The following is a 55,785-nucleotide window of genomic DNA, read 5'->3' as shown; positions in this document are numbered from 1 at the left end:
TACTTTAGGCGTAAGGCGTCACCAGTTCGACGTAGGCGCCTAAGAATGCGTAGAATAAGTAACTGGTGTTCAACTCCATGATGTTTCACGCCTTGGTGCCAGTTTGGAAAAGACGGGCGCAAGACTGTAAGTTATTCATGGCGTTCAACGCTGAAGGGATTTTTGCTGCAGAAGCCTGTGAGGGCTCACTGTTGTTAACAATCAAAGGGTAGTGGCGCAATTGGTAGCGCAGCGGTCTCCAAAACCGCAGGTTGCAGGTTCGAGTCCTGTCTGCCCTGCGCATGGAAGTGACATAATTTGATTCGCGGCTTTGCTGTGAAATCTCGTGTCGTCTCCAAGCGAATACTAAGCATCTCGCGCGGTCCGAACCCACGGACTTGCGGGTTCCCAACAAAGCGATGAGTGAGGCACTGGTGACCGAAACTGCGGCAAGCAGCTCTAAGGGCCCTGCCAAAAAGGCTGTCAAGCCCGGTAAGCCGGGTTTTTTCGCCCGGATTGCTATCTTCCTTCGCCAAGTCATTGGTGAACTCAAGAAGGTAGTGACACCTACTCGCAAAGAGTTGATCAACATGACTGCGGTTGTGCTGGTATTCGTTGTCATCGTCATGGCTATTGTTACCGTCCTAGATCTGGGCTTCGGCCAGGCTGTGCTGTGGGTCTTTGGCGGAAACGTAAACACCGAGCAGTAAGAGGCTCAATTTGGCCGGCCCCGCTGAAATCTATCGGCATGGGTCGGTTTGAGCTATTTAAGAAACACACAAGGAAAGCAGGAAATTCGTGTCTGAGCTGGAGCCCGAGGCAACATACAGTGAGCAGGACCAGGACACTGTGGTTGCTGATGCTGCCATCAATGCCGACCTTGATGCGCCAGAAGCTGTAGAAACAGAAACTGCGGAAGCAGAAACTGTTGATGCAGACGATGCAAGCGAGGAGCCGGCTGTAGAAGCCGAGCCCGAAGTTGACCCGGCAGAGGAATTCAAGGCCAAACTGCGCCGCCAGGAGGGTGACTGGTACGTCATTCACTCCTACGCAGGCTACGAAAACCGTGTCAAGGTCAACCTTGAATCACGCAGCCTCTCGCTGAACATGGAAGATTACATCTTCGAAATTCAGGTCCCCATGGAAGAAGTCGTGGAGATCAAGAACGCACAGCGCAAGGTTGTCAACCGCGTCCGCATTCCCGGCTATGTCCTTGTCCGCATGGACCTGACCGACGCTTCCTGGGGTGTTGTCCGCCATACCCCCGGTGTTACAGGATTTGTTGGCAACGCCCACAACCCTGTCCCGCTGCGCTTAGATGAAGTCTTCTCCATGCTTGCCCCCATCTTCGAGGAGCAGCAGGCTGAAGAGACCGGCGTTCCGCTGCGTCACAACCCGGTCGACGCCGAGATTGACTTTGAGGTTGGCGAAGCCGTCATCGTCAAGGACGGTCCGTTCGAAGGCCTGTCGGCCTCAATCTCCGAGATCAAGCCTGAAGCCTCGCAGCTTGTTGTGCTGGTTTCCATCTTCGAGCGTGAAACCCCTGTCACGCTTGCCTTCAACCAGGTCACCAAGATCTAGTTGACCAAAGTTTCGTTCCGCGTTGGACTTGCTTAGTTCTTCACGAGACGTTCGGCCGGACGCCATTCGGCCACCCACCTGGGACGCGCTCCGTCGTCCTTGGACAAGATATTGAGAGAAGGACCCTACATTGGCTCCCAAGAAAAAGGTCACCGGCCTTATCAAGCTGCAGATCCAGGCAGGCGCCGCTAACCCGGCACCGCCCATCGGTCCGGCGCTTGGTCAGCACGGCGTCAACATCATGGAATTCTGCAAGGCGTACAACGCTGCCACGGAATCCCAGCGCGGAAATGTCATCCCCGTTGAAATCACGGTTTACGAAGACCGTTCTTTCACGTTCATCACCAAGACCCCGCCGGCTGCAGAGCTCATCAAGAAGGCTGCAGGGGTTACCAAGGGTTCAGCTACCCCGCACACCGTCAAGGTTGCCCAGCTGACCAAGGCCCAGGTCAACGAGATCGCCACCCAGAAGATGGTTGACCTTAACGCAACCAGCATCGAAGGCGCAGAAAAGATCATCGCCGGTACCGCCCGTTCCATGGGTATCACTGTCGAGGCCTAAGCTTCGAACACCTGGTTTCGATTTTTCTCGAAACCGCCTAAGCATTACCCAATTCATTAAGAGCGACGCCGGATACCTCACCTTGAGTGAGTACGGCGGTCGTAGTGGCAGGGCCCGCGCGGTCCTAACGACCACAACTGCACAAGGAGAAACGCAGCATGGCAAAGCGCAGTAAAGCATATGAGGCAGCTCAGGCCAAGATCGATGCGGAGAACGTATACGCACCCTTCGACGCCATCAAGCTCGCCAAGGAGACCAACCCCTCCAAGTTCGACGCGACCGTTGAGGTTGCCTTCCGCTTGGGTGTAGACCCTCGCAAGGCTGACCAGATGATCCGTGGCACAGTCAACCTGCCGCACGGTACCGGTAAGACCGCCCGCGTTCTGGTTTTCGCAACCGGTGAGCGTGCCGAAGCAGCTATTGCTGCAGGCGCCGACTTCGTTGGCACCGACGACCTGATCGCAAAGATCCAGGGCGGCTGGACCGATTTCGACGCAGCCGTTGCAACACCTGACCTCATGGGTAAGGTTGGCCGTTTGGGTAAGGTTCTGGGTCCCCGTAACCTCATGCCTAACCCCAAGACCGGCACCGTCACCAACGACGTCGCCAAGGCTGTTAATGACATCAAGGGTGGAAAGATCGACTTCCGCGTCGACAAGCACTCCAACCTGCACTTCATCATCGGCAAGGTGTCCTTCGACGCCGTCAAGCTGGCTGAGAACTACGCAGCAGCACTGGAAGAGGTGCTTCGTTTGAAGCCGTCCGCTTCCAAGGGCCGCTACCTGCAGAAGGCCACTGTCTCCACGACGTTCGGCCCCGGCATCCCCGTTGATCCGGCAGCAACCAAGGTGATTGTTGAAGCCTAGGCTTCACTAGCTTCCTTTGATATTCCCTAAGAAGGGGCTGACGCGGCATTACGCTGCGTCGGCCCTTTCTTGTTTCTAAGCTGGTACGTTAGCAATACCACCTACAACGCAGGGGAGTGCGCACGCATGCAATTGAGCATCCGTCGGGCAAGAGCAAGCGACGCCGAAGCCTTGGCTGCACTGGCGGCCCTCACTTTTCCCCTGGCGTGCCCGCCCGAGACACCAGCAACGGAAATTGCGGGGTTCATTGAAGAACACCTGAGTCCCGAAAATTTCCGCGCCTACCTCGCCGATCCTTGTAGGGTGCTCTTTACGGCGCAGGACCAATCTCCTCAGGACCAATCCCCGCATGGCCAAGAGCTGGCAACAGTGCCGCGACTGCTTGCCTACACCATGGTCGTTGATGCCCCACCCGCCGCAGCAGATGTGGCGGCCCTCATCACGGAGCCTGGGGTCGTGGAGTTCAGTAAGTGTTACGCACACCCGGATACCCACGGGAGTGGGGTTGCCAGCGCCATCATGAGCGCAACCCTGCAATGGATTGGGGTCCAGGGCCAGCGGCCAACCTGGCTCGGGGTCAACAGCAAGAATGTGCGGGCACAGGCGTTTTATCGAAAGCACGGGTTCGCCGTTGTCGGCACCAGGAGTTTTCAGTTGGGGTCAAGGGCCGAGCATGACTTTGTCATGGTCCGGTCGAGCTGAAAGAAAGTGACAGGTAAATTTGCCATGACTGAAGCTACAGTCGAACAATTGCGTATCCCCGAGAGCCTTGAATCCGGGGCTGCCGATTTCTTAGAAGCCGTGGAAGTCTCTCGGCAGGTCCGCATTAATACGTGGGGTAACGATCTTTTAGCCTATACGCCGCAGGAACTCTTCGCCCTGTGCCACGACCCCTACGAATGGTATGTAGTTTTGGTGGCACGTCTTGGCGGCAAGATTTTGGGCCGCGCAGGCATCGCCATGCCACTTGATGACAACACCGAGCTGGCACATGTCACCTTGGATGTGCTGCCCCAAGCCGAAAAGCTAGGAATCGGGCGCAAACTTTTAGAGGCAGCGGAACTTTTTGTGCGGGGAGAGAACCGCAAGGTGGTCCTTGTTGAGACGAACCACCCAGCGGCAGATCTGGAGGCTACTGGATACAAGGGTGGGTCCATTGCGCCTGCACAGGGCAGTGGTGACTTAGCATATAAGACTCGAGAAGCCAGATTTGCCAGCCGAGCCGGCTATGCGCTCGAGCGTGTGGAGCAGTTCAACGCCTGCGCACTGCCCCTGCCGGATCAGCTACTGGCGCAGTTGGCCAGCCGCGCCGTTGACACACACCACGGCGCTTACCGGGTCCACCAATGGCTAGACGTTTGTCCCGAAGAGTGGGCGGCGGACTTTGTGCGCTTGGAAGCGAGCCTCAGTGCAGATGAGGCCGATTCCGGCATCTGGGACGTTAAGCAGCTTCGTGAGGCCGAGGAACTTTCTGTGCAAAGTGGCCGGCGCACCGTGGTCAGTGCCGCACAATGCCTCGAGACGTCGGCGCTGGTGGGATTCACCTCCATTTCCTTGCTGGGGAACCGTGATGATGTTGCGTTCCAGGACGATACGTTCGTGGAACGGTCTCATCAGGACAAAGGTGTGGGCCTGCACATGAAGGTAGCCAACATGGAACAGTTGCAAGAGCACTTTCCCGCGCTGCGCACCATCTACACGTGGAATGCGCCAGAGAACGAGTACATGCTCTCCGTCAATAAAGAGATGGGCTACGTCAGTGCCGGCGTGACAGGGCAGTGGCGTAAGGATTTCACTCAGACCGACTAAGCCTTCGGCACACCGCCCCGATTTGGAATCACAGCACCCGCTCCTGTATCTTAGAAGAACCAAAGACCGTCGGTCGATGTCAATCACCCCCAGCGAAGCAAATGCAGCATGCAACTTGATGCGTTGGAATCGGGCCGGTTGCCATCCGAAAGTCCTTATATGGACGGCCAGCGCAGGTGCACAAAGCTTATGAGCAGTGTAGAACTGGGATAAAACCTATTGTTCCGCTGTGAAAAACGCCCCGTACATCTGTGCGGGGCGTTTTTATTTGCTTATTTCCTTCACAGGTTTGCAGCGGGATGGGCAAAGACCGGCAATTATTCCCGGAAGGAGTGTTATGGCAACGCCAACAAAGGTGGCTGCGGTTGCAGAAATCACGCAAGATTTCAATGACTCAACTGCAGCAGTCCTAACCGAATACCGTGGGCTCACCGTAGCTCAGCTCAAGGAGCTGCGCGTTTCTCTCGGCCAGGACACCAAGTTCTCGGTTGTAAAGAACACTCTGACTGCCATTGCGGCTAAGGAAGCTGGTGTTGACGCTTTCGAAGGTCAGCTCTCCGGCCCCACCGCCATTGCATTCATCAAGGGTGACGCTGTTGCAGCAGCAAAGAGCCTGACGGATTTTGCAAAAGCCAACAAGCAGCTGGTCATCAAGACCGGTCTCTTTGAAGGTAAAGCACTCGACGCTACCGGAGTTGCCGCACTGGCTGCTCTCGAGTCTCGTGAGCTGCAGCTGGCACGCATTGCTGCCGTACTCAAGGCTCCGATGGCCGCCGCTGTGCGCACCATCGACGCCTTGCGTCTCAAGCTCGCCGAAGGCGCTCCTGTTGAAGAGGCTCCGGCCGCTGAGGAAGCACCCGCTGTTGAAGAGGCTCCGGCCGCTGAAGAAGCTCCGGCTGCTGAAGCCGAGACCACCGAAGCATAGCGAGCCTGCGTCCTTGCCGGACGCGCCGCCTGCCAGCAGGTGTTCAACCCAAGTATTTCCCTAGATCCAACAGGGTTTAGGTTTATGGATTCGCCCCTCGCGGGCAAAACACAGAAGGAGCGCCACTCATGGCTAAGCTCACCAACGACGAGCTCATTGCAGCTTTCAAGGAACTGACCATCATCGAGCTCTCCGAGTTCGTTACCCTCTTCGAAGAGACCTTCGAAGTAACTGCCGCTGCTGTTGCAGTTGCAGGCCCCGCCGGTGGCGCAGCTGAAGAAGCCGCAGAGCAGACTGAATTCGACGTTATCCTCGAAGCAGCCGGCGACAAGAAGATCGCAGTGATCAAGGAAGTTCGCTCCATCACTTCCTTGGGTCTGAAGGAAGCCAAGGAGGTCGTTGACTCGGCTCCCAAGGCTGTTCTGGAAGGCGTCACCAAGGAAGCTGCAGAGAAGGCCAAGGAAGCTCTCGAAGCTGCCGGCGCCACGGTTACCCTCAAGTAATCACCCCGCGTTTACAAAGAACCCCCGCACCGTTTGGTGCGGGGGTTCTTTGTATCTGCGGCCTTATTCGGGTGTGGAAATATCCGCCACGGTTGCTTCGAGCGCCACAATGAGCGCGTCAGCGTCCACGAAGAGGCTGTAGCCGTGCTCTCCGGCGCCCATGGCCACTGCGCGTCCACGGATGCTTTCGTCAACGTAGACGGGCCAGGCGGTGGTGCTGCCTAAGGCAGTGATGGTGCCGCGTTCGTAGCCGGTGGCGGCGAGGGCCACCTCGGCCGGAGGCATCTGAAGCTTGTTGACACCCACCACGGAACGCAGTTTGGGCCAAGAAATTGACCTACCGCCTGGCACCAAGGCGAAGAGGAACGTCCCGTCGCTGCGCTTCAGAACCAAGGTTTTTACAATGTCCCACCGGGTGATCCCCAGGAGTTCCGCAGCCTCGCTGAGCGAATGTGCAGCGGGCCGCTGAAAGATTTCCACCACCACCCCGCGGGCGGCCGCATCAGCGGCCACCCGGGCATGCCCTATGAGCTCTCTGCTCACTACTGGTCCTTGAACAACAGGAGCGCTTCGCCCTGTCCGCCTCCGCCGCACAAGGAAACAGCCGCCTTGCCACTTCCTCGACGGTTCAGCTCCATGGCTGCGTGCAGGGCCAGACGGGCGCCGGAAGCGCCAATGGGGTGCCCCAAGGCGATGGCACCTCCATGGATATTGCACCGATCCAAAGGGAAGTCCAAATCACGCAGGGATTGGACAGCCACGGAACCAAAGGCTTCGTTGATCTCAATGAAGTCCAGGTCGCGGGTGCTCCAGCCTGCCGTGCTCAGCGCTTTGGCAATGGCGTGGGAGGGCTGGGAATGCAAGGAATTATCGGGACCGGCCACTTGACCGGGAGCGCCCACCACAGCGAGCCAGCTCAAGCCGTGTTCCTCTGCATAGGCCCGAGATGACAGGACCAGGGCGCTGGCGCCGTCGGAGAGGGGCGAGGAGTTTCCTGCCGTGATGGCGCCGTCGGCGGTAAAGGCTGGACGCAGGCCAGCAAGGGTGTCCACGGTAGTCTGCGGGCGGATGCCTTCATCCTCGCTCAGCAGCAATGGCTCACCCTTGCGCGTCGGGACTGCAACGGGAACAATCTCGTCCTTGAATACCCCGGCAGCCACCGCGGCGGCTGCGCGCTGATGGGAAGCCGCAGCCACCTCATCCTGAGCCGTCCGGCTGATGTTTAGGCGGATGTTGCCGCGCTCGGTGGAAAGGCCCATGGAGTCGTTGTCGAAGGCGTCTGTCAGGCCGTCATGGGCGGCTACATCCAGAGCCTCGATGGCGCCATAGGTCCAGCCCTGGCGCGATCCTGGCAAGATGTGGGGGGCCCTTGACATGGATTCCTGGCCGCCGGCCACAACCACCGTGGCATCCCCGCTGCGGATCATGCGAGCAGCATCGATCACAGCGGTGAGGCCGGAGAGGCAAACCTTGTTAATGGCTACGGCGGGTACGTTCCAGCCGATTCCTGCACCCACTGAACTCTGGCGTGCCGGATTTTGACCGGCACCTGCTTGGAGCACCTGGCCCATGATTACTTGGTCAATGTCTGCTGCATCAATTCCGCAGCGCGCCAGCGCCGCGGCAATGGCCTTGGCCCCCAACTCCACGGCGGTAAAAGGCGCCAACTGCCCATTCAGCCGTCCCTGCGGGGTGCGTGCTCCGGCGAGAATTACCACATCATTTGCTTGTGACACCATGGCCGCACTGCTCCTTGACCCTTGATTGCGCACGGCTCCTCGTTGAGCCGCGCAGCCCTTCCATAGAATCTAACAGCACTCATGCCAAGTAAAATTCCTTTGGGTCTCCAGAAGGGCGTGTCAGAGTAATGTTCCTGCCTAATGTGGCTGCGCGACAATGGGAGGGAAAGACCCCACTTGCGGTTTCTTGGATCTCGGGGTAGACACGCGACCCTTTAAGGGGTAGTGTAGTTCTTTGCGTATCCCTCTTAACCTTCAGCCTTCATATAGCGGTGGGCTTTGTATCGGACAAGAGTCATGGAAACACGCACCCAAAGGGCAGCATAGCTGTACTTTGATGCGTTTTCTAGGGCTACTTGGCCAGCGTTCCTCCGGGTTTGATGACCGGGAGAGAAACGGGTGAGGGTTCGTAAGAACAAGCCTGCAGGTCTGTGGAAGGATCCCTCTTGGTCGCCTCGAGCACCTCTAATGTAAATAACGCTGCAACCGCTATCGATTCAAACAGCACTGATGGTGCAAAGAGTCGCCTCTCATTCGCAAAGATTCACGAGCCGCTTGACGTGCCGAATCTGCTTGCCCTCCAGACCGAGAGCTTTGACTGGCTCGTAGGTAACGAGCGCTGGCAAGATCGCATGGCGAGCGCTGTGGATGCTGGCGATGACAGCGTGGCCGTCACCTCTGGTCTGTCCGACATCTTCGAAGAGATCTCCCCGATTGAGGACTTCCAGGGCACCATGTCCTTGTCCTTCACGGAGCCGGAGTTCTCTGACCCCAAGTTCACCGTTGACGAATGCAAGGACCGCGACGCCACGTACGCCGCACCCCTGTACGTCAAGGCCGAGTTCATGAACAACATGACCGGTGAAATCAAGCAGCAGACTGTCTTCATGGGCGATTTCCCGCTCATGACCAACAAGGGCACGTTTGTCATCAATGGCACCGAGCGTGTTGTTGTTTCCCAGCTGGTCCGTTCCCCGGGTGCTTACTTTGAGCGCACCGCGGATAAGACCAGTGACAAGGAAATCTTCACCGCCAAGATCATCCCCTCACGTGGTGCATGGTTCGAGCTGGAGATCGACAAGCGCGATCAGGTTGGTGTTCGCCTGGACCGCAAGCGCAAGCAGTCAGTCACCGTACTGCTGAAGGCGCTGGGCTGGAGCGAAGGCCAGATCCTTGAAGAGTTTGGCGAGTTCGACTCGATCCGCGCCACCTTGGAAAAGGACGCCACCACCGGCCGCGAAGATGCCTTGCTGGACATCTACCGCAAGCTGCGCCCGGGCGAGCCGCCCACAGTAGACGCAGCCGATGCACTGCTGCACAACTTGTACTTCAACCCCAAGCGCTACGATCTGGCCAAAGTTGGCCGTTACAAGATCAACCGCAAGCTGGGTATTGACCTGCCGTTGAGCAGCCCCGAAGCATCCGTGCTGAGCGTGGATGACATTGTCGCCATGATCAAGTACCTGGTTGCCTTGCACGCTGGCAACAAGACCACTAAGGGCAAGCGCGACGGCGCCGAGGTTGACTTGCGCGTTGACGTCGACGACATTGACCACTTCGGTAACCGTCGTATCCGCGCCGTTGGCGAGCTCATCGAGAACCAGGTCCGCACGGGTCTGTCTCGCATGGAGCGAGTTGTCCGCGAGCGTATGACCACTCAGGACGTCGAAGCGATCACGCCGCAGACCCTGATCAACATCCGCCCCGTCGTGGCAGCTATCAAGGAGTTCTTCGGAACGTCTCAGCTCTCACAGTTCATGGATCAGAACAACCCGCTGGCCGGTCTGACGCACAAGCGTCGTCTCTCCGCGCTGGGCCCGGGTGGTCTCTCCCGTGACCGTGCCGGCATGGAAGTTCGTGACGTTCACCCGTCGCACTACGGCCGCATGTGCCCCATTGAAACCCCTGAAGGCCCCAACATTGGTCTGATCGGTTCCTTGGCTTCCTACGGTCGCATTAACCCCTTCGGCTTCATCGAGACCCCGTACCGCCGGGTCAAGGACGGCTTCGTTTCTGACGAGGTTGACTACCTGACAGCTGATGACGAGATGGAAGTTGTTATTGCACAGGCCAACGCGCCTTTGGATACCAACAACCACTTCCTGGAAGACTCCGTTCTGGTTCGCCAGCGCGGTGGTGGCGGCGAGCCTGTCTTGATTCCGGCCGACGAGGTCGAGTACATGGACGTTTCCCCGCGCCAGATGGTGTCAGTGGCTACGGCCCTGATTCCGTTCCTCGAGCATGATGACGCCAACCGCGCCCTCATGGGTGCGAACATGCAGCGTCAGGCTGTGCCGCTGGTCCGTTCCGAGGCCCCGTTCGTGGGTACCGGCATGGAGCGCGCAACAGCTGTTGACGCCGGTGACGTTGTCATCGCTAAGAAGGCCGGTGTGGTCTCGGAAGTTTCCGCAGACGTGGTTGTGATGTTGAACGACGACGGCACGGAGATCAGCTACCCGATCGCCAAGTACCAGCGTTCCAACCAGGGAACCGCTTACAACCAGCGTGTTCTGGCTTCAGAAGGCCAGCGCCTGGAAGTGGGCGGCATCATTGCCGACGGTCCGGCAACGGACATGGGTGAACTTGCCCTGGGTAAGAACCTCTTGGTTGCTTTCATGTCCTGGGAAGGTCACAACTACGAGGATGCCATCATCCTCTCGCAGCGCATTGTTGCTGAAGATGTGCTCTCCTCCATCCACATTGAAGAGCACGAGATCGATGCTCGCGACACCAAGCTCGGTGCCGAAGAGATCACTCGGGATATCCCGAACGTCTCCGAGGAAATCCTTGCCGGTCTGGACGAGCGTGGCATCATCCACATCGGTGCCGAAGTTGAAGCTGGCGACATCCTGGTAGGTAAGGTCACCCCCAAGGGTGAGACCGAACTGACCCCGGAAGAGCGCCTGCTGCGCGCCATCTTTGGTGAGAAGAGCCGCGAAGTTCGCGACACTTCCTTGAAGGTTCCCCACGGCGAGTCCGGCACCGTCATCGGTGTGCGCGTCTTTGACCGCGATTCCGAAGATGACCTTCCTCCCGGCGTGAACCAGCTGGTTCGCGTGTACGTTGCCAACAAGCGCAAGATCACCGATGGTGACAAGCTCGCTGGCCGTCACGGTAACAAGGGTGTTATTTCCAAGATCCTTCCGATCGAAGATATGCCCTTCCTTGCCGACGGTACCCCTGTTGACATTGTCCTGAACCCTTTGGGTGTGCCAGGGCGAATGAACGTAGGACAGGTCCTGGAGATCCACCTCGGTTGGGTTGCCAAGACCGGTTGGAAGGTTGAAGGCGAGCCTGACTGGATCAAGAACCTGCCGAACCTGCCCCGCGAAAGCGGCCAGACCAAGGTTGCCACCCCGGTATTCGACGGTGCCCGTGATACTGAAATCACTGGTTTGCTCGATTCCACCAACGTCACTCGTGACGGGGAACGCCTGATCGATTCCTCCGGTAAGACCATGTTGTTCGATGGCCGCTCCGGCGAGCCGTTCCCGGACCCGGTTTCCGTGGGCTACATGTACATCCTGAAACTTCACCACCTGGTGGATGACAAGATCCATGCACGCTCCACAGGCCCGTACTCCATGATCACCCAGCAGCCCTTGGGCGGTAAGGCGCAGTTCGGTGGACAGCGCTTTGGTGAGATGGAAGTTTGGGCACTGGAAGCTTATGGTGCGGCGTACACGCTGCAGGAACTGCTGACCATCAAGAGCGATGACATCCATGGCCGCGTGAAGGTTTACGAAGCCATCGTCAAGGGCGAGAACATCCCGGAGCCCGGTATTCCGGAGTCCTTCAAGGTTCTTATCAAGGAAATGCAGTCGCTGTGCCTGAACGTGGAAGTCCTTTCCACCGACGGCGCCACGATTGAGATGCGTGACTCGGATGAAGAAGTCTTCCGGGCCGCGGAAGAGCTGGGCATCGACCTGTCACGGGCCGAGCCAAACTCTGTCGAAGAAGTGTAGCTAGGGGCCGACGGCGGCACTCACCCGCCGCCGTCGTTCCTTCCGCTTCCTCCCGTACCCGCCACAGACTTTCAGACTTTAGAGAATTAGAGAGAACAGGACCCATATGTCCAGCGAATCCTCCTTCGGCAGTATGCAGATTGGCCTGGCCACCGCGCAAGATATTCGCGACTGGAGCCACGGCGAAGTCAAGAAGCCGGAAACCATCAACTACCGCACGCTCAAGCCGGAAAAAGACGGTCTTTTCTGTGAAAAGATCTTCGGGCCTTCCCGTGACTGGGAATGCTACTGCGGTAAGTACAAGCGCGTGCGTTTCAAGGGCATCATCTGTGAGCGTTGTGGTGTTGAAGTCACCCGCGCCAAGGTGCGCCGTGAGCGCATGGGCCACATTGAGCTGGCAGCTCCCGTTACCCATATCTGGTACTTCAAGGGCGTTCCCTCGCGCTTGGGTTACCTGCTAGATCTAGCCCCGAAGGACCTTGAAAAGGTCATCTACTTCGCGGCTTACATGATCACCAGTGTTGATGATGCTGCCCGCCATGAAGAACTGCCGAACCTCCAGATTGAGCACGACCTGGAAAAGAAGCGCATGGTCGATACTCGCGATAACGATATCGCCACCATTGCCCGTGACCTCGAAGGCGAGCTTGCCCGCCTGGAAGGTGAAGGCGCCAAGGCAGCCGATAAGAAGAAGGCCCGTGACTCCGCGGACCGTCAGATGGCCAATGTGCGCAAGCGCGCTGACGCCGACATCGACCGCCTCGAGCAGGTTTGGGACCGGTTCAAGGCTCTCAAGGTTGCTGACTTGGAAGGTGACGAAGCCCTCTACCGCGAACTGCGCGAGCGCTACGGCATGTTCTTCGAAGGTTCCATGGGTGCCGAAGCCATCAAGAGCCGTCTTGAGACGTTCGACATGGCCGGCGAAGCCGAGATCCTGCGCGACATCATTGCCAACGGCAAGGGCCAGCGTAAAACCCGCGCCCTGAAGCGATTGAAGGTTGTCAACGCATTCCTGACCACCAACAACAGCCCGCTTGGCATGGTTCTGGACGCTGTCCCGGTGATTCCGCCGGAACTGCGCCCCATGGTTCAGCTCGACGGTGGCCGTTTCGCCACCTCGGACTTGAACGATCTGTACCGTCGCGTGATCAACCGCAACAACCGTCTCAAGCGACTGCTTGATTTGGGCGCTCCGGAGATCATTGTCAACAACGAAAAGCGCATGCTTCAAGAAGCTGTGGACTCCTTGTTTGACAATGGCCGCCGCGGCCGTCCTGTCACCGGACCGGGCAACCGTCCGCTGAAGTCACTGAGCGACATGCTCAAGGGCAAGCAGGGTCGTTTCCGTCAGAACCTCCTCGGCAAGCGTGTTGACTACTCCGGCCGTTCGGTCATTGTGGTTGGCCCGCAGCTGAAGCTGCACCAGTGTGGTCTGCCCAAGCAGATGGCGTTGGAGCTCTTCAAGCCGTTCGTGATGAAGCGCTTGGTTGACCTCAACCATGCACAGAACATCAAGAGCGCCAAGCGCATGGTGGAGCGTTTCCGTCCCCAGGTGTGGGATGTTCTCGAAGAGATCATCACCGAGCACCCGGTTCTGCTGAACCGTGCACCAACCCTGCACCGTTTGGGTATCCAGGCGTTCGAGCCCCAGCTTGTTGAAGGTAAGGCAATTCAGCTTCACCCGCTGGTTTGTGGCGCCTTCAACGCTGACTTCGACGGCGACCAGATGGCAGTTCACCTGCCGCTGAGCCCCGAGGCTCAGGCCGAAGCTCGCATCTTGATGCTGTCCTCGAACAACATTTTGAAGCCTTCAGATGGCCGTCCGGTGACTCTGCCTTCGCAGGATATGATCATTGGCCTGTACCACTTGACCACCAAGCGTGAGGGTTCAGTGGGCGAAGGCCGTGTGTTCTCCACCGCGGCTGAAGCTGTCATGGCGTTCGACGCCGGTGAGTTGCACTTGAACTCACAGGTCAAGATCCGCCTGGAAGACTTTATCCCCGGTGCCGAGCGCAAGGGCCCGGAAGGCTTCGAAGCTGGCGGTAGTGCCATCATCGATACCTCACTGGGACAGGTGCTCTTCAACGACACCCTGCCTGCTGACTACCCCTGGGTGGAAGCAGTGGCAGATAAGGGCCAGCTCTCCGAGATCGTCAACGACCTCGCCGAGCGGTACCCCAAGGTTGTTGTGGCAGCAACACTGGATAACTTGAAGGATGCCGGTTTCTACTGGGCAACCCGATCAGGAATCACCGTTGCCATCTCCGACATTGAGGTCCCTGCTGCGAAGCCGGCTATCTTGGAGAGCTACGAGGTCAAGGCCGCCAAGGTCCAGGCTCAGTATGACAAGGGTCTGATCGCTGACGACGAGCGCCGCCAGGAGCTCATCGACATCTGGAACCAGGCAACCAACGAGATCGCAGACGTTATGCGTGACTCGTTCGCCGCATCCAACACGATCAACCGTATGGTTTCCTCCGGTGCCCGTGGTAACTGGATGCAGGTTCGCCAGATTGCCGGTATCCGTGGCCTGGTGGCCAACCCTAAGGGTGAAATTATTCCCCGTCCCATCAAGTCCTCCTACCGTGAGGGCCTGTCGGTTCTGGAATACTTCATCGCCACACACGGTGCCCGTAAGGGTCTGGCTGATACCGCTCTGCGTACCGCTAACTCCGGTTACCTGACGCGCCGTCTGGTTGACGTTTCACAGGATGTCATCGTTCGCGAAGACGATTGTGGCACTGAGCGTGGCCTGACCCTGCCCATCGCAGTGGTTGATTCCATGGGTGAGATCGTACTGCACGAGGAAGTCGAGAACAGCGTTTACGCCCGTACCTTGGCTGCCGAAGTAGTGGACGCATCCGGTGCTGTCCTGGCCGAGGCCGGGGACGATGTTGGAGATGTCCTCATTGCCAAGCTGTTCGCAGCAGGCATTGAAGAGATCAAGGTCCGTTCAGTGCTCACCTGTGAGTCAACTGTTGGTACCTGCGCCCTTTGCTACGGCCGTTCCTTGGCCACGGGCAAGACCGTGGACATTGGTGAGGCTGTCGGTATTATTGCCGCTCAGTCCATTGGTGAGCCCGGTACTCAGCTGACCATGCGTACCTTCCACACCGGTGGTGCTGTTTCGGCCAGCCGTGGCGAGGACATCACCCAGGGTCTGCCCCGTATCCAGGAGCTCTTCGAAGCACGTACCCCCAAGGGTGTGGCTCCGATCGCAGAAGCTGCCGGCCGCATCAACATTGATGAGTCCGAAAAGACGATGCGTCTGATCCTCACACCGGACGACGGCACTGAAGAGATCGCCTACCCGGTACTGCGACGCGCACGCCTGCAGGTTGCTGACGGCGAGCATGTTGAAGTTGGCCAGAAGCTGATTGTGGGTGCTGTTGACCCCAAGCAGGTTCTGCGTATCCTCGGTCCGCGTGCCGCTCAGAAGCACCTCGTTGAGGAAGTTCAGGGCGTTTACCGCAGCCAGGGTGTGGGTATCCACGACAAGCACGTCGAGGTTATTGTCCGCCAGATGCTGCGCCGCGTAACGGTCATCGAGTCCGGTGACTCGAAGCTGCTGCCCGGTGAGCTTGCCGAGCGTGGCCGCTTCGAGACGGAAAACCGTCGCGTCGTGTCCGAGGGCAAGAAGCCGGCATCAGGTCGTAACGAGCTGATGGGTATCACCAAGGCTTCCTTGGCTACCGAATCATGGCTCTCCGCCGCATCCTTCCAGGAGACCACTCGCGTTCTGACGCAGGCGGCCATGGAAGGGAAGTCGGATCCGTTGTTGGGTCTGAAGGAGAACGTGATTATCGGTAAGTTGATCCCTGCCGGCACCGGCCTTCCGCGCTACACCAACGTCACGGTGGAGCCCACGGAAGAGGCCAAGGCCAATCTGTTCACCGGTCCGAGCGCATTCAGCGACTTTGACTACGTGGGCGGCGTAGGAGATTTGGGCAACGAGTTCCGTGCCATCCCCTTGGATGACTACGATCTCGGTACCAACTTCTCCGGCTGACATGCCGATAGTGCGCTAAGGGAGTTGCCGAAGGACCCGAACTGAGCTTGCGAAGTTTGGGAGGCAACGACCGGGCGGTGAGTCACCTTGCAAAGGTGACTCACCGCCGTCGTGCTTTAACAAGGCTCCCTCACTTTAGGGTGTTATTTCAGGAACGCTCCTGCGCTAGCCCAAGCTGTAGTCGCCGGACTTCCACTTATCCCAGTCCCAGGTGGTCAGGAATTTCTGACCGCTGCTCATCCCCCGGCCAAACATGGTGCTTTTGTCTGCGGGGGAGAGGTGGAAGTCGGTGGCCTGATAAGGGGTGGTGTTGACAAAAATGGTGCGCGAACTTGCTTGGGGATTGTTCACGTAGGCGTTGTCGTGGGCACTCATCATGGTCGCTAGCAATGACTTGGCCAGCGCCACGTTGGTGTTGTCAGGACTCCAGTCTGTGGTGCGAATAGTTCTCTGGCCAGAAAGTTTGACGCCGATGGTTGGCCAGCGTGACTCCTTCCCGTCATTTCGATCAAAGATGGCCATGGGGAAATTGGACAGCAGCCCACCGTCGGCACAAACAATGTGGTCGTGACCTGTGAGAGTTGGATCGGCCTGCATCTTCCAAGGGCGGAAGAAAAAGGGGATGGACGCGGAAGCCCTAATGGCGTCCGCCACCGGTATGGTGTCCGGGTCCATCCCCAGAAGCGACTGGTAGTCCCACGGTAGGCGCAGCATGATGCCGCGTGAAACGTCTGAAACTATGACAACCAGCTTGTATCGCTGTTCAGGCGGAAGCGCGCTGCCAGGATCGTCATCCCTCAAATCCGCCCAGGTTCGGACGCCCTGAGCGGCCAGTGTTTCGGCGATCCAGTCGTGCATGAAGCCACCAACGAACAAGCCCTCGTGCAAGAACAGGCCGGTGGCCGGCCCAATACCGGGGATGTGCTCTAGGAAACCCTGCTTGTCCTCAAACTTGGCAAAATCCAACGACTCCATGACGTTCTTCACCTGTGCCGGTGTCATTCCTGACGCCAGAAAAGCGGCCACGATGGCCCCTGCGGAGGTGCCCGCAATCCGGTGGAAAGTGTAAGGGTCACTGTGTGCTGCCAAGGCCGTCACCGCCCCGACAAGGCTGGAGCCCTTGACTCCGCCACCCTCAAGAACTAAATCCGTATCCGCCATGACGCACCGCAATTCGACAACATCCCACTCCGCATGAGGGGCTCCGCCAGCCCACAGGCCAGCTTTTAGAGTCGCGGGGTAATTAGTACAATGCGCTTGTGCAGTGCATGTGTCAAGCATGAGTTGACCTCGATTTCAGTGCTGGGGCAATGTAGTGGTAACGTAGTGAGTAATTGTTAGTGTGGCAGTGGATAAGAGCGTCAATTTTCTTCGGAAAGTGGATGTGGGTCCGGGTTGTACGGTTCTTGTACAGCGAATGCCACATTTTTGCATGCCTAGGCGCTGTGAAGTCGCCAAGTCTGCGACTACCAGTAAAAGGCTTTCCCCGTAGGTCGATTCATTTTGATCAGCGGGGCCGGCAACACGAGAATCCACTCGAGAAAACAACGGAGAACACGAAAGTGCCTACGATTAACCAGCTGGTCCGAAAGGGCCGGACACCCAAGGTCACGAAGACCAAGGCTCCCGCACTTAAGGGCAGCCCCATGCGTCGCGGCGTTTGCACGCGCGTTTACACAACCACCCCGAAGAAGCCGAACTCGGCTCTGCGTAAGGTTGCACGTGTGCGCCTCAACGGCGGCGTGGAAGTTACCGCTTACATCCCCGGTGTAGGCCACAACCTTCAGGAGCACTCCATCGTGCTCGTCCGTGGAGGCCGTGTTAAGGACCTTCCCGGTGTTCGTTACAAGATCGTCCGCGGCGCACTGGATACCCAGGGCGTTAAGAACCGCAAGCAGGCACGTAGCCGCTACGGTGCAAAGATGGAGAAGAAGTAATATGCCTCGCAAGGGTCCGGCCCCCAAGCGGCCGCTAGTAGTAGATCCCGTATACGGTTCCCCTTTGGTCACTCAGCTGATCAACAAGGTTCTGGTTGACGGTAAGAAGTCCACCGCAGAGCGCATCGTTTACGGCGCACTTGAGGGTGTACGTGAAAAGACCGGTGCTGATCCCGTAGTTGCCTTGAAGAAGGCCATGGAGAACATCAAGCCCAGCCTTGAGGTCAAGTCCCGCCGTGTTGGTGGCGCCACCTACCAGGTTCCGGTTGAAGTTAAGCCGGGTCGTCAGACCGCTTTGGCTTTGCGCTGGTTGGTTGGTTACTCGAAGGCTCGCCGCGAGAAGACCATGACCGAGCGTTTGCGCAACGAAGTTCTGGATGCCTCCAATGGCCTTGGTGCTGCTGTCAAGCGTCGCGAAGATACCCACAAGATGGCTGAGTCCAACAAGGCCTTCGCCCATTACCGCTGGTAACTAGAGCCTTCAGGTTGCTGGCGGTAACCCCGCCAGCAACCTTCGAGCTCATCTCTAGATAAGGGAGAAACCGTGGCACAGGACGTGCTTACAGACCTTAACAAGGTCCGCAACATCGGCATCATGGCCCACATTGATGCTGGCAAGACCACTACAACTGAGCGCATCCTGTTCTACACGGGTGTGAACCACAAGCTCGGCGAAACGCACGACGGTGCATCGACGACTGACTGGATGGAACAGGAAAAGGAACGCGGCATCACCATCACGAGCGCCGCCGTGACCTGCTTCTGGAACAACAACCAGATCAACATCATTGACACACCCGGCCACGTTGACTTCACTGTTGAGGTTGAGCGCTCACTTCGCGTGCTCGACGGCGCAGTTGCTGTTTTTGACGGCAAGGAAGGCGTAGAGCCGCAGTCTGAGACTGTTTGGCGCCAGGCTGACAAGTACAACGTTCCGCGTATCTGCTTCGTCAACAAGATGGACAAGCTCGGTGCTGATTTCTACTTCACGGTAGACACCATCATCAACCGCTTGGGTGCCAAGCCCCTCGTTATGCAGCTGCCTATCGGTGCTGAAAGCGAATTCGTTGGCGTCGTCGATCTGCTGACCATGAAGGCCTTCGTTTGGGCTGGCGACTCCAAGGGTGACGTCACCATGGGTGCCAACTACGAAATCCAGGAGATCCCCGCGGATCTGCAGGAAAAGGCTGAAGAGTACCGTGCCGCCCTCGTAGAGGCTGCTGCCGAGGCCTCCGAAGAACTCATGGAGAAGTACCTCGAGGGCATAGAGCCCAGCATTGAGGAACTGAAAGCTGGCATTCGCAAGCTGACTGTGAACTCCGAGATCTACCCGGTCTTCTGTGGTTCAGCTTTCAAGAACCGCGGCGTTCAGCCCATGCTCGATGCTGTCATCGACTTCCTGCCGAACCCGTTGGACGTTGGTGCGATGATCGGTCACGATCCCCGCAACGAGGAAATCGAGATCAAGCGCGAGCCGAGTGAAGACGAGCCGTTCTCGGCTCTCGCCTTCAAGATCGCAACGCACCCGTTCTTCGGTCAGTTGAACTTCATCCGCGTGTACTCCGGCAAGGCAACTCCCGGTACTCAGCTGCTGAACTCAACGAAGCAGAAGAAGGAACGCATTGGCAAGCTCTTCCAGATGCACGCCAACAAGGAAATGCCGGTAGACGAGGTCCATGCAGGCCACATCTACGCTGTGATTGGCCTCAAGGACACCACCACCGGTGACACCTTGTGCGATCCGGCCAACCCGGTAGTACTTGAGTCGATGACCTTCCCCGAGCCCGTGATCTTCGTTGCCATCGAGCCGAAGACCAAGGGTGACCAGGAGAAGCTCTCCACTGCTATCCAGAAGCTCTCCGCTGAGGATCCGACGTTCACCGTTACCCTCAACGAAGACACCGGCCAGACCGAAATTGGCGGCATGGGCGAGCTTCACCTGGATATCCTGGTGGACCGCATGCGTCGCGAATTCAACGTTGAAGCTAACGTTGGCAAGCCGCAGGTTGCTTACCGCGAAACCATCAAGCGCGCCGTAGTCAAGCATGACTACACGCACAAGAAGCAGACCGGTGGTTCAGGTCAGTTCGCTAAGATCCAGATTGCCATTGAGCCGCTGGATACGCACGATGGCGAAATGTACTCCTTCGAGAACAAGGTCACTGGTGGCCGTGTTCCCCGCGAGTACATCCCCAGCGTTGACCAGGGCATCCAGTCCGCACTGCCTGACGGCGTGCTGGCCGGCTACCCAATGGTTGGCATCAAGGCCACGCTGCTTGACGGCGCGTCACACGATGTTGACTCTTCCGAAATGGCCTTCAAGATCGCCGGTCGCATGGCGTTCAAGGAAGCCGCTCGGTTGGCCAACCCGGTTCTGCTCGAACCGCTGATGGAAGTTGAAGTCCGCACCCCTGAGGAATACATGGGTGAAGTAATCGGTGACATCAACTCACGTCGTGGACAGATGCAGTCCATGGAGGACGCAAGCGGTGTCAAGGTCATCAAGGCTCTTGTCCCCTTGTCCGGCATGTTCGGTTACATCGGTGACTTGCGTTCAAAGACCCAGGGTCGCGCAGTGTACTCGATGAAGTTCGATAGCTACTCTGAGGTTCCGAAGGCAGTTGCCGACGAGATCATCCAGAAGGCCCGCGGCGAATAGTCGCACTTTTGCACGGCGTCTGTTCCAGCCCTAAGCTGGGACAGACGCCAGCAATCAGTAATTTCTTAAACATAAAAAGCCCCCAGTAGACTTACTACGGTTTCAGTGACGAAAAGCGTCGCTGAGAGTAAGCCATCTGAAAACGTTCTAGGAGGACCCCGTGGCAAAGGCAAAGTTCGAGCGGACCAAGCCGCACGTTAACATCGGCACCATCGGTCACGTTGACCATGGTAAGACCACGTTGACGGCTGCCATTTCCAAGGTACTGTACGACAAGTACCCCGATCTTAACGAGCAGCGTGACTTCGCTACTATCGACTCGGCTCCCGAGGAGAAGCAGCGCGGTATCACGATCAACATCTCGCACGTTGAGTACCAGACCGAGAAGCGCCACTACGCACACGTAGACGCCCCCGGTCACGCTGACTACATCAAGAACATGATCACCGGTGCTGCGCAGATGGACGGCGCTATCCTGGTGGTTGCTGCGACTGACGGCCCGATGGCCCAGACTCGCGAGCACGTTCTGTTGGCCCGCCAGGTTGGTGTCCCCTACCTGCTGGTTGCACTGAACAAGTCCGACATGGTTGATGACGAAGAACTCCTCGACTTGGTCGAAATGGAAGTTCGCGAACTTCTCTCCTCACAGGGCTTCGACGGCGACGAGGCACCCGTTGTGCGCGTTTCCGGCCTGAAGGCTCTGGAAGGCGACCCGGTTTGGGTCAAGTCCGTTGAGGACCTGATGGAAGCCGTTGACAACCACGTTCCTGACCCCATCCGCGACAAGGACAAGCCGTTCTTGATGCCGGTTGAAGATGTCTTCACCATCACTGGCCGTGGAACCGTTGTTACGGGCCGCGCCGAGCGTGGAACCCTCAAGATCAACTCTGAAATTGAGATTGTCGGAATCCGTCCGGTCCAGAAGACCACGGTTACCGGTATCGAAATGTTCCACAAGCAGCTCGACGAGGCTTGGGCCGGCGAGAACTGTGGTCTGCTTCTCCGCGGTATCAAGCGCGAAGACGTAGAGCGTGGCCAGGTTATCGTCAAGCCGGGTTCCATTACCCCGCACACCGATTTCGAAGCCAACGTCTACATCTTGGCCAAGGATGAGGGCGGGCGTCACAACCCGTTCTACTCCAACTACCGCCCGCAGTTCTACTTCCGCACCACGGATGTTACCGGCGTCATCACCCTGCCTGAGGGCACGGAAATGGTTATGCCTGGCGACAACACCGAAATGACTGTCGCGCTGATCCAGCCGATCGCCATGGAAGAGGGCCTCGGCTTCGCTATCCGCGAAGGCGGCCGCACCGTTGGTTCAGGTCGTGTCACCAAGATCATCAAGTAGTCTCTGACTAACTTAGATCTTTGAAGAAGGGCCCCAGCTTCGGCTGGGGTCCTTCTTTGTGTTAAATGATGCAGGCACGACGGCGTGAGGTCTTCTGTGCGTCATTGTCGCCTTGGGCGAGTGGGCACAAAAAACACCGGCACCAAGGTTGGTACCGGTGTCGTGGGTGGAGTCTTAGCCTGCGCTCCGAGCCAAGCCATCCACGAGCTCCTGTACCAGCTCAGTATCCAGTCCCTGGCCGGCGTTGATAGCCAGCAACGTGATACCTGCAAAAAGCCCGCCCGCGAGCAACGTGGCGATCAACGTGGCCCTGCGGGGGACTCCGTTGGCATCATTGAAGGTGACCGCGTAGGCGTAACTTTGCTTACCGTCACTTGAGATAGTGCCCTGAGCCTCTTCAACGGCGTCGAAGTCCTGAACATAGTGCTGAGCCATGCCTTGCGCCCATGCCAGAAGATCTGGGAATTCTAAAGCTGCCCCGTCATCACGGACCACGGAAATTACCTCCCCACGCACCAGACTGAACTGGCGGCTGGCAGGTCCTGCGCTTGAGACCTCGATGGCTTGTGCCCCATCGGGCAGGACAAGTGTCAGGCCCAGCCCGGTATCGAATGGTTGGCTCATGGTTTGGGGCCTCTCAGATGGTTAGGACAAAGTATGTTCAATGGTGTTACCTCATGGTTCCAGCAAGGTTCTGGCCCGTGATGATCTTATAGTTTCCGCCATAAGGAGCCTTGTGTAACGTACCAGCGTTGATGGTCGTTTCGGAGCTGCCACCAACTTTCAGCGAGGCAACTCCGCTGTTAAAGTCAACCAGATTGCTTTCTGTGGAGACAACTGAATTTGCTTGGAGTGTCACACCTGATGCGCGGTAGATGTTTTCTAGATCGCCAGCTGCCGCAAGATTGTTGCCCGAGGCGATGTTGCTCAGGTAACTATCGATGAGATGTTGGTTCTGGGCTGTGTTCTGCAGCTCCATACGCACCGTTCCTTGGATTCCTACACTGGACTTGGCACTGGGTCCTTCAGACGGAGGTTTCGGGCCGAACAGTTCCGCTAGCGGATCTTGGATATTTGGATTGTCCTGAACCTTGGCTGAGCCTTCAATGGTTCCCTTAAGATTGATTGTCATCTTGTTGATGTCGCCGTCTTTGTCCATGCTCAGGGTGACCCCGGCTTCCCCATTTCCGCCAAACTTCATCCCGTCGCCCAGATCAAGCTGTGCCTTCACTGAGGCTGTTGCACTGGCTGTGGCAGTACCATCGCTAAGATTCTGTTCGTAGGCGAGCGAAAGCTTCGCTTCTGCCGAGACGTCGGCAGAAACATCTACTTTTGCGCCAACTGAAAGTGTGCCCTTTCGGCTTGTGTACTCGTCAGTGGAGCCATGGCCATTCGCCGCTGCATCCAGGGTCTTTTCGATGTATTCACCAGGGTTTGTGATGGCATCCGATGCCCGTGAAAAACTGTCCGGAGGCAGTTCATTGAGCATTTGTGCGCGAGCGGCAAGCGCCTCCTCCAATGAATTGAACTTATAGGTCCTTGAAAGCTCGCCGCTCAGTGTCACATCAGCGCCAGCCTTGGTGCTGGGTGTGTTGGCGCCACCACTGATGTCCCCTGCAAGGGTGAGTTTTACCGAGCCGTCAGCGTTTTGTGTGATCTTGCTCGAGAGGTGGGCGCCGCCGTGCACCCAAGCGATCTGGCCATCCACACCAATTTTGTCTGACTGTGAGTACATGGGGATGGAGCCCTTGGCCGACTCAACAAGGTATTCACGGATGCGATCTTGGTCTTCACGGGGGAGTTTGTCTTCTAACGCGGCGAGACGGTATGCGTTGGGAATTCCGAACTCATCGCTGGAATGCAGCAGCGTGGTCTTTTCCGCATCGCTCAGGTCCGCCCACCAGAGGCGAACTTCCTGATCTGTGCGGGTGCCAATGTTCTCAAGGGCTTGCTGGTTCGCAGAAGTCCCGCCGCCAGTTTCTTCAGCCTCGTAGCCCAGAGTCTTCCCGCCGCCTAGGCTGACTTCCGAGGAAGCATTCTCCTGCTCCTGGGCCTGAGCCTGCAACTTTTCTGAGGTTTCAGTAAACATGGTGCTGGCCGACTTGATCTGAGGCCGCAGCCGCGACGTCCAGTCCTGACGGAAACGCTGTGCGTCAGGGCCGTTCCAGCGGGCCCGCATGATGGTGGGGTTGAGATCATTGGAGGTTTGATCCAATGCTGCCGAGTGCTTTTGGAAGAGCGTGGCCAATGCCCGGAGCTCTTCCGGGTCTGCGCCGAGCATGAACTCGTTCATGGCTGTCCGTTCAATGGATGCATGGAGGGGATATGGCCAATAGCCATGTGTTCTTCAGCCCAGCGTAGAGGCCAGCGGTGGAACTTTCGATGGGGAGTATTCCCCATGGTAGCCAGCTGATAGGACTATAGGCTGGCCCAATGGCTATGAGCAAGCAAGGCATCGCCACAAAAAAGCACGGCATTGTCACCTGTGAACGGGCTAGTGGAGGGTTTTCCGACGGCCGCATGCACCCGTGGAAGGTGGAGTTGGCCTTTGTGGGCGAGAATCCGGCGTCGAACCTGGGCGCGAAGTGGAAATTGGTCGCGAAGTTCCTGCCTTGGCGCATGGACCGGCCATTGGTGGAACAATGGGCCTAATCCGTGCTGGGGGCCCGCTGAAACGGGACGGCAGCACCCCTCCGCGATGACGTTCTCCGCACTTCAGGAAGAGTAAGCCCATGCCGCAAGTAGTTGCCGAACGTACGGTGCTGCTGGATCCCGCCAGCGCCTTCGAATTGTCTCAAACCACAGGTGATTTCCGGCTGAAATGGGATCCGTTTATTCATTCACAACATTTTCAAGATGGTGCCACCAAGGCCGGCAAGGGGGTGCGCACCCGGACCAGGTCACGGATGGGCCTGCTCATGGTCAGCGAATATGTCTCTTACGTCCCCGGGCGGAACGTCGGCATGAAGATGGTATCCGGCCCGTGGTTCTTCGCCCAATTTGGTGGCGGCTGGCGCTTTAGCGAGTGCGACGGCGGAACCCGGCTGGTTTGGAAGTACACCTTTTCCTGCAAGCCAGGGTGGCTGCGATGGTTGACTCATCCTGTGGGAGTGTGGTTGTTGGGCCGGGAAATTGAACGGCGGATCACTGCCTTCGCAGCGGCATGCGGTAATGCTGAACTTATTGCCGAACTGAAGAAGATTTAGAGCACGGGCCGTTATGTCCACTTGATGTATTAAGTGCTGTTAGTGCCTTGTTCTTGATTTAGGATGGGAGCTCACAGCCACGAGGGAGCAGTATGCATCAGCAGCAGGAGCCAGAAGGTAAGGTGCCGCCGTCGGTTCTATCCGTCGTGCAGGAAGCCTATGGTCGCGGATACTTGGAGGGGCATCTGGCCGGTTGGCGCGATGCGGTTGCTGCCCAGGCTGGGCCGTCCGGTCCCGCTTCGGCGCCAGTGCTCATGCCCCCTGTGAACCCCACGGCGGCCCCCCTGCCTCCGCGCAATGCCATGCCACCACCTAATAACTTGCCACCACCTAATGTCATGCCACGCACGGTGCCACGGTCGCTGCCACCACTGCAGCAGGTAGCCAAACCCGTTGTCCAGGACCCGGCAGTAGCCGCGGAGCGCAAGCGCAAGCGCGAAGTTCAGAACATCAACATCACCTTGTACGTTGCCAGTTTGCTGATGGTGGCTGCAGCTGCCTTGTTTGTTGGCAGCAGCCAGCCGGTGCCAGTGCGGTTGGTGGGGGTTTGGTTCGCCACAATACTTTTCTATGGCGCTGGTTTACTACTGCACGCCAAAGTGCCCCGTCTCAAGCCTGCTGCCGTGGCGTTTGCCGGCACGGCGTTGGCGATCATCCCCTTCGCAGGTCTGGCTACGTACAACTTGGGATTCCCGGATGGGCCCGCAGTGTGGTTGGCGACCTCCCTCATCGGAACCGTGGCCTACGCTGTGGCTGCTGTGCGCCTGCAAAGCCGGTTGGTGGTGTACCTTTCCCTCGCCTTCCTGCTCTCCACCGCATGGTCTTCCGTGGCCGTACTCGGGGCAGCCTTGGCCTGGTATTTCGCGGCACTCATTGTCTTTTCTGCACTGCTGTCCCTTGCCGGGTACCTGTTGCAGAACAGGGGCTCCGAGCCTGGCTTGTATGCCAAACCGCTCTCAGATCTCGGCCCTTGGTTTGCCCCCGCAGGTTTGCTTGGTTCGCTCATCTTTTCGCTGGCCTTGAACGCTTTTGATCACACGCTTGTCCTGGTTGCCGGGGTTATCTTCTATGCGGTCATGTGTGTAGTCGCCACCCCTGCGCTGCGCCGGTGGAACTACTTGGGCCTGAGGCTGTCCGCGACCTTGGCAGCGCCCTTCATTGGGTGGCTCATCCAACCGGAATTTGTTTGGGCAGCCGCGTCTTTCACCGTGGTGCTGGCGGTTCAGATTTTGACCATTGCTTATAGCCGAAACCGCCTCACGGCCTACTTGGGACGCGGCGCCTGGGTGGACGGGGATGTGCTCACCAGCGCCGTAGTTCTGGCGGTGAGCTCGGCCGCATGGACGGCTGGGCTGGCTGCACCCTGGAGTACCACTGCCGGCCAATGGCCATTCGCCGCGCTGGGGCTCGCAGTCGGACTTGTGGCAACCATGGCAGTGGTGCCCATCTTCCTGCCGAAGGGGGAGTGGCTGCCGTTACCGGCAGCGACAGCGACCTTGCTGTGCTGGCTGTTCCTGTCCGCAGCGGACGCGATGGTGCTTCTGTCCATTGGGTTGATCTACTCCCTGTTGCGGTACCGTGCGGCACGAGGGACCACCACGGGCCACATAATGCTCATCATTGCGCGTGTGCTGGTGAGTGCGCTGGCCGCAGCAACCCTTGCTCACTTCATTCCGGCGCAACCCGGTAAGGTCCATCTGATCTTGGCAGTCATGGGTGTCATTTGCGCTCTGCAGTTGCTAGCTGATGCAATGTTGGCCAAGTTCGGTGCAGCGAATTCCGTCACCAACTACTCAGCGGCCGCCTGGGCAACAGCAGGAACAGCTCTTGTGATCCTGCTATCGGTCACCTATGTGGGCCAAAATAGCCCCGCCTTCCCGGGAATCACCACGCTGCCATTGCTGCGTTGGGAGTTCCTTGTTTCCGCCCTCGCCATGGGTCTGGCCACGGTAGTATTCTCACTCGTCAAGCTGCCCCGCACCAGAGGATTCTCGCGCGCAGAGATCATCGCGCCGTCGTACCTTTTTATTGTTGCGCTGGGCACAGGACCGGTCTTTGACGCGGCTGGTGCCAGCGTGGGGTGGGGCGCAGCGCTGGTCTATCTGCTGGTGGGGGGCTTCCTGCTGCGCCGCCAAGAAAAGACCTTGCACCGCTGGGTTTATTGGTGGGGCGCCAGAGCCGTTTCGTTCCTGATGGCAATAGCGCTGTACCAGTTATGGCAGGAAAACGATCCTGCAACCACCATCTTCGGAACTGCTGTGGGGCTTGGGACTTTTCTGCTGCTGGCTTTGGTGCCTCAGATACTGATCCTGTCAGTGGTTGCCGTGCGCGGACGGGCAGTGAGCGGACTCTGCGCAGATGTTCTGGTGACTTTGCTTGCGGCCGTGATGCTGGTTGGTGTGGCGGTCATTGCTGAGAGCCCTGGCTTGTGGACTGCCAGGCTCGCCGTGGTACTGGCCACTGCGGCGCTTGCGGTGCTGGCAACCTGTGGCACGATCCGAAGCAGACAGATGCCCGCTGTGCTCTGGTCGGCACCCGTGGCCTTATGGCTTATCGCCTTGATCGCCTTGGCCGATCGCCCGCTTGCGGTTATGGTTCTGGGCATCCTGACAGCTACCTCGGTACTTGTGGCAGCCAAGGCCGGGTCCAGAATGGTTCGCGGATCACACTTCCTGCTGGCTCGGGTTGCGGTAACCATGCTCGTTGGCGAAATTGTGAGGGAACTGACGGACAATGCGGTGGTCATCACTCTCGTGTTGACAGTGGTGCTGCTGCTCCAACTGGGACTGCAGACCATGGCGGACACCAGAGGGCGCTTCAACACGGCTGTTGGGGAAGATGCCTTGTTGCGGGCTGGTTTGTGGTTGCTGCTGACAGCCCTGCTGGTGTTGCCTGTTGCCTATGTGCTCCAAACTCGCGGCTTCGATTCACCGGGAACCGCACTACGGTGGGTAGTGGCGTTGGAACTTCTTGCCCTGGCCGGCTCAGCCGTGGTTGCACAAGTGAGCTTGAAGGCACGGGGCGCCGCTTATCTGCTCATTGTTGCCCTCATGGGAGGCGCGGTCCTGCTGGCACCGCTGATGTGGCCTGGTGCCACTGCCCTTATTCTGCTGGCTCTGTGCGTGGCCGCAATTGCTTGGCGGTGTGTCACTGAGCCGAAAACTGAACAGATGCGCTGGTATTGGTTGATTGCCACCGGCTGCTTCCTCGCCACTGCCTGCGTGGTGGATAGCGCGGCAGCCACCGGGATTTTTGCCGCAATGTGGCTGGTGGCAGGGACTGCACTTGTGGTGGCCGCCCACATCATGAAGACGCCGTGGCTGACGCTGCCGGGATCTTTGATGGTGCTCCTGTCCGCGTTCATGTTCCGCAGTCAGGTATTGGATTTGGTGGATCGGCCCGGATACGCCGCGCTGGCTGGCTTTGTGGTTGTTCTGGGAGCGCTGTACATCATGGCCATGGTCTTGGTGAGTTTGCTCGCTAGCACGCAGGTAAACAGGGCTGGACTGATTGCGGTGGCGCTCGGTGGGGGTGGAGTTTTTGCCCTCTGGGCGGTGACAGACGAGACCACATCTCTGCTCGGGGCAGCAGCCTTCACCGGGGTTGCCGTGCTTGCCTGTGTTGAACTACCTACCGGACGGCGCCGACTGGGCATGGATGCAGCTGTGCTGTCCTCTGCCTTGGTCTGGTTCTGGGCCTCCACAACCTACATAGATTTAGGTGTGTTCTGGTTTGTACAGTGGTGTGCATTGGCGTTTGCCGTCCTTGCCATGATTCGCTACCGGGCCAAGGAACTGCAGGGAGGCAAGACCATGCTCATGGTCGCGGCCGTCGCAGCCAGCCTGGGCGGTCTTCTGACCATAGTCAGCGGTGACACGCTACAGCAGGTCATCTCCTTGCTGGTGTTCGTGGCCCTGTTGGCAGTTGGCATGGCACTCGAAGAACGCATCTTCACCATTTGGGGTGCGGTAGGCGTGGCAACGGCTGTGATCTGGTATCTGCGAGGATTCACATACATCCTGTTGGCGCTGCTGGCACTGGCGCTGATAGCCCTCGCCATATGGCGACTGAACCGTAAGAAGCCCCTCGCAAAAACGGAGGCACCCCTGAACCCCAATGGGGGAGGGCCTGCTGGCATGCCCGGCGCGGGCCAGCAGTACATGGGCCAGCAGTACGCGGGGCCACAGGAGATGGCGGAACCGTACGTGGAGCAGCACCCGGATCAGTGGCCATCCGCCTACGCTGGTCCGCCGGTGCAGCCCCAGCACCCCATTCCAGCGCAGCCCCAGCCGGCGCAGCCCCCTTCAGCGCCGCCCCCGCCGGCGCAGCCCCCTTCAGCGCCGCCCGTTCCAGCGCGGCCCCTGCCAGCGCCACAGCAGGGCCCCCCTCAGATGTGATGTGCGTTTGAGCTGATGAGCCTGTCAAGGGCTCCGATCATTTGACACCCCTGACCTGAGCCACGGCCCATGCTCCGGCCAATGCGGTGACTCCGGAAATCACGAACAGCAGGGTGAAGCCGCCCACGGCGCTGACCAACAGGGCGCCCAACATGGGCGCGAACGCCTGGGGGACTGTCAGTGCGATGTTCATGATGCCCAGGTCTTTGCCGCGGGAGAGCTGGTTTGGCAGTACTTCTGTGGCCAGCGCCTGATCCACCGACAGAAAACAGCCGTAGCCCAGGCCCAAAAGGGCCGCACCCACAGTGGCGGCCCCCATGGTCGGGACAAAAGCCAGGATCAGTGCAGCCGCCGCCTGGAGCACGGACGCGCCGAAGATGAAAACCCGCCGCCGGCCCAGTTTGTCTGAGAGCCTGCCCAACCACAGCGAAGCGATAATCACGAAGACCATGTAGACGAGGGTCAGCTGAATCAGCGAGCCCTGTGCATCCGCCACCTTGAGTCCGTACATGAGGAAGTACAGCAGCAAGCTGGTGCCAAAGGCGTTGCCCAGGTTCACCAAGATGCGGCTCAACAGGGTCCAGCCGAAGTCCGGATGTTTACGTGGACTGATCCACAGACCACCCATGAGTGAGCTCAGCGTCAGTGGCGGCACAATCCCCGGCGGCAGGACGGCGTCGGGCATTAACAGCAGGAAGGGCAAGCCGAGGCACACCAACAGGCCCGCCATGAGGGCGTAACCGCCAAAGGTACTCAGCGCCAAGACCATGACCAGCACCAGCCCGGCAATGATGCCTATGGCCTGCGGTGCAGAGATCCAGCCTGAGACGTATCCCCGCTGATTCACTGGCACCTGATCAGAGATGGCAGCCGTCAGTGCGGCCGTCAAGACACAGAAGAAGATGCTTGCCCCAACCCAGCAGATCCCGATCGAAAGGAACGAGGTCTGCCAGCCCAGGAGCACCAGGGATACGGCAAAGCCCAGTGTTCCCAGGGCTATCCATGGGCGGCGCCGGCCGAAGCGGGACGTGGTGCGGTCAGAAAGTGCGCCGGTGAGCGGATAGGCAATGAGCGCAAAGGCGCCGGCAACGCCGGAGATCAGACCAAACCCCAGGACGTTGGCCACCCAGTCCGTGGTGTTGAGGTACTTCTCAACCTGGAGTGGCAGCAGTAGTTGTACCGGTGTCAATTGGGCAATCCAAACCCCAAACCAGCTCAGGGCGAAGAGAAAAATCCACTTTCCGCCCACGCGACGGGTGGGAATCTCTGAAACGGAGAGTCCGCCCGGGGGAGTAGGCACCCCGGAACTATCGGTGACTTTGCTCACGATTGAAGCATCTCATGGCCGTCAAGGCCCGAAAAGACGGAAAGGATAGAGGTGCGGCTGTTGGCCGCGGCGTTGGCCCAATTGGCGTTCAGCGCCATAATCCGGCATACTTATTGAGTTGTTCAAGTGCTTTTTCGTGTCCCGGTCGAGATAATGCTCGTCGCAGGGTCCAAGCTAAAGCCCACATATGACAAGCCCTCCGCATAAAAGGTGTGGGTACGTGCGCGAATTATTCGCGACACGCCCGACCGCGGGGGTCGGAGCTCCAACGGATTGAGGAACCCGGATTTATCCGGATTCAGTTCGTTGGGAGCGTGGCTGTGAATGCCACATTTGAACAGGAAAAGTAAACAGCGTTTACGTCAACAGCATCGCTTCTACAGGTTGCTTCGTTACAGGAAAGAGAGTCACGACGCCATGGCGGGACAAAAAATCCGCATCCGGCTGAAGTCATATGACCACGAGGTCATTGATGTTTCAGCTCGGAAGATCGTTGAGACGGTCACGCGCGCAGGCGCAACGGTAGTAGGCCCCGTGCCGCTGCCCACAGAGAAGAACATTTACTGCGTAATTCGTTCACCTCACAAGTACAAGGACAGCCGCGAGCACTTTGAAATGCGCACGCACAAGCGTCTTATCGACATCATTGATCCCACGCCTAAGGCTGTAGATTCGCTCATGCGTCTCGACCTGCCGGCCGACGTGAACATCGAAATCAAACTGTAGGGAGGTGCTGAGAAACTATGACCGCGACCCGAAACACTAAGGGCATCCTGGGCACGAAGCTCGGCATGACCCAGGTCTGGGATGAGAACAACTTGCTTGTTCCCGTAACTGTTGTCCAGGCCGACTCCAACGTCATCACCCAGCTGCGCAACGCAGAGGTTGATGGCTACGTAGCGATCCAGATCGGCTACGGCCAGATCGATCCCCGCAAGGTTACCAAGCCCCTGGCTGGTCACTTTGCAAAGGCTGGCGTTACCCCTCGCCGCCACGTCGTTGAACTGCGCACTGCAGACGCCGACACCTACACCCTCGGCCAGGAGCTCTCCGTTGAGATCTTCGAAGCCGGCCAGAAGGTCGACGTCGTCGGTACTTCAAAGGGTAAGGGTTTCGCCGGTGTCATGAAGCGTCACGGCTTCCACGGCGCCCCGGCATCACACGGTGCTCACAAGAACCACCGTAAGCCCGGTTCCATCGGTGGCGCGTCCACCCCTGGCCGCGTTTTCAAGGGTATGCGCATGGCAGGCCGTATGGGTGCCGAGCGCGTAACCACCATGAACCTGACGGTTCACGGTGTTGACGCCGAGAAGTCGCTGCTGCTGATCAAGGGTGCTGTCCCCGGCGCCCGCGGCCAGGTCGTATTCGTACGCACCGCCGTGAAGGGAGCATAAGTAAATGGCTACTGTTAAAGTTGACCTGCCTGCAGAGATCTTCGACGTTCAGACCAACGTGCCCTTGCTGCACCAGGTTGTCGTAGCTCAGCTTGCCGCTGCCCGTCAGGGTACGCACAAGACCAAGACCCGCGCCGAAGTATCCGGTGCTGGCCGCAAGCCGTTCGCACAGAAGGGTACCGGCCGTGCCCGTCAGGGTTCAATCCGCGCCCCTCACATGACCGGCGGTGGCGTTGTCCACGGTCCCACTCCTCGCGATTACAGCCAGCGTACGCCCAAGAAGATGAAGGCTGCAGCTTTGCGCGGCGCCCTCTCTGACCGCGCACGCAACGGCCGTATCCACGTTATTGCGGAATTGGTTTCCGGCTCCAAGCCGTCCACCAAGGTTGCAATGGCCACGCTGGCAGCCGTCACCACGCGCAAGAACTTGCTCGTAGTGATTGAGCGCGCCAACGACGTTGCCGCATTGAGCGTACGCAACATCACCAACCTGCACGTTTTGTACGTTGACCAGCTCAACACTTACGACGTGCTTGTCTCTGATGACATTGTCTTCACACAGGCTGCTTACGACGTTTTCGTCTCCGGTCGCGCTGCTTCAGAAGCTTTTGCTTCAAGCATGCTGCTGGTTGAAGACCTGGTTTCTGTTGACACCGAAGATGACGCCGAAGGCACCATCAAGGGCAACAAGGACTCCATGAAGTACCACGTGCCTGGTTCACGCTGGTACGACGCCACTGAGGCTGAAGTTTGGTTTGCAACAGCTGAGGACGCCAAGGCCGCAGGCTTTGTTCCGGCCGGCGGCGAAGCTGCCCAGACCATTAAGGAGGACGGCAAGTGAGCGCCGTTACCATCAAGGATCCGCGCGACGTAGTGCTTGCACCCGTCGTTTCGGAAAAGAGCTATGGCTTGATCGACGAAGGTAAGTACACCTTCCTGGTTGACCCCCGCTCAAACAAGACCGAGATCAAGCTGGCCGTGGAGAAAATTTTCTCCGTCAAGGTCGACTCGATCAACACCATCAACCGGGCCGGTAAGCGTAAGCGCACCAAGTTCGGATGGGGACAGCGCAAGAACACCAAGCGCGCCATTGTCTCCCTCCGCGAGGGCACGATTGACATCTTCGGCGGTCCGCTTTCATAAGCGGAGACCACTTTAACGAGGAAATAAACTATGGGAATCCGTAAGTACAAGCCGACAACCCCGGGCCGTCGTGGCTCGAGCGTTGCCGACTTCACAGAAATCACGCGGTCGACGCCGGAGAAGTCTCTGGTCCGTCCACTGCCCAAAAAGGGTGGCCGTAACAACACCGGTCGCATCACGACTCGTCACAAGGGTGGTGGCCACAAGCGCCAGTACCGCCTGATTGACTTCCGTCGTCACGATAAGGACGGCGTAAACGCACGCGTTGCTGAGATCGAATACGATCCCAACCGCACCGCACGCATTGCGCTCCTGCACTACGTTGATGGAACCAAGCGTTACATCATCGCCCCGAACAAGCTCAGCCAGGGCGACTTCGTAGAAGCCGGTGCGGCTGCTGATATCAAGCCTGGCAACAACCTTCCGATGCGCAACATCCCCGTGGGTACTGTTATCCACGCTGTGGAGCTGCGTCCCGGAGGAGGAGCCAAGATGGCTCGTTCAGCTGGTGCCTCGGTTCAGCTCGTCGCCAAGGAAGGCAAGTTCGCCCAGCTGCGTCTGCCCTCCGGCGAAATCCGCAACGTTGATGCGCGCTGCCGCGCGACCATCGGCGAAGTTGGAAACGCTGAGCAGTCCAACATCAACTGGGGTAAGGCTGGCCGTATGCGCTGGAAGGGCGTACGCCCGACCGTCCGCGGTGTTGTCATGAACCCCGTCGATCACCCTCATGGTGGTGGTGAAGGTAAGACCTCCGGTGGACGTCACCCGGTCAACCCGAACGGTAAGCGCGAAGGCCGTACCCGCCGTCCCAACAAAGAGAGCGACAAGCTGATTGTTCGTCGCCGCCGTACTGGCAAGAACAAGCGATAGGAGCCTGGAGACATGCCACGTAGCCTGAAGAAGGGTCCCTTCGTTGACCAGCACCTCTTTGTTAAGGTAGCTCGGGAGAACGAAAAGGGTACCAAGAACGTAATTAAGACCTGGTCCCGCCGCTCGATGATCGTGCCCGATATGTTGGGTCACACGATCGCCGTGCATGACGGTCGCAAGCACATCCCCGTGTTTGTTACTGAGTCGATGGTCGGGCACAAGCTCGGCGAATTCGCCGCCACGCGGACATTCCGCGGCCATGTCAAGGACGACCGTAAGGGCAAGCGCCGCTAGGCGCTTGTCAATACGGCTAAGACGAGAGAGAGATAGCAATGGAAGCCAAGGCAAGTGCGCGTCATCTGCGCGTAACGCCTATGAAGGCCCGGCGCGTCGTCAACCTGATTCGTGGCAAGCAGGCGAATGAGGCATTGGCGATTTTGAAGTTTGCCCCCCAGGCAGCTTCGGAACCGGTATTCAAGGTAGTCCAGTCCGCAGTGGCTAACGCCCGCGTTCTGGCAGATCGCGACAGCATCGCGTTCAACGAAAATGATCTGTACATCCGCGAAATCTTCGTTGATGATGGCCCCACCATGAAGCGGTTCCAGCCGCGTGCACAGGGCCGTGCATTCCAGATCAAGAAGCGCACCAGCCACGTCACAGTGGTTGTTGCTACCCCCGAGAAAGAGGAGGCTCGCTAAGTGGGACAGAAAGTAAACCCGCACGGTTTCCGTCTCGGGATCACCACGGACCACCGTTCACATTGGTTCGCGGACAGTAACAAGCCCGGCCAGCGTTACAAGGACTTCGTAAAAGAAGACATCCAGATCCGCGCACTCATGTCCACGGGCATGGACCGCGCCGGTATTTCCAAGGTTGAGATCGAGCGAACCCGTGACCGTGTACGTGTGGATATCCACACCGCACGCCCCGGTATCGTCATCGGTCGTCGTGGAGCAGAAGCAGACCGCATCCGCGGCGAGCTCGAAAAGCTCACCGGCAAGCAGGTTCAGCTGAACATCTTGGAAGTCAAGAACCCGGAAGCTGATGCTCAGCTCGTTGCCCAGGGCATCGCAGAGCAGCTGACTAGCCGTGTGGCGTTCCGCCGCGCGATGAAGAAGGCCATGCAGTCCGCTCAGCGCACCGGCAGTGTCAAGGGCATCCGTGTCGCTTGTGCTGGTCGCTTGGGTGGCGCTGAAATGTCACGCACCGAGTTCTACCGCGAAGGTCGTGTGCCCCTGCACACCCTGCGTGCCAACATCGATTACGGCTTCTTCGAAGCCAAGACCGTGTTCGGCCGTATTGGTGTCAAGGTCTGGATCTACAAGGGCGATGTCACGTCCAAGGAACTGGCTGCTCAGGCAGCTGCTGCTCCTGCTCGTGGCCGTGGCCCGCGTCGTGACGGCGATGACCGCGGAGCCCGCGGTCCCCGCGCCGGTGGCGACCGTCGTCGTAACGACCGTCCTGAGCGCACCGAGGCAGCTGCCGCGGTTGAGGCTCCTGTAGCTGCAGAGGTTGCAGCTCCGGTAGTAGAAGGAGGAGAGGCGTAAATGCTTATCCCACGTCGCGTAAAGCATCGTAAGCAGCACCACCCCGGTCGTTCGGGTCAGGCTACTGGCGGCACCACGGTTTCATTCGGTGAGTGGGGCATTCAGGCTCTCTCCCCGGCATATGTAACCAACCGTCAGATCGAGTCCGCTCGTATCGCCATGACTCGTCACATCAAGCGTGGCGGTAAAGTGTGGATCAACATCTACCCTGACCGTCCGTTGACGAAGAAGCCTGCTGAAACCCGCATGGGTTCCGGTAAGGGTTCACCCGAGTGGTGGATCGCAAACGTCAAGCCCGGCCGTGTTCTTTTTGAACTGTCCGGTGTATCAGAAGAGGTAGCACGCGAGGCATTGCGCCTGGCAATCCACAAGCTGCCGTTGAAAGCACGCATTGTGCGTCGCGAAGGTGGTGAGTAGAGATGTCAATTGGTTCCAAGGAACTTGCCCCTGCACAGCTTGACGGGTTTGACAATGCACGTCTTGTCGAAGAACTCCGTAAGGCTAAGGAAGAACTGTTCAACCTGCGCTTCCAGTCGGCCACCGGTCAGCTGGAAAGCCACGGTCGTTTGCGCGTTGTAAAGCGTGACATCGCCCGCATCTACACAGTGCTGCGTGAGCGCGAGCTGGGCATACGCCCGGACGTGGTTGCCGCTGCACCCGTGGAGAAGGCCTCCAAGAAGGCTGACAAGGACGCCAAGAAGGCCTCCAAGAAGGCTGAAAAGACTGAGGAGGACGCCAAGTGAGCGATTCTGTAAACAACACTGACAATGGCGTTGAGACGCCAGTTCGTAACGAGCGCAAGAAGATGCGCGGTTACGTTGTCTCCGACAAGATGGATAAGACCATCGTTGTTGAGGTCGAAGACCGTGTAAAGCACGCGCTTTACGGCAAGGTTCTGCGCCGCAACAAGAAGATCAAGGCTCATGATGAAGAGAACAGCGCCGGCATCGGCGACCTCGTTATTATCAGCGAAACCCGACCGCTGTCTGCAACCAAGCGTTTCCGCCTGGTTGAGATCGTCGAGAAGGCTAAGTAAACCTTTCAACACTTGTGTTGATTGATTACTAAATGTTGGGCCCGTTGCCACTTGTGGCAACGGGCCCAACATTGTTTAAAGTACAAGCTCGTCCCGTACGCCTGCGGACCTGTACGGCAGATGTGGGGGAGGTAACGCTTTTGGCGAGCTGCCAGCGTACCGTGAGGTTCCGCCGTCGTGCTAGGATTATTTATTGCTGCGCCTTTTCTGTGCCGCCGTTTTCGGTTGAGACAGATAGGTGCGCATTTACCTCGTAAATGCCTCGTGCCACTACAAACTGCCATCCGGTGCGTGAATTTTCACGCAATTCACCGGGACGGAAAGTGGAGTTGGCATGAAGTGTTTAGGCGTGTTTTGGCAAAATCCAGGCACGTTCAGAGACATCCCGACCAATACGTTCCGCAAGGCTTATCCATAGATGGTTTATGGCCAAGAACCAGCGCGACGAACAGGAGATACTAGTGATTCAGCAGGAGTCGCGGCTTAAGGTCGCCGACAACACGGGGGCCAAGGAAATCTTGACCATCCGCGTTCTCGGTGGATCTGGGCGCCGCTACGCAGGCATCGGTGACACCATTGTCGCCACCGTCAAGGATGCAATTCCCGGCGGAAACGTAAAGAAGGGTGACGTCGTCAAGGCTGTCATCGTTCGTACCAAGAAGGAACGCCGCCGTGCGGATGGTTCCTACATCAAGTTCGATGAGAATGCAGCTGTCATTCTCAAGGCTGACGGGGACCCCCGCGGTACCCGTATCTTCGGCCCGGTTGGCCGTGAACTTCGTGACAAGAAATTCATGAAGATCATCTCGTTGGCTCCGGAGGTGCTGTAACTTATGGCAAAGATCAAGAAGGGTGACCTGGTTCAGGTCATCACAGGCGCCAAGGCTGAGCGTGGCGGCGATCGTAACAAGCAGGGCAAGGTCCTGAAGGTATACACCGAAACCAACCGCGTGTTGGTTGAGGGCGTAAACCGCGTTACGAAGCACACCAAAGCCGGTCAGACGGAACGTGGCACCAACACTGGTGGCATCGAAATCGTCGAGGCACCTATTCATATCTCCAACGTTGCACTCGTGGACCCGTCCACGAAGAAGCCGACTCGCGTTGGCTACCGCACCGAAATCGTTGAGCGCGATGGCCGCAAGCGTGAAGTACGCATCCGCGTTGCCAAGGCCTCAGGGAAGGATCTGCCATGAGCGCCGCAGTAGCAGAGAACACACCTAAGATCACACCTCGCTTGAAGAGCCGCTACGCAGCGGAAATCAAGCCGGCCCTGATCGAGGAATTCACCTACTCGAACGTTAACCAGGTTCCGCGCCTGGTCAAGGTTGTTGTCAACATGGGTGTTGGAGATGCCGCTAAGGACTCCAAGCTCATTGACCACGCCGTTCGTGACCTCACCGCCATCACCGGCCAGAAGCCCCAGGTTTCCAAGGCGCGCAAGTCAATCGCTCAGTTCAAGCTGCGCGAAGGCATGCCGATTGGTTGCCACGCAACTCTGCGTGGAGACCGTATGTGGGAATTCCTGGACCGTTTGGTCACTCTTGCACTGCCCCGTATCCGCGACTTCCGCGGCCTCAGTGGCAAGCAGTTTGACGGCAACGGCAACTACACCTTCGGTTTGACCGAGCAGGTTATGTTCCACGAGATCGACCAGGATTCCATTGACCGTCCCCGCGGTATGGACATCACAGTCGTCACCACAGCCAAGACAGATGACGAAGGCCGTGCACTGCTCAAAGCACTCGGCTTCCCGTTCAAATCCGAAGATAAATAATCTACGTAAAAGGTCCGTTCGGCGGCGCCGGTGCCATGAAATCTGATTTCATAACGCCAGTGAATCGCGAAGGAAACCGTTACGAGGAAGGGCAAGCGCCCAAATGACAATGACAGATCCTGTCGCAGACATGCTTACGCGTCTGCGCAACGCAAACTCGGCACACCACGACACCGTGTCCATGCCGTTTAGCAAGCTTAAAGGCCACATCGCCGACATCCTCAAGGCGCAGGGTTACATTACTGCGTGGAAGGTTGAAGACGCCGAAGTTGGCAAGAAGCTGACCATCGACTTGAAGTACGGTCCCAGTCGCGAGCGTTCAATCGCTGGCCTGCGCCGCATCTCCAAGCCTGGACTGCGCGTTTACGCAAAGTCCACCAACCTCCCCAACGTTTTGGGTGGGCTGGGTGTCGCCATTTTGTCGACATCGTCAGGTCTGCTGACCGACCGTCAGGCTGCCAAGAAGGGCGTGGGTGGGGAAGTCCTCGCCTACGTCTGGTAGTAGAGAGAGAAGGGAAAGAACTTATGTCACGTATTGGACGTCTCCCCATCTCCGTGCCTGCCGGCGTAGAGGTCAAGGTTGAAGATAACCTGGTCTCCGTTAAAGGCCCGAAGGGAGCACTGCAGCTAACTGTTGCAAGCCCCATCACGGTTGCTCTCGAAGAGAACACCATCACCGTTAGCCGCCCCAACGATGAGCGCGATTCACGTGCACTCCACGGCCTCTCTCGGACCCTCATTGACAACCTGATCATTGGTGTCACTGCAGGCTACGAGAAGAAGCTGGAAATTGTTGGTACCGGTTACCGCGTAGTTGCCAAGGGCAATAACCTTGAGTTCGCTCTGGGCTTTAGCCACCCGGTTGTCATTGAGGCACCCGTTGGCATCACACTGGCAGTTGAGAGCCCCACTAAGCTCTCCGTGTCAGGCATTGACAAGCAGCAGGTGGGCGAAGTTGCTGCCAACATCCGCAAGCTGCGCAAGCCCGACCCGTACAAGGGTAAGGGCGTACGCTACGCCGGCGAAATCATCCGCCGCAAGGTCGGAAAGGCTGGTAAGTAACCATGGCACTATCCGTAAGAGGAAAGTCCAAGGCCGCAGCACGCGGCCGTCGCCACCTGCGTGTACGTAAGCGCGTCAGCGGCACCACCGTACGTCCGCGTCTGGTAGTTAACCGTTCAGCACGCCACGTATTCGTTCAGGTCATCGACGACACCCAGGGCCTGACCCTGGTGTCGGCTTCGACACTGGAAGCAGACCTGCGCGCATTTGACGGTGACAAGACCGCCAAGGCTAAGCGCATTGGCGAGCTTATTGCAGAGCGCGCCAAGGCTGCTGGCATCGAAGCTGTTGTCTTCGACCGCGGCGGTAACCGCTACCACGGCCGTGTCGCAGCTATTGCTGACGGCGCACGTGAAGGCGGGCTGGCACTGTGACCGAAAACATTAACAAGGAGAACACTGTGTCAGAAGCTACTGCAGCTGACGGTGCCGCGAAGACTGAGACAGCCGCAGGCGCAGACAGCGCCCGTGGCCGTGGCGGTCGCGACGGTGCTCGTGGAGGCCGCGAAGGCGGTCGCGACGGTGGCCGTGGCCGTGGTCGCGATGGTGGACGTGAGGCTGAAAAGAGCCAGTTCATCGAGCGCGTTGTCAACATCAACCGTGTTGCCAAGGTTGTCAAGGGTGGCCGTCGCTTCAGCTTCACCGCTCTCGTGATCGTCGGTGACGGTAACGGCATGATCGGTGTTGGCTACGGTAAGGCTAAGGAAGTTCCTGCCGCTATTGCCAAGGGTGTTGAAGAAGCCAAAAAGTCCTTCTTCCGCGTACCCATGGTTGGCAAGACCATTCCCCACCGCGTACAGGGTGAAGCCGCTGCCGGCGTCGTCATGTTGCGTCCGGCTGCAGCTGGTACCGGTGTTATTGCCGGTGGTCCGGTTCGCGCCATCCTGGAATGCGTAGGCATCCACGATGTTCTGTCCAAGTCACTGGGTTCCTCCAATGCCATCAACATTGTTCACGCAACTGTTGCTGCTTTGAAGTCCCTGGAAGACCCCAAGGCAGTTGCGGCTCGCCGTGGCTTGCCTTTGGATGAAGTTGCTCCGGCTGTGCTGTTGCGCAATATGCAAAAGGCGGGTCTGTAATGACTACACCTAAGAACATTCAGCCTTCTGAGAAGAAGCTGGAAATCACTCAGATCAGGGGCGTCATCGGCGTCAAGCAGAACCAGAAGGATTGCCTTCGTTCACTGGGCCTCAAGCACATCGGCGACTCTGTCGTTCGTACGGCTGACGCAGTGACCGCTGGCATGATCAACACGGTTCCGCACCTTGTCAAGGTTGAGGAGGCGAAGTAAAAGTGGCTGAGAAGAACACTGCTGAGACTGTTGAAAAGCAGAACGCACTGAAGGTCCACCACCTGCGTCCCGCACCCGGCGCCAAGACGGTTAAAACCCGTGTTGGCCGTGGTGAAGGATCCAAGGGTAAGACCGCAGGCCGTGGTACCAAGGGTACAAAGGCCCGCTACCAGATCAAGGCCGGCTTTGCTGGCGGCCAGCTGCCGCTGCACATGCGTCTGCCCAAGCTGCGTGGCTTCAAGAACCCGTTCCGCGTCGAGTTCCAGGTTGTAAACCTGGAGAAGCTGAACGAGCTCTTCCCCGAAGGTGGCGTTGTCACCGTCGAGACACTCGTTGAGAAGGGTGCCGTTCGCAAGAACCAGCCCGTGAAGGTGCTGGGCACCGGTGACATCACCGTCAAGGTTGATATCTCCGCTCACGCATTCTCCACAAGCGCAATCGAGAAGATCACTGCTGCAGGTGGAACCACCACCGAACTGTAAAAAGTTCACAAATGCGCACATCTAGCGATTAGACTCTTGGTGGGCGGGGCTCATGTTCCGCTCACCAAGGGTCTTTCGTTTAAGTGCGTGCGGGTTAGTTCTGTCCGCGACATGGGTAGATTTGCCGTCACAGTTACAGTGCGTGCCAGATCACCCACTAGACTCTTTCCTTGGGCTTCAGCTACGAGGCCACATTCATCACTACACGTCAGGAGGACGCTTGCTTACCGCATTTGGCCGCGCCTTTCGCACGCCTGATCTGCGACGCAAGTTGTTGTTCACGCTGGGAATTCTTGCCATCTTCCGCTTGGGCGCTTTTATCCCCTCGCCCGGAATTGATTACCGAAACGTCCAACAGTGCGTGAATGCTGCTGACACGAGCCAGGGCATCTACCAGCTTGTGAACTTGTTCAGCGGCGGCGCCTTGCTTCAGGTTTCCATTTTTGCTTTGGGAATCATGCCGTACATTACGGCCAGCATCATCGTTCAACTTCTTCGCGTAGTGATCCCCCGTTTCCAGGAACTGCACCAAGAAGGTGCTCAGGGACAGGGTCAGCTCACGCAGTACACGCGCTATCTGACCATTGCCCTTGGTTTGCTCAACGCCACCACCTTGGTCACTCTTGCCCGCTCTGGCCAGCTCTTCGCTGGTTGCGGCGCTGCAGGCACGCCCGGTGCGTTGATCCCCAATGACAGCCTGATCACGATTCTGCTGCTCATCATCACCTTGACGGCCGGTTCAGGCTTGATCATGTGGATGGGCGAGCTCGTCACCGAAAAGGGCGTCGGCAACGGCATGTCCCTGTTGATCTTCGTTGCCATTGCTGCCATGTTCCCCACCTCATTGGGTGCCATCTTGAAGACTCAGGGCTGGGGCACCTTCTTGACCGTCATGGTTGTGGGTCTTCTCGTTGTTGCACTGGTTGTGTTTGTTGAGCAGTCCCAGCGCCGTATCCCCGTGCAGTACGCCAAGCGTATGGTTGGCCGCCGTACCATGGGTGGCACTAGCACCTACATCCCGATCAAGGTCAACATGGCCGGTGTTATCCCGGTTATCTTCGCCTCGTCGATGCTGTACCTGCCGTCCCTGATTGCGCAGTTTGCCACACCGGCCAACAGCACTGATACGCCGGCTTGGATTGAGTGGATCAACAATTACCTCACCAGAGGAGACCATCCGGTCTACATGTTGATGTACTTCCTTCTGACAATTGGGTTCACTTACTTCTACGTGGCTATTACCTTCGATCCTGAAGAAGTCTCTGACAACATGAAGAAGTATGGCGGATTCATTCCCGGTATCCGTGCGGGGCGCCCCACACAGGATTACTTGCAGTACGTTATTTCGCGCATCACACTCCCGGGCTCCATGTACCTGGGTATTGTGGCCCTGATCCCGCTGATCGCTTTGGTCATGGTGGGGGCAAACCAGAACTTCCCATTCGGCGGCACCTCGATTCTCATTGTGGTTGGTGTTGGCTTGGAGACTGTGAAGCAGATTGATGCGCAACTCCAACAACGCCACTACGAAGGGCTATTGCGATGACAAGAATGCTGATTATTGGACCTCCCGGTTCTGGCAAAGGCACACAAGCTGATCGCATTTGCGGGGTACTCGGCATTGTTGCGATTTCCACTGGTGATATTTTCCGCGCCAACGTCAAGGGTGAAACACCCCTTGGTATTGAGGCCAAGAAGTACATGGACAATGGTGACTTTGTCCCGGACAGCGTCACCAACCGGATGGTTCGTGACCGGCTTGCGCAGAGTGACGTTGCGGAAGGCTTCCTCTTGGACGGCTACCCGAGGACCTCTCCCCAGGTAGACGAGCTGGATGACATTCTGGGCGCTGCCGAGGCTAGCTTGGATGTTGTCGTGCAATTGACGGCCGACGACGAGGAACTCGTCAAGCGCCTGTTAGGCCGCGCCGTGGAAACAGGGCGCAGCGATGACACTGAAGCTGTTATCCGTCACCGCTTGGATCTTTACCGTGAGCAGACAGAGGTTGTAGTGTCCCGCTATGCGGAGCGAGGCATTCTGGCCAAGGTTGACGGTTTAGGCGAGATGGATGATGTGACGGCTCGTATCATGGACGCTATCAACAAGGTCAAGGGCGAAGCCGCCTAGTAACACCTAAGTATTGACAGCCTTTGCCGCAAGGCCGGGGGTTGTGACGGAGGGCTCCTTCCCGCACTATGGGGAGGAGCCCTCATTTATTTTCTTATCGAAAGGCTTCTTTCATGGCGTTTGGCCAGCAAAGAATTGAATACAAGACCATTGACCAGATGCGCATCATGCACCGCAGCGGGCTGATCCTGGACGCAGCTCTGAACACCACCATTGGTGCCGTGGCACCGGGTGTGACCACGGGTGAACTGGACGCCATCTTCGCCGCTGAATTGAAGAAGGCCGGGGCCACCTCCAATTTCCTGGGCTACCATGACTTCCCGGCTAGCATCTGCACCTCAGTCAACGACGAGGTGGTACACGGCATCCCCGGTAACCGCGTCCTGGAAGCCGGTGACCTGATCTCCATCGATGGTGGCGCCATTGTGGAGGGCTGGCATTCAGATTCGGCCAGGACCACCATTGTTGGCGGCCCCACTGCCGAAGATCCTGCCGATCGCCGGCTCAGTGACATCACCGAGGAGAGCATGTGGTGCGGTATTGCCGCCATGGCAACAGGGAAGTATGTGGGTGATATCGGTGACGCAATTGACGAGTTCGTGGTGTCCCAGCCCGGCGTGGAACTGGGGATTCTAGAGGACTATGTGGGCCACGGTATTGGTTCTGCCATGCACATGGCCCCGGATGTCCTGAACTACTCCTCAAAGCACCGCGGTCCCAAGCTCAAGGCGGGCATGTGCCTGGCACTCGAGCCGATGCTGGTCCGTGGCGGATTAGAAACCGTTACTTTGGAAGATGACTGGACTGTTGTAACAACTGACAAGGCCCGTGCCGCGCACTGGGAGCACTCAGTAGCCATTCATGCCAAGGGCATTTGGGTTCTCACCGCGGCCGACGGCGGTGCACAGCGACTTGCGCGCTGGGGAGTCACCCCGGTAGCGCTGGACTGACCCCAACTCCTCCCAACGCTCGCAAGCTCGCCTCGGGTCCCTCGGAGCTGGGGGCCCACCCAACTCCTCCCAACGCTCGCAAGCTCGCCTCGGGTCCCTCGGAGCTGGGGGCCCACCCAACTCCTCCCAACGCTCGCCGTGCCCCTGCCTTGACGCAAATTCGTCAGGGCAGGGGCACAACTGTTTAAGCGTAGTTTCCCTGGTGTCCATCTGGCGCTCACCGGATGTGTCAACACCCTGCGTAACTTGGTCATTGCACCCGTGCGGAACCCCGCCATCAGGCGGGAGAGTTTGACCACGGGAAGACTAATGAGGGGAACGTGTATATGCGCATTTATGCCCACCGCGGGGTTTCAGCGCATCTGCCGGAGAACACGCTGGCGGCATTCTCTCGAGCCATTGACTTAGGTGTTGACGGCATTGAGCTTGACGTCCACCTCTCAGCAGAGAGGATACCCATGGTGATCCACGATGAAACTGTGGACCGCACCACAAACGGCACCGGCAGAATCAGTGAATTCACGGCGGTCCAGCTTGGTTTGCTGGATGCTGGTCATGGACAGTTTGTGCCAACACTGGACCAAGTACTGGGCATGGCAGCTGGCAAGGTGCGGGTCAACATTGAGCTTAAGGATGACACGTCTGTGGCCGCAGTGCTCGGCGTCATTGCCGAGCATCCTGGCCTTGACTGGTTTTGTTCATCAATGCAGTTCACCGCACTGACGCAAATGTGTGAGCTTGCCCCTGGCAGTGATTGCCAGCCAGCCACTTTTGGTTGGGAAATGAATGCTGACGGTGGGGGAGACCTCCAAGAATCCATAGACTTTGCACTTCTGCATAAAAGTACAGGGGTTTCGGTGTGGGAGGGGCTTCTGGACCACACCACCATAGGCCTGATCCACGCCAGCGGACTGAAAGTCTGGGCGTGGACGGTCAATGACGCGGACAGGGCACGCGAGCTGGCGAACATGGGTGTAGACGCTCTCTGCACCGATGATCCGGAACTGATTCGCACTGCGCTCTGCTCCGTGCCCACGCACGCCCGGCAGGTGGAATAGATGGCCGTTTTAGAAGCTGTTGCGGCTGACACGGCCAACCCAGTGGCCGCCGATGTCCGGCTTCCGGTTCCGGGGCGCAAAACCTTCTCGCCACGGGCGCGCAAAGAGGCTCGGGTGTTTCTCGCCCTGGCACTGCCGAACCTGCTCCTGATTGCACTGTTCACCTACCGACCGCTACTGAGCAATATCTATTACTCCACGCTGGACTGGACGCTGGGCTCTGTTGACGCCACGGTGGTTGGCTGGGGGAACTATGTGGAATTCTTCCACTCCGGTGATGCCGTTTCGGTACTTGGAACAACTGCGGTCTTCACCGTGGCCACCGTTGGGGGCGCCATGGTTCTGGGCCTGCTGGTGGCTGTTGCTCTGAATCAACAGATTCCAGGGCGCACACTAGCCAGGTCAGCGGTGTTTGCCCCTTATGTGCTGTCCGGAGTTGGCGTGGGCATGGTGTGGCTGTTTATCTTTGATCCCGTCTACGGGGTCCTCTCCTGGGTACTGAGAGGAGTGGGGCTGGCCAGCCCACAATGGATCAACGATCCCGCCCTGGCACTGGTGATGGTGATCCTTGTGTTCGTGTGGAAGAACCTGGGCTACTGCGCGATCGTCTACTTGGCTGGCTTGCAGTCACTGCCGCACGACGTCATGGAAGCCGCCACACTCGATGGTGCGGGTCCCCTGAGACGCTTCTACTTCGTGGTGCTGCCCTTGCTCTCGCCAACAACGTTCTTCCTGCTGATCACGAGCACACTCAGTTCCCTCCAGGCCTTCGACATCATCAAAATCATGACACCCACAGGAAATGGCACGGGAACGCTCATCTTTGAGGCGTACCTGCAGGCGTTTGGCGCCTACAACAGGGCAGGCTATTCAGCGGCCATCTCGGTAGTGCTGTTCGTGCTGTTGCTGATTATGACGGGATTGCAATTGCGGTTCGTCGAACGGAAGGTGCATTACGCGTGAGCACCACAACCCTGCCCCATGCCTTCTCTAAAGCCAACCTGGCGCGGACCATCGCCACGGGCTACCTACCGCTGGTACTGGCCACGTTTGTGGTTGTGGCGCCCTTGCTCTGGATGGTTCTTTCTTCCTTGAAAGGTCCCGGCGAGATTGTCACCACGCAGCTTTCTGTGCTGCCACGGAATACCACGCTTGAGAACTACGCCCAGGCCGCCACGACCGTGCCCTTTGTGCGGTTCTTCATTAACAGTGTGGTTGTCACGGTGATCGGCTCAAGTATCAAGTGTGCTTTGGCAATCCTGACAGCCTACGCCTTGGTCTTTGTCCGTTTTCCCTTCAAGAGAGCAATCTTTCTGGCCATCTTGGTGGCACTGATGGTCCCGCCCCAAGTTTCTGTGCTGCCCAACTACATCTTCATCGCGGGCCTGGATGGCTTGAACACGTACTGGGGCATCATCCTGCCGGGACTAGGGACTGCCTTCGGCACCTTTCTCCTGCGCCAACATTTTCTCTCACTGCCGCCGTCCATTCTGGAAGCGAGCGAGATTGACGGAGCTGGACACCTGCGCAGGTTGTTTCAGATAGTGGTTCCAATTTCCGGGCCCAGCATCGCAACTGTGGCGCTGGTGACAATCGTGGGTGAGTGGAATGACTACATTTGGCCGCTCATCGTTACCGACAAACCGGAAATGATGACACTTCCTGTTGGCTTGACGCTGCTCGCCAATAGCGACTCCACAGCTCAAGCCTGGGGTGTGCTCATGGCCGGTGCCGTGATAGTCATTGTGCCCATTTTGCTCATCTTCGCTGCACTCCAGCGCTTCATCGTTGACGGACTGACCCAAGGTTCCGTCACCGGGTAAGAAAAAAGTTTCCCCTTCCACAAGTTGTTCAGGAAAGAAAGAGAAATTCACTATGTCACGGATCATTAATCGCAGAAATTTCCTCACCGTCACAGGGCTGGGTCTGGGCTCAGTTGCACTGGCCGCGTGTGGAGGACCTAGCACGGGCGGCAATGTACCGGCCGCCATGAATACTGACTGGGCCAAGGTGACACCGGCAGCCAAGATCACGTTCATGTCCAGCCACCCGGGGAAGTCAGCCGATATTGAAGCGGCACTGATCGCGGACTTTGAAGCGGCCAACCCCGGCATCAAAGTTGAGTTGATCACCGGAGGGGCCAACTACGAAGAGGTTGCACAGAAGTTCCAGACCTCCCAGGCCGGGAACAATGTGCCCGATGTTGTGGTGGCCTCAGATGTGTGGTGGTTCCGGTACGCCTTGGCAGAAACTGTCATGCCACTGGATGAGCTTCTGGCTGTGGTGGGGGACAAGAGTGCGGGGTTCAACGCGACGCTCTTTGGCGATTACAAGTACACGGACAAGCATTGGGCCGTCCCTTACGCTCGCTCCACACCCTTGTTCTACTACAACAAGGACCACTTCGCGGCGGCGGGACTGCCTGATAGGGCTCCTGCCACGTGGGAAGAATTTGCACTGTGGGCGCCAAAGATCCAGGCTGCCAATGCGGGCAACAAGGGCTACCAGCATGCCTACCAATATCCGGCACTAGCCGGATATGCGGGATGGACGTTGCAGAACGTACTGTGGGGCCAGGGCGGGGGATGGTCCAAGGAGTGGGAAATCACAGCGAATTCAGAGGCCTCCATCAAAGCCATGACCTGGGTACAGGAGAGCATCACCAAAGACAAGTGGGCAGGTGTCTCCTCAAAAGATGCCGTCTCAGACATGAGTGCCGGAGCTGTCAGTGCCACCGTGAGTTCCACAGGGGACTTGGTGGGAACACTCGAAGCCGCCAAAACAGCGAAAATGAACATTGGTGTTGGCTTCCTGCCAGGGGGCAGCGTCTCCGCCTCGCCAGTCTGCCCCACAGGCGGGGCAGGGCTGGTTATTGCGGCAAAGACGTCCCCCGAACGGCAGCTGGCGGCAGCAAAGTTTGTCTCCTTCATCACCAACGCGGCAAACACTGCACGGTTCTCCGAAGCAACAGGCTACATGCCGGTTCGCGATGATGCAGACATGACTGCCGTACTGGCCACCACTCCCCAAATACAGCTCGCACTTGACCAACTAAAGGTCACACGAAGCCAAGACTACGCCCGCGTATTCCTCCCCGGTGCGGACCTGGAAATGGCAAACGCAGCCGCGAAAATCATGAATGAGAAAGCCGATGTCGCCACAAGCCTGGGTGAACTTCAAGAAAAACTGGAGAGCATCTACACCAAGACTGTTCAGCCGAAGTTGAAGGACTGAGCCCTTCCGTGCCCGGCCCCGCGTACCCACTGTTGGAGAACAGTGGGTACGCGGGGCTGGGCGCTTTTTGTGGAGCATCAGGCTGCGGTGCACTGGTGGCAGATCCGGGTGCACGGCATAATCGTGGCAGGCAACCCGGCACAATAAAGGAGTCCATCTGATGTCACAGGACAAGAAAAAGCCGTCACGGCAGAGCACCATCACTGATGTGCCAGGCATCAGGGTGGGGCAGGCCCAGCGGCGCACCGACGGCTGGTTGACGGGGGTGAGCGTAGTTTTACCACCCCCGGGCACCATCGGTTCGGTGGATGTCCGTGGCGGCGGCCCCGGCACCCACGAGACGGATGCGCTGGATCCCACCACCATGGTCGCTACGGTGGATGCGGTGGCGCTGACAGGTGGCAGCGCCTACGGACTCGCAGCCGCTGGGGGGGTGCAGCAGTGGTGTGAGGAAAATGGCAGGGGGTTCGCGGTACCAGGGGGAGTGGTGCCCATTGTCCCTGCCGCAGCCATCTTCGATCTGGGACGCGGAGGCGATTTTTCTGCCCGGCCCAACGCCGCCATGGGGTATGAGGCGGCACTGGACGCGGCAAGCTCAACGGAAGGGGCCGACGTCGTCCGCGGGAACGTGGGTGCCGGAACCGGGGCAGCCATTGGGGCAGGAAAATATAAGGGTGGGCTGGGCACAGCCGCCATCAGGCTGACGGGTGAGAATGCCCACATTGTGGTGGGTGCCCTTGCCGTGGTCAACGCCGCAGGCATCCCCTGGGTGCCGGGTGCACAAAGCCTGCCGGCGGAGGAGGGGCTGAATACCACGTTGGCAGTTGTTGCCACCAACGCCACTCTCACGGCGGCGCAGGCCAAACGCACTGCCACCGCAGCCCACGCCGGCATGGCCCGGGCGCTTAATCCCGTGCACACGCTGGCTGACGGCGACACCATCTTCACGCTGGCAACCTGTGTGGATGTTTTGGCGCCGCATCCGGCATTCCCCCTTGCACCGCTCATTGAACTCCAAAGTGCCGCGGCTGAGGCCGTGCGCCTGGCCATTTTGGATGGTGTGGCCCAAGCCGAGGCCGTTCAAACCCCGTGGGGGATCCTGCCACGGTTCCCTGACGGGACGCCACAGGGCTCAATTTAACTTAATTGGCACTATGCACTAGAGTAGGTTGTTGGTTGTCTGTGCCTGCTCTATTGTGGGGCGCCCAGCAAACGCAGGTGTTATGCCAAAGCGTCGCTGAGTAATTGCAGGCAAACAATAAATCAGTAGCAAATCGAACGCCGGACTGACTCAGTTCCTTCCAGGAGCTGCACAAGCCGGCGCAACAAAGTTAGCGGAGGATATGGCCAAGAAAGACGGGGTCATTGAGATCGAGGGCGTTGTGACGGAAGCGCTGCCCAACGCGATGTTTCGTGTTGAGCTGACGAACAAGCACATCGTTCTTGCCCATATCTCAGGGAAAATGCGCCAGCACTACATTCGTATCCTTCCTGAGGACCGAGTTGTGGTGGAGCTTAGCCCATACGACCTTACCCGTGGTCGTATCGTCTACCGCTACAAGTAACCACAACTGCAATCACGCAAAGGAACGCCATGAAGGTTAAGCCGAGCGTCAAGCAGATCTGCGATAAGTGCAAGGTGATTCGCCGTAACGGTCGAGTCATGGTGATCTGCGAGAACCCGCGCCACAAGCAGCGCCAGGGCTAATTTCCCTTTTGGGAAATCCCGGGCTTTTGCTCACGCAAGTAAATTAATAAGGCAGCACAAGTTGGGCGAAGGCGAATTTTTTCGCAACCGTACAACGGACCCCTGGTCGGAGGCCAGGGCCGCATTCACAAAATGTGCGGGTGTACTGTCTACGACCTCCGGTTTACACATTGGAGCAGCCAAATATGGCACGTCTCGCTGGCGTAGACCTTCCCCGCGAAAAGCGGCTGGAAGTAGCGCTTACATACATCTACGGCGTGGGCAAGACCCGTGCAAAGAAAGTCCTGGCCGAAACGGGGATCTCCCCGGACGTCCGTGTCAAGGACCTTTCTGACGCTGAACTCGTTCAGTTGCGTGACAACATCGAGGGTAACTACAAGGTTGAGGGTGACCTTCGCCGCGAAGTAGCAGCTGATATCCGCCGCAAGGTTGAAATCGGCAGCTACCAGGGTATCCGCCACCGTCGTGGCATGCCCGTGCATGGCCAGCGCACGAAGACCAACGCACGTACCCGCAAGGGTCCGAAGCGTACCGTCGCAGGCAAGAAGAAGGCCGGCAGGTAGATCCCGCTAGCCGGTTGGGAAGTCTACTTGCGTAGCCTTCACAAAAACTGGCAAGCGTGGGCCCATGCCCGTGCCGCCCCCTTATTAAACTTTCGTAGGAGAATAAAATGCCCCCAAAGACTCGTGGAGCGGTTCGTAAGCCGCGTCGCAAGGATAAAAAGAATATTGCGCTGGGCCAGGCGCACATCAAGAGCACCTTTAACAACACCATCGTTTCCATCACGGATCCGAACGGTGCGGTCATCTCATGGGCTTCTGCCGGTGAAGTTGGCTTCAAGGGCTCGCGTAAGTCAACTCCGTACGCTGCACAGATGGCTGCTGAAGCAGCTGCCAAGCGCGCACAGGAGCATGGTCTTCGCAAGGTTGACGTTTTCGTAAAGGGTCCGGGTTCGGGCCGCGAAACGGCTATCCGTTCACTGCAGGCTGCTGGCCTCGAAGTTGGCTCCATCTCGGATGTCACGCCCAGCGCCCATAACGGCTGCCGTCCGCCCAAGCGCCGTCGCGTCTAGCAGTTCTTGAGCAGCAGAGTTGGCCTTCACCTCATGGTGGAGGCCAACTGCGCCGCCATTAAGTTCTGTCAGCCGTCATTTCCACTACCTGTGTTGCGTCATATAGCGGATGCTCGCTGAAAGGAAAACCCAGTGCTCATTGCACAGCGCCCCACCCTATCTGAAGAAGTAGTTTCCGAGAATCGCTCACGGTTCATTATTGAACCGCTGGAGCCCGGCTTCGGTTACACCCTGGGAAATTCACTGCGACGGACCCTGCTGTCCTCCATCCCTGGCGCTGCTGTCACCAGCATCCGCCTCGATGGTGTTCTGCATGAGTTCACCACGGTTCCCGGTGTTAAGGAAGATGTCACTGAGATCATCCTGAACATCAAGGGACTCTCCGTGTCTTCGGAGCATGACGAGCCTGTCGTCGCCTACCTGCGCAAGCAGGGCCCTGGCGTTGTTACGGCTGCTGACATTGCCCCGCCGGCCGGTGTGGAATTCCACAACCCCGACATGCACATTGCCACCCTGAACTCGAAGGGTAAGTTCGAGCTCGAACTGACCATAGAGCGCGGTCGCGGCTATGTTTCGGCTGCCCAGAACAAGAACGTAGATGCCGAGATTGGCCGAATCCCGGTTGACTCGATTTACTCACCCGTTCTGAAGGTGACCTTCCGCGTGGAGGCCACCCGTGTTGAACAGCGCACTGACTTTGACAAGCTGATTGTTGACGTAGAGACCAAGCAGGCCATCTCCCCGCGAGATGCCATTGCCTCTGCCGGCACCACGCTGGTTGAACTCTTTGGTTTGGCCCGCGAGCTGAACACTGCTGCTGAAGGTATTGAGATTGGCCCGTCCCCGACGGATGCCGCTCTTGCCGCAGACATGGCCCTGCCGATCGAGGACTTGGACCTGACGGTCCGTTCCTACAACTGCCTCAAGCGTGAGGGCATCCACTCCGTGGGTGAACTCGTTGCTCGCTCAGAGGCTGACCTGATGGATATTCGTAACTTCGGTGCGAAGTCCATCGACGAGGTAAAGGCAAAGCTGGTTGAGCTTGGTCTGTCCCTGAAGGATTCCCCTCCAGGATTTGACCTGGCCGCCCGTGCCGCAGCCCTTGATGAGAACGACGACGCATTTGGCGACGACGAGCTCTAAGCCGAACAACAATTTTTATTAGCCGTCCCGGTGCACACAGCTGATGTGCGCACCTGGCGGCTGACACTTGAGGAGAAACACCATGCCTACACCCGCTAAGGGTCCCCGCCTCGGAGGCGGAGCGGCTCACGAGCGCCTTATGCTCGCGAACCTGTCCGCCGCTCTGTTCGAGCACAAGCGGATCACCACCACCTTGACCAAGGCCAAGCGCCTGAGCCCCTACGCAGAGCGACTGGTAACTTTCGCAAAGCGTGGCGACTTGTCATCACGGCGCCGCGTTCTCGGCCTGATCAGCAACAAGGGCATTGTCCATGAGCTGTTCACCGACATCGCCAAGGCTGTAGAAAACCGCGATGGCGGCTACACCCGCATCACCAAGATCGGCAACCGTAAGGGCGACAACGCTCCCATGGCTGTCATCGAGCTCGTTCTGGAACCGGTTAGCCCCAAGCAGGCCGTTGTGAAGGAAGCTACCGCTGCTGCCGCCAAGGCCGCCCCGGTTGAAGAAGCTCAGCTTGAAGAAGTTGTAGAGACCGAAGTTGTAGCTGAAGAAGCTGCTGTAGAGGTTGAAGAAGCAGCTGCGCAAGAGACCAAGTAATTCATAAGCGAAAGCTTTTGTTTTAGTAGCAAGGACCCGTCACCTTCAAGGTGGCGGGTCCTTGCCGCATTTAACGGTCTGTGACTACGCTGTTCTGTGTGCCTCGCCTGGGCAGCCGTATTGTGGCCCGTGCGGTGCCCCAGACTGGTTACTGAGGTTGCGGATCCAATTCGGTGACGCCATGGCTGGCCGGTAGAATTCAGGCATGCAAAACCACCATCCTTCTCCCGAAGAACTAGGCCTTGTCCGTGTACGTCTGGACATTGCGTACGACGGCGGTCCCTTCAGCGGGTGGGCCATTCAGCCGGGGCTGCAGACACTGCAGGGAACCCTGGAGGAGGCCCTGGCGCTGATCATGCGCCGACTCGTGCGCCTCACAGTGGCAGGACGTACGGACACAGGTGTTCACGCCCGCGGGCAGGTGGCCCATTGCGACTTCACCCAGGCGGAATGGGATGGGCTGAACCGAGACAATACCGTCGAACCGTGCCTGGCCCTGCTCCGTCGCATCAACGGGGCGCTGGGGTGGGTCCTGAAGGACTCCCAGGGGGCCATCCAGATCCAGAGGGTGCAACGGGCCGGCCATGGTTTTGACGCGCGGTTCTCGGCCCTGTGGAGGCGCTACAGCTATAGGATTGCCGACGCTTCAACCAAGCGGGATCCGTTACTGCGCACGCAGACCCTGTGGTTCAACCAGGACCTTGACGCCGATCTGATGGATGCCGGGGCCGCCGAGCTTCTGGGGCTGGGAGATTTCAAGGCCTTTGCCAAACCGCGCGAGGGTTCCACCACAGTGCGGACCCTGCAGCGCTTCGATTTCACCCGTGGGGATGACGGTGTGATTAACCTCAACATCCAGGCCGATGCGTTTTGCCACAACATGGTGCGTGCATTGACAGGTGCGGCGCTGCGCGTCGGGCAGGGCATGGAGGGTCCGCATTGGATGCGCGAGAGACAGTTGGCGGGCGTCAGGGACGCCAAATCCGTGCTGGCAAGCGCCCACCCGCTAATTTTCGAGGAAGTACGGTACCCGGACGCGGCTGAACTTCATGAACGCGCCACCTTAACCCGGACGCGACGGGCACCCGTAACAGCCTTTGGTACCCCGCTTTGACCTTGGCCTATTATTAAAGGTATCGTGGATAGTCGTTGTGCGTGTCCTATCCCGATACCACGCGCCCGTTACAGGTCCGGTTGCAGGACTACCACTGAATGGGCGTCATCGGGAAGTGTCAGGATGACTGGTGTTAGAGCCCTCACCTCTGTTCCGGTAAACGCATAGATAGCAGGTGTCAACCATCTGTGACACCACCTAAGAACAAGAAACGAAGGCAAAAACCGTGCGTACGTATACCCCGAAGCCCGGCGATATCAACCGTCAGTGGCACATCATCGATGCCAATGACGTTGTCTTGGGCCGTCTTGCCAGCCAGACCGCAACACTGCTGCGTGGAAAGCACAAGCCGACCTTCGCTCCCCATATGGACATGGGCGATTTCGTCATCATCATCAACGCCGAGAAGGTTGCCCTGACCGGCGCCAAGCTCGAACAGAAGCGCGCTTACCGCCACTCCGGTTTCCCGGGCGGCCTGTCAAGCGTCAACTATGCAGAACTGCTGGAGAAGAACCCGGTTCGCGCAGTGGAGAAGGCCATCGCTGGCATGCTCCCCAAGACCAAGCTGGGCAACGCTCAGATCAGCAAGCTGAAGGTCTACCGCGGCTCCGAGCACCCCCACGCAGCGCAGCAGCCCCAGACTTTCGAAATTACCCAGGTCGCCCAGTAGTCCTGGCCACCGCCTCAATCATTAATCAAGGAGAATCGTGGCTCAGAACACTGAAGAGCTGAACACCGAAGCCGTTGTGGCCGAGGAAGAAGTTTTGACTAGCTACACGAGCGAAAGCTCAGCTGCATCTGATGCAGCACCCAAGAAGGAACGCCCGGCACTGACCGTATCAGGCGCTGCTGTTGGCCGTCGCAAGCAGGCAATTGCCCGCGTTCGCGTGGTTCCCGGCACCGGCAAGTGGGTTGTTAACGGCCGCGAGCTGTCCAACTACTTCCCGAACAAGCTGCACCAGCAAGAAGTTAACGACCCGTTCCGCATCCTCGATCTCGATGGTGCTTACGACGTCTGGGCCCGTATCCACGGTGGCGGTGCATCAGGCCAGGCCGGTGCTTTGCGTCTGGGCGTTGCTCGTTCCTTGAACGAGATCGACGTTGAGAACAACCGCGCGATCCTGAAGAAGGCAGGCTTCCTTACCCGTGACGCACGCGTCATCGAGCGTAAGAAGGCTGGTCTGAAGAAGGCTCGTAAGGCTTCGCAGTACTCCAAGCGCTAATCTCAGCGCTCCCAGAAAATCCCCGGCCGCTTCGCGACCGGGGATTTTTTGGTACCCTGCGCTGATATTAGCGCTTGGCTCCACAAGCGCTAATTTCTGTGCTTCCATAAAATGCCCGGCCGCTTTGTAGCCGGGCATTTTT

At 58.3% G+C, this 55,785-nt stretch carries 60 protein-coding genes, 1 tRNA gene and 1 pseudogene; 56 read left to right on the top strand and 6 right to left on the bottom strand.

The genetic code is table 11. From position 1 onward, the window contains the following. The first annotated feature begins 205 nt into the window (after positions 1 to 205). From ABIB48_RS09340 to rplL, 9 genes are all read left to right on the top strand, one after another. Positions 206 to 278 (top strand) — tRNA-Trp (locus ABIB48_RS09340). A 120-nt stretch (positions 279 to 398) separates the two neighbouring features. Then, entirely contained in the window at positions 399 to 689 is a 291-nt protein-coding gene (gene secE, locus ABIB48_RS09335; RefSeq protein WP_110105539.1) for a preprotein translocase subunit SecE, read from the top strand. 88 nt (positions 690 to 777) lie between these two features. Next, positions 778 to 1,560, top strand: coding sequence for a transcription termination/antitermination protein NusG (nusG, locus tag ABIB48_RS09330; protein WP_354212820.1), 783 nt, complete (start codon positions 778 to 780; stop codon positions 1,558 to 1,560). 130 nt (positions 1,561 to 1,690) lie between these two features. After that, positions 1,691 to 2,122, top strand: a complete 432-nt coding sequence (rplK, locus tag ABIB48_RS09325) for a 50S ribosomal protein L11 (protein WP_110105541.1) — start codon at positions 1,691 to 1,693, stop codon at positions 2,120 to 2,122. 158 nt (positions 2,123 to 2,280) lie between these two features. Further along, positions 2,281 to 2,988 carry a 50S ribosomal protein L1 gene (rplA, locus tag ABIB48_RS09320; protein ID WP_315915284.1) on the top strand — a complete coding sequence of 236 codons (708 nt, stop codon included), beginning with the start codon at positions 2,281 to 2,283 and terminating at the stop codon, positions 2,986 to 2,988. A gap of 126 nt (positions 2,989 to 3,114) precedes the next feature. Further along, the gene (locus ABIB48_RS09315; protein ID WP_354212819.1) at positions 3,115 to 3,690 is read left to right on the top strand and encodes a GNAT family N-acetyltransferase; all 576 of its coding nucleotides are present in this window, start codon (positions 3,115 to 3,117) and stop codon (positions 3,688 to 3,690) included. Between the two features lie 24 nt (positions 3,691 to 3,714). Continuing rightward, entirely contained in the window at positions 3,715 to 4,797 is a 1,083-nt protein-coding gene (locus tag ABIB48_RS09310) for a GNAT family N-acetyltransferase (RefSeq protein ID WP_354212818.1), read from the top strand. A 337-nt stretch (positions 4,798 to 5,134) separates the two neighbouring features. Next, complete coding sequence (gene rplJ / locus ABIB48_RS09305) at positions 5,135 to 5,722, top strand: 50S ribosomal protein L10 (protein WP_315915287.1); 588 nt, start codon at positions 5,135 to 5,137, stop codon at positions 5,720 to 5,722. A 128-nt stretch (positions 5,723 to 5,850) separates the two neighbouring features. Then, positions 5,851 to 6,225, top strand: coding sequence for a 50S ribosomal protein L7/L12 (gene rplL, locus ABIB48_RS09300; protein WP_110105545.1), 375 nt, complete (start codon positions 5,851 to 5,853; stop codon positions 6,223 to 6,225). 63 nt (positions 6,226 to 6,288) lie between these two features. On the opposite strand, the gene ABIB48_RS09295 is transcribed toward rplL, so the two are convergent. Both ABIB48_RS09295 and ABIB48_RS09290 read right to left on the bottom strand, forming a co-directional pair. Beyond that, entirely contained in the window at positions 6,289 to 6,768 is a 480-nt protein-coding gene (locus ABIB48_RS09295) for an aminoacyl-tRNA deacylase (protein WP_354212817.1), read from the bottom strand. Next, complete coding sequence (locus ABIB48_RS09290; protein ID WP_354212816.1) at positions 6,768 to 7,964, bottom strand: acetyl-CoA C-acetyltransferase; 1,197 nt, start codon at positions 7,962 to 7,964, stop codon at positions 6,768 to 6,770. Before ABIB48_RS09290 ends, ABIB48_RS09295 begins: the two co-directional genes overlap by 1 nt. Positions 7,965 to 8,410: 446 nt before the next feature. Here ABIB48_RS09290 and rpoB point away from each other — a divergent pair, with 446 nt between their 5' ends. Then, positions 8,411 to 11,929, top strand: a complete 3,519-nt coding sequence (rpoB, locus tag ABIB48_RS09285) for a DNA-directed RNA polymerase subunit beta (protein ID WP_110105669.1) — start codon at positions 8,411 to 8,413, stop codon at positions 11,927 to 11,929. A 106-nt stretch (positions 11,930 to 12,035) separates the two neighbouring features. Continuing rightward, positions 12,036 to 15,938, top strand: coding sequence for a DNA-directed RNA polymerase subunit beta' (locus ABIB48_RS09280; RefSeq protein WP_110105547.1), 3,903 nt, complete (start codon positions 12,036 to 12,038; stop codon positions 15,936 to 15,938). Positions 15,939 to 16,103: 165 nt separating this feature from the next. Here the strand turns inward: ABIB48_RS09280 and ABIB48_RS09275 are convergent, their stop codons facing one another. After that, on the bottom strand, positions 16,104 to 17,099 hold the full coding sequence (locus tag ABIB48_RS09275; RefSeq protein WP_354212815.1) for a patatin-like phospholipase family protein: 996 nt from the start codon (positions 17,097 to 17,099) through the stop codon (positions 16,104 to 16,106). Between the two features lie 401 nt (positions 17,100 to 17,500). Between ABIB48_RS09275 and rpsL the strand changes: the two genes are divergently transcribed. The 4 genes from rpsL (at position 17,501) to tuf (ending at position 21,885) form a co-directional block, all read left to right on the top strand. Next, positions 17,501 to 17,875, top strand: a complete 375-nt coding sequence (rpsL, locus tag ABIB48_RS09270) for a 30S ribosomal protein S12 (RefSeq protein ID WP_038464715.1) — start codon at positions 17,501 to 17,503, stop codon at positions 17,873 to 17,875. Position 17,876: 1 nt separating this feature from the next. After that, positions 17,877 to 18,347 (top strand): 30S ribosomal protein S7, encoded by a 471-nt coding sequence (rpsG, locus tag ABIB48_RS09265; RefSeq protein WP_038464713.1) that lies wholly within the window; start codon positions 17,877 to 17,879, stop codon positions 18,345 to 18,347. 72 nt (positions 18,348 to 18,419) lie between these two features. Next, positions 18,420 to 20,534 (top strand): elongation factor G, encoded by a 2,115-nt coding sequence (gene fusA, locus ABIB48_RS09260; protein WP_110105549.1) that lies wholly within the window; start codon positions 18,420 to 18,422, stop codon positions 20,532 to 20,534. Between the two features lie 160 nt (positions 20,535 to 20,694). After that, on the top strand, positions 20,695 to 21,885 hold the full coding sequence (gene tuf / locus ABIB48_RS09255; protein ID WP_110105550.1) for an elongation factor Tu: 1,191 nt from the start codon (positions 20,695 to 20,697) through the stop codon (positions 21,883 to 21,885). Between the two features lie 174 nt (positions 21,886 to 22,059). Here tuf and ABIB48_RS09250 read toward each other — a convergent pair whose 3' ends face one another. Continuing rightward, positions 22,060 to 22,509 (bottom strand): hypothetical protein, encoded by a 450-nt coding sequence (locus ABIB48_RS09250; protein WP_110105551.1) that lies wholly within the window; start codon positions 22,507 to 22,509, stop codon positions 22,060 to 22,062. A 46-nt stretch (positions 22,510 to 22,555) separates the two neighbouring features. Then, positions 22,556 to 24,178, bottom strand: coding sequence for a WXG100 family type VII secretion target (locus tag ABIB48_RS09245; RefSeq protein ID WP_354212814.1), 1,623 nt, complete (start codon positions 24,176 to 24,178; stop codon positions 22,556 to 22,558). Between the two features lie 140 nt (positions 24,179 to 24,318). On the opposite strand from ABIB48_RS09245, the gene ABIB48_RS09240 reads away from it, so the two are divergent. The 3 genes from ABIB48_RS09240 (at position 24,319) to ABIB48_RS09230 (ending at position 29,488) form a co-directional block, all read left to right on the top strand. Continuing rightward, a complete protein-coding gene (locus ABIB48_RS09240) occupies positions 24,319 to 24,537 on the top strand; it encodes a hypothetical protein (RefSeq protein WP_110105553.1) in 219 nt (72 codons plus the stop codon). A gap of 80 nt (positions 24,538 to 24,617) precedes the next feature. Continuing rightward, positions 24,618 to 25,091, top strand: coding sequence for an SRPBCC family protein (locus tag ABIB48_RS09235; protein WP_354212813.1), 474 nt, complete (start codon positions 24,618 to 24,620; stop codon positions 25,089 to 25,091). Between the two features lie 92 nt (positions 25,092 to 25,183). Next, positions 25,184 to 29,488 (top strand): hypothetical protein, encoded by a 4,305-nt coding sequence (locus ABIB48_RS09230; protein WP_354212812.1) that lies wholly within the window; start codon positions 25,184 to 25,186, stop codon positions 29,486 to 29,488. A 37-nt stretch (positions 29,489 to 29,525) separates the two neighbouring features. On the opposite strand, the gene ABIB48_RS09225 is transcribed toward ABIB48_RS09230, so the two are convergent. After that, entirely contained in the window at positions 29,526 to 30,815 is a 1,290-nt protein-coding gene (locus ABIB48_RS09225; RefSeq protein ID WP_354212811.1) for an MFS transporter, read from the bottom strand. Positions 30,816 to 31,232: 417 nt separating this feature from the next. On the opposite strand from ABIB48_RS09225, the gene rpsJ reads away from it, so the two are divergent. The 38 genes and pseudogenes from rpsJ (at position 31,233) to rpsI (ending at position 55,643) form a co-directional block, all read left to right on the top strand. Further along, on the top strand, positions 31,233 to 31,541 hold the full coding sequence (gene rpsJ, locus ABIB48_RS09220) for a 30S ribosomal protein S10 (protein WP_038464699.1): 309 nt from the start codon (positions 31,233 to 31,235) through the stop codon (positions 31,539 to 31,541). A gap of 17 nt (positions 31,542 to 31,558) precedes the next feature. Next, positions 31,559 to 32,209 (top strand): 50S ribosomal protein L3, encoded by a 651-nt coding sequence (gene rplC, locus ABIB48_RS09215; RefSeq protein ID WP_110105556.1) that lies wholly within the window; start codon positions 31,559 to 31,561, stop codon positions 32,207 to 32,209. 4 nt (positions 32,210 to 32,213) lie between these two features. Then, positions 32,214 to 32,879, top strand: a pseudogene (gene rplD, locus ABIB48_RS09210) (50S ribosomal protein L4); the annotation flags it as partial. Positions 32,880 to 32,885: 6 nt separating this feature from the next. Continuing rightward, positions 32,886 to 33,050: a sunset domain-containing protein gene (locus tag ABIB48_RS18055; RefSeq protein WP_440148882.1), complete on the top strand. Its 165-nt coding sequence runs from the start codon at positions 32,886 to 32,888 to the stop codon at positions 33,048 to 33,050. Beyond that, positions 33,047 to 33,352: a 50S ribosomal protein L23 gene (rplW, locus tag ABIB48_RS09205; protein WP_038464693.1), complete on the top strand. Its 306-nt coding sequence runs from the start codon at positions 33,047 to 33,049 to the stop codon at positions 33,350 to 33,352. Before ABIB48_RS18055 ends, rplW begins: the two co-directional genes overlap by 4 nt. 30 nt (positions 33,353 to 33,382) lie before the next feature. Continuing rightward, positions 33,383 to 34,222, top strand: coding sequence for a 50S ribosomal protein L2 (gene rplB, locus ABIB48_RS09200; protein WP_110105558.1), 840 nt, complete (start codon positions 33,383 to 33,385; stop codon positions 34,220 to 34,222). A 12-nt stretch (positions 34,223 to 34,234) separates the two neighbouring features. Then, positions 34,235 to 34,516: a 30S ribosomal protein S19 gene (gene rpsS, locus ABIB48_RS09195; RefSeq protein ID WP_110105559.1), complete on the top strand. Its 282-nt coding sequence runs from the start codon at positions 34,235 to 34,237 to the stop codon at positions 34,514 to 34,516. A 38-nt stretch (positions 34,517 to 34,554) separates the two neighbouring features. Further along, a complete protein-coding gene (gene rplV / locus ABIB48_RS09190) occupies positions 34,555 to 34,920 on the top strand; it encodes a 50S ribosomal protein L22 (protein WP_110105560.1) in 366 nt (121 codons plus the stop codon). Further along, positions 34,921 to 35,769: a 30S ribosomal protein S3 gene (gene rpsC, locus ABIB48_RS09185; RefSeq protein ID WP_110105561.1), complete on the top strand. Its 849-nt coding sequence runs from the start codon at positions 34,921 to 34,923 to the stop codon at positions 35,767 to 35,769. It begins immediately after the preceding gene. Then, positions 35,770 to 36,186, top strand: coding sequence for a 50S ribosomal protein L16 (rplP, locus tag ABIB48_RS09180; RefSeq protein WP_038464683.1), 417 nt, complete (start codon positions 35,770 to 35,772; stop codon positions 36,184 to 36,186). A 2-nt stretch (positions 36,187 to 36,188) separates the two neighbouring features. Continuing rightward, a complete protein-coding gene (gene rpmC / locus ABIB48_RS09175; RefSeq protein ID WP_110105562.1) occupies positions 36,189 to 36,512 on the top strand; it encodes a 50S ribosomal protein L29 in 324 nt (107 codons plus the stop codon). Positions 36,513 to 36,574: 62 nt separating this feature from the next. Continuing rightward, positions 36,575 to 36,805, top strand: a complete 231-nt coding sequence (gene rpsQ / locus ABIB48_RS09170) for a 30S ribosomal protein S17 (protein WP_082369419.1) — start codon at positions 36,575 to 36,577, stop codon at positions 36,803 to 36,805. A gap of 461 nt (positions 36,806 to 37,266) precedes the next feature. Beyond that, positions 37,267 to 37,635 (top strand): 50S ribosomal protein L14, encoded by a 369-nt coding sequence (rplN, locus tag ABIB48_RS09165; RefSeq protein WP_062286641.1) that lies wholly within the window; start codon positions 37,267 to 37,269, stop codon positions 37,633 to 37,635. Between the two features lie 3 nt (positions 37,636 to 37,638). Then, positions 37,639 to 38,001: a 50S ribosomal protein L24 gene (gene rplX / locus ABIB48_RS09160; RefSeq protein ID WP_110105563.1), complete on the top strand. Its 363-nt coding sequence runs from the start codon at positions 37,639 to 37,641 to the stop codon at positions 37,999 to 38,001. Then, positions 37,998 to 38,582: a 50S ribosomal protein L5 gene (gene rplE, locus ABIB48_RS09155; protein WP_110105564.1), complete on the top strand. Its 585-nt coding sequence runs from the start codon at positions 37,998 to 38,000 to the stop codon at positions 38,580 to 38,582. The genes rplX and rplE overlap by 4 nt, the downstream gene beginning before the upstream one ends. A gap of 103 nt (positions 38,583 to 38,685) precedes the next feature. After that, on the top strand, positions 38,686 to 39,084 hold the full coding sequence (gene rpsH, locus ABIB48_RS09150; RefSeq protein ID WP_110105565.1) for a 30S ribosomal protein S8: 399 nt from the start codon (positions 38,686 to 38,688) through the stop codon (positions 39,082 to 39,084). A gap of 23 nt (positions 39,085 to 39,107) precedes the next feature. Beyond that, positions 39,108 to 39,644, top strand: a complete 537-nt coding sequence (rplF, locus tag ABIB48_RS09145) for a 50S ribosomal protein L6 (RefSeq protein ID WP_110105566.1) — start codon at positions 39,108 to 39,110, stop codon at positions 39,642 to 39,644. Positions 39,645 to 39,646: 2 nt separating this feature from the next. Then, positions 39,647 to 40,018 carry a 50S ribosomal protein L18 gene (rplR, locus tag ABIB48_RS09140; protein WP_110105567.1) on the top strand — a complete coding sequence of 124 codons (372 nt, stop codon included), beginning with the start codon at positions 39,647 to 39,649 and terminating at the stop codon, positions 40,016 to 40,018. Continuing rightward, on the top strand, positions 40,015 to 40,722 hold the full coding sequence (gene rpsE, locus ABIB48_RS09135) for a 30S ribosomal protein S5 (RefSeq protein WP_110105568.1): 708 nt from the start codon (positions 40,015 to 40,017) through the stop codon (positions 40,720 to 40,722). The genes rplR and rpsE overlap by 4 nt, the downstream gene beginning before the upstream one ends. Next, positions 40,722 to 40,934: a 50S ribosomal protein L30 gene (gene rpmD / locus ABIB48_RS09130; RefSeq protein ID WP_110105569.1), complete on the top strand. Its 213-nt coding sequence runs from the start codon at positions 40,722 to 40,724 to the stop codon at positions 40,932 to 40,934. The genes rpsE and rpmD overlap by 1 nt, the downstream gene beginning before the upstream one ends. A 2-nt stretch (positions 40,935 to 40,936) precedes the next feature. Then, positions 40,937 to 41,416, top strand: coding sequence for a 50S ribosomal protein L15 (gene rplO, locus ABIB48_RS09125; protein ID WP_110105570.1), 480 nt, complete (start codon positions 40,937 to 40,939; stop codon positions 41,414 to 41,416). Positions 41,417 to 41,636: 220 nt separating this feature from the next. Beyond that, positions 41,637 to 42,962, top strand: coding sequence for a preprotein translocase subunit SecY (gene secY / locus ABIB48_RS09120; protein WP_110105571.1), 1,326 nt, complete (start codon positions 41,637 to 41,639; stop codon positions 42,960 to 42,962). Then, positions 42,959 to 43,543, top strand: coding sequence for an adenylate kinase (locus ABIB48_RS09115; RefSeq protein WP_110105572.1), 585 nt, complete (start codon positions 42,959 to 42,961; stop codon positions 43,541 to 43,543). The genes secY and ABIB48_RS09115 overlap by 4 nt, the downstream gene beginning before the upstream one ends. A gap of 113 nt (positions 43,544 to 43,656) precedes the next feature. Further along, on the top strand, positions 43,657 to 44,493 hold the full coding sequence (gene map, locus ABIB48_RS09110) for a type I methionyl aminopeptidase (RefSeq protein ID WP_110105573.1): 837 nt from the start codon (positions 43,657 to 43,659) through the stop codon (positions 44,491 to 44,493). Between the two features lie 326 nt (positions 44,494 to 44,819). After that, the gene (locus ABIB48_RS09105) at positions 44,820 to 45,551 is read left to right on the top strand and encodes a glycerophosphodiester phosphodiesterase (RefSeq protein WP_354212869.1); all 732 of its coding nucleotides are present in this window, start codon (positions 44,820 to 44,822) and stop codon (positions 45,549 to 45,551) included. Further along, positions 45,552 to 46,514, top strand: a complete 963-nt coding sequence (locus tag ABIB48_RS09100) for a carbohydrate ABC transporter permease (RefSeq protein ID WP_354212810.1) — start codon at positions 45,552 to 45,554, stop codon at positions 46,512 to 46,514. Then, on the top strand, positions 46,511 to 47,374 hold the full coding sequence (locus tag ABIB48_RS09095; protein ID WP_245932095.1) for a carbohydrate ABC transporter permease: 864 nt from the start codon (positions 46,511 to 46,513) through the stop codon (positions 47,372 to 47,374). Before ABIB48_RS09100 ends, ABIB48_RS09095 begins: the two co-directional genes overlap by 4 nt. Before the next feature lie 52 nt (positions 47,375 to 47,426). Further along, on the top strand, positions 47,427 to 48,785 hold the full coding sequence (locus tag ABIB48_RS09090) for an ABC transporter substrate-binding protein (RefSeq protein WP_354212809.1): 1,359 nt from the start codon (positions 47,427 to 47,429) through the stop codon (positions 48,783 to 48,785). Positions 48,786 to 48,945: 160 nt separating this feature from the next. Then, positions 48,946 to 49,926: a P1 family peptidase gene (locus ABIB48_RS09085; protein ID WP_354212808.1), complete on the top strand. Its 981-nt coding sequence runs from the start codon at positions 48,946 to 48,948 to the stop codon at positions 49,924 to 49,926. A gap of 202 nt (positions 49,927 to 50,128) precedes the next feature. Next, positions 50,129 to 50,350: a translation initiation factor IF-1 gene (infA, locus tag ABIB48_RS09080; RefSeq protein WP_009358723.1), complete on the top strand. Its 222-nt coding sequence runs from the start codon at positions 50,129 to 50,131 to the stop codon at positions 50,348 to 50,350. Between the two features lie 29 nt (positions 50,351 to 50,379). Next, the gene (gene rpmJ / locus ABIB48_RS09075; RefSeq protein ID WP_011775570.1) at positions 50,380 to 50,493 is read left to right on the top strand and encodes a 50S ribosomal protein L36; all 114 of its coding nucleotides are present in this window, start codon (positions 50,380 to 50,382) and stop codon (positions 50,491 to 50,493) included. A 185-nt stretch (positions 50,494 to 50,678) separates the two neighbouring features. Then, the gene (gene rpsM / locus ABIB48_RS09070) at positions 50,679 to 51,056 is read left to right on the top strand and encodes a 30S ribosomal protein S13 (protein WP_103464846.1); all 378 of its coding nucleotides are present in this window, start codon (positions 50,679 to 50,681) and stop codon (positions 51,054 to 51,056) included. Positions 51,057 to 51,163: 107 nt separating this feature from the next. After that, a complete protein-coding gene (gene rpsK, locus ABIB48_RS09065) occupies positions 51,164 to 51,565 on the top strand; it encodes a 30S ribosomal protein S11 (protein ID WP_038464649.1) in 402 nt (133 codons plus the stop codon). 132 nt (positions 51,566 to 51,697) lie between these two features. Then, on the top strand, positions 51,698 to 52,708 hold the full coding sequence (locus tag ABIB48_RS09060; RefSeq protein WP_110105577.1) for a DNA-directed RNA polymerase subunit alpha: 1,011 nt from the start codon (positions 51,698 to 51,700) through the stop codon (positions 52,706 to 52,708). An 82-nt stretch (positions 52,709 to 52,790) separates the two neighbouring features. Next, positions 52,791 to 53,306 (top strand): 50S ribosomal protein L17, encoded by a 516-nt coding sequence (rplQ, locus tag ABIB48_RS09055; protein WP_354212807.1) that lies wholly within the window; start codon positions 52,791 to 52,793, stop codon positions 53,304 to 53,306. Positions 53,307 to 53,511: 205 nt separating this feature from the next. Further along, positions 53,512 to 54,420 (top strand): tRNA pseudouridine synthase A, encoded by a 909-nt coding sequence (locus ABIB48_RS09050; protein ID WP_110105579.1) that lies wholly within the window; start codon positions 53,512 to 53,514, stop codon positions 54,418 to 54,420. Between the two features lie 226 nt (positions 54,421 to 54,646). Then, positions 54,647 to 55,090 carry a 50S ribosomal protein L13 gene (gene rplM / locus ABIB48_RS09045; RefSeq protein ID WP_110105580.1) on the top strand — a complete coding sequence of 148 codons (444 nt, stop codon included), beginning with the start codon at positions 54,647 to 54,649 and terminating at the stop codon, positions 55,088 to 55,090. Positions 55,091 to 55,127: 37 nt separating this feature from the next. Then, on the top strand, positions 55,128 to 55,643 hold the full coding sequence (gene rpsI, locus ABIB48_RS09040) for a 30S ribosomal protein S9 (protein ID WP_110105581.1): 516 nt from the start codon (positions 55,128 to 55,130) through the stop codon (positions 55,641 to 55,643). Positions 55,644 to 55,785 lie beyond the last annotated feature (142 nt).

Source organism: Arthrobacter sp. UYCu511 (assembly GCF_040547105.1).
Taxonomy (GTDB): Bacteria; Actinomycetota; Actinomycetes; order Actinomycetales; family Micrococcaceae; genus Specibacter; species Specibacter psychrochitiniphilus.
The sequence above is the reverse complement of the archived record's forward strand: the minus strand, read 5'-3'. Positions and strand labels throughout refer to the sequence as shown.

What these genes read in the sequence shown, in the direction of transcription:
- rpsG (WP_038464713.1), top strand. Translation starts at nt 17,877, where the DNA reads ATGCCTCGCAAGGGTCCGGCCCCCAAGCGGCCGCTAGTAGTAGATCCC.
- map (WP_110105573.1), top strand. Translation starts at nt 43,657, where the DNA reads ATGGCGTTTGGCCAGCAAAGAATTGAATACAAGACCATTGACCAGATG.
- rplA (WP_315915284.1), top strand. Translation starts at nt 2,281, where the DNA reads ATGGCAAAGCGCAGTAAAGCATATGAGGCAGCTCAGGCCAAGATCGAT.
- ABIB48_RS09105 (WP_354212869.1), top strand. Translation starts at nt 44,820, where the DNA reads ATGCGCATTTATGCCCACCGCGGGGTTTCAGCGCATCTGCCGGAGAAC.
- rplE (WP_110105564.1), top strand. Translation starts at nt 37,998, where the DNA reads ATGAGCGCCGCAGTAGCAGAGAACACACCTAAGATCACACCTCGCTTG.
- infA (WP_009358723.1), top strand. Translation starts at nt 50,129, where the DNA reads ATGGCCAAGAAAGACGGGGTCATTGAGATCGAGGGCGTTGTGACGGAA.
- ABIB48_RS09280 (WP_110105547.1), top strand. Translation starts at nt 12,036, where the DNA reads ATGTCCAGCGAATCCTCCTTCGGCAGTATGCAGATTGGCCTGGCCACC.
- rplJ (WP_315915287.1), top strand. Translation starts at nt 5,135, where the DNA reads ATGGCAACGCCAACAAAGGTGGCTGCGGTTGCAGAAATCACGCAAGAT.
- ABIB48_RS09050 (WP_110105579.1), top strand. Translation starts at nt 53,512, where the DNA reads ATGCAAAACCACCATCCTTCTCCCGAAGAACTAGGCCTTGTCCGTGTA.
- rpmJ (WP_011775570.1), top strand. Translation starts at nt 50,380, where the DNA reads ATGAAGGTTAAGCCGAGCGTCAAGCAGATCTGCGATAAGTGCAAGGTG.
- ABIB48_RS09250 (WP_110105551.1), bottom strand. Translation starts at nt 22,509, where the DNA reads ATGAGCCAACCATTCGATACCGGGCTGGGCCTGACACTTGTCCTGCCC.
- ABIB48_RS09240 (WP_110105553.1), top strand. Translation starts at nt 24,319, where the DNA reads ATGGCTATGAGCAAGCAAGGCATCGCCACAAAAAAGCACGGCATTGTC.
- rpsH (WP_110105565.1), top strand. Translation starts at nt 38,686, where the DNA reads ATGACAATGACAGATCCTGTCGCAGACATGCTTACGCGTCTGCGCAAC.
- ABIB48_RS09275 (WP_354212815.1), bottom strand. Translation starts at nt 17,099, where the DNA reads ATGGCGGATACGGATTTAGTTCTTGAGGGTGGCGGAGTCAAGGGCTCC.
- rpsM (WP_103464846.1), top strand. Translation starts at nt 50,679, where the DNA reads ATGGCACGTCTCGCTGGCGTAGACCTTCCCCGCGAAAAGCGGCTGGAA.
- rplC (WP_110105556.1), top strand. Translation starts at nt 31,559, where the DNA reads ATGACCGCGACCCGAAACACTAAGGGCATCCTGGGCACGAAGCTCGGC.
- rpsQ (WP_082369419.1), top strand. Translation starts at nt 36,575, where the DNA reads ATGCGCGGTTACGTTGTCTCCGACAAGATGGATAAGACCATCGTTGTT.
- ABIB48_RS09290 (WP_354212816.1), bottom strand. Translation starts at nt 7,964, where the DNA reads ATGGTGTCACAAGCAAATGATGTGGTAATTCTCGCCGGAGCACGCACC.
- rplP (WP_038464683.1), top strand. Translation starts at nt 35,770, where the DNA reads ATGCTTATCCCACGTCGCGTAAAGCATCGTAAGCAGCACCACCCCGGT.
- ABIB48_RS09115 (WP_110105572.1), top strand. Translation starts at nt 42,959, where the DNA reads ATGACAAGAATGCTGATTATTGGACCTCCCGGTTCTGGCAAAGGCACA.
- rplV (WP_110105560.1), top strand. Translation starts at nt 34,555, where the DNA reads ATGGAAGCCAAGGCAAGTGCGCGTCATCTGCGCGTAACGCCTATGAAG.
- ABIB48_RS09090 (WP_354212809.1), top strand. Translation starts at nt 47,427, where the DNA reads ATGTCACGGATCATTAATCGCAGAAATTTCCTCACCGTCACAGGGCTG.
- rpmD (WP_110105569.1), top strand. Translation starts at nt 40,722, where the DNA reads ATGACTACACCTAAGAACATTCAGCCTTCTGAGAAGAAGCTGGAAATC.
- ABIB48_RS09245 (WP_354212814.1), bottom strand. Translation starts at nt 24,178, where the DNA reads ATGAACGAGTTCATGCTCGGCGCAGACCCGGAAGAGCTCCGGGCATTG.
- rplL (WP_110105545.1), top strand. Translation starts at nt 5,851, where the DNA reads ATGGCTAAGCTCACCAACGACGAGCTCATTGCAGCTTTCAAGGAACTG.
- rplB (WP_110105558.1), top strand. Translation starts at nt 33,383, where the DNA reads ATGGGAATCCGTAAGTACAAGCCGACAACCCCGGGCCGTCGTGGCTCG.
- rplF (WP_110105566.1), top strand. Translation starts at nt 39,108, where the DNA reads ATGTCACGTATTGGACGTCTCCCCATCTCCGTGCCTGCCGGCGTAGAG.
- rpsK (WP_038464649.1), top strand. Translation starts at nt 51,164, where the DNA reads ATGCCCCCAAAGACTCGTGGAGCGGTTCGTAAGCCGCGTCGCAAGGAT.
- rpmC (WP_110105562.1), top strand. Translation starts at nt 36,189, where the DNA reads ATGTCAATTGGTTCCAAGGAACTTGCCCCTGCACAGCTTGACGGGTTT.
- ABIB48_RS09315 (WP_354212819.1), top strand. Translation starts at nt 3,115, where the DNA reads ATGCAATTGAGCATCCGTCGGGCAAGAGCAAGCGACGCCGAAGCCTTG.
- rpsS (WP_110105559.1), top strand. Translation starts at nt 34,235, where the DNA reads ATGCCACGTAGCCTGAAGAAGGGTCCCTTCGTTGACCAGCACCTCTTT.
- rpsJ (WP_038464699.1), top strand. Translation starts at nt 31,233, where the DNA reads ATGGCGGGACAAAAAATCCGCATCCGGCTGAAGTCATATGACCACGAG.
- ABIB48_RS09310 (WP_354212818.1), top strand. Translation starts at nt 3,715, where the DNA reads ATGACTGAAGCTACAGTCGAACAATTGCGTATCCCCGAGAGCCTTGAA.
- ABIB48_RS09230 (WP_354212812.1), top strand. Translation starts at nt 25,184, where the DNA reads ATGCATCAGCAGCAGGAGCCAGAAGGTAAGGTGCCGCCGTCGGTTCTA.
- secE (WP_110105539.1), top strand. Translation starts at nt 399, where the DNA reads ATGAGTGAGGCACTGGTGACCGAAACTGCGGCAAGCAGCTCTAAGGGC.
- ABIB48_RS09235 (WP_354212813.1), top strand. Translation starts at nt 24,618, where the DNA reads ATGCCGCAAGTAGTTGCCGAACGTACGGTGCTGCTGGATCCCGCCAGC.
- ABIB48_RS09085 (WP_354212808.1), top strand. Translation starts at nt 48,946, where the DNA reads ATGTCACAGGACAAGAAAAAGCCGTCACGGCAGAGCACCATCACTGAT.
- rplR (WP_110105567.1), top strand. Translation starts at nt 39,647, where the DNA reads ATGGCACTATCCGTAAGAGGAAAGTCCAAGGCCGCAGCACGCGGCCGT.
- rplX (WP_110105563.1), top strand. Translation starts at nt 37,639, where the DNA reads ATGGCAAAGATCAAGAAGGGTGACCTGGTTCAGGTCATCACAGGCGCC.
- ABIB48_RS09100 (WP_354212810.1), top strand. Translation starts at nt 45,552, where the DNA reads ATGGCCGTTTTAGAAGCTGTTGCGGCTGACACGGCCAACCCAGTGGCC.
- rplQ (WP_354212807.1), top strand. Translation starts at nt 52,791, where the DNA reads ATGCCTACACCCGCTAAGGGTCCCCGCCTCGGAGGCGGAGCGGCTCAC.